The 57,671-nt window shown below is 53.4% G+C and carries 46 protein-coding genes and 2 rRNA genes (1 of these 48 running past the window's edge); 17 read left to right on the top strand and 31 right to left on the bottom strand.

Translation table 11 applies throughout. From position 1 onward, the window contains the following. From BM485_13935 to BM485_13925, 3 genes are all read right to left on the bottom strand, one after another. Positions 1-309 carry the start of a DEAD/DEAH box helicase gene (locus tag BM485_13935; GenBank protein ID OKY74359.1) on the bottom strand. 1,464 nt of this gene lie to the left of the window's left edge, so only the first 309 of its 1,773 coding nucleotides appear in the window; the start codon lies at positions 307-309; its stop codon lies off the left edge, out of view. Between the two features lie 106 nt (positions 310-415). Continuing rightward, complete coding sequence (locus tag BM485_13930) at positions 416-616, bottom strand: cold-shock protein (GenBank protein OKY74358.1); 201 nt, start codon at positions 614-616, stop codon at positions 416-418. Positions 617-868: 252 nt separating this feature from the next. Beyond that, positions 869-1,072 (bottom strand): hypothetical protein, encoded by a 204-nt coding sequence (locus tag BM485_13925; GenBank protein OKY74357.1) that lies wholly within the window; start codon positions 1,070-1,072, stop codon positions 869-871. A 57-nt stretch (positions 1,073-1,129) separates the two neighbouring features. Between BM485_13925 and BM485_13920 the strand changes: the two genes are divergently transcribed. Beyond that, positions 1,130-1,315, top strand: a complete 186-nt coding sequence (locus tag BM485_13920; GenBank protein ID OKY74356.1) for a hypothetical protein — start codon at positions 1,130-1,132, stop codon at positions 1,313-1,315. Positions 1,316-1,464: 149 nt separating this feature from the next. Here BM485_13920 and BM485_13915 read toward each other — a convergent pair whose 3' ends face one another. Both BM485_13915 and BM485_13910 read right to left on the bottom strand, forming a co-directional pair. Further along, positions 1,465-2,520 carry a 23S rRNA (adenine(2503)-C(2))-methyltransferase gene (locus BM485_13915; GenBank protein OKY74355.1) on the bottom strand — a complete coding sequence of 352 codons (1,056 nt, stop codon included), beginning with the start codon at positions 2,518-2,520 and terminating at the stop codon, positions 1,465-1,467. 3 nt (positions 2,521-2,523) lie between these two features. After that, the gene (locus BM485_13910; protein ID OKY74354.1) at positions 2,524-3,444 is read right to left on the bottom strand and encodes a hypothetical protein; all 921 of its coding nucleotides are present in this window, start codon (positions 3,442-3,444) and stop codon (positions 2,524-2,526) included. 140 nt (positions 3,445-3,584) lie between these two features. Here BM485_13910 and BM485_13905 point away from each other — a divergent pair, with 140 nt between their 5' ends. After that, on the top strand, positions 3,585-4,577 hold the full coding sequence (locus tag BM485_13905; protein OKY74353.1) for an SAM-dependent methyltransferase: 993 nt from the start codon (positions 3,585-3,587) through the stop codon (positions 4,575-4,577). Positions 4,578-4,604: 27 nt separating this feature from the next. Here BM485_13905 and BM485_13900 read toward each other — a convergent pair whose 3' ends face one another. From BM485_13900 to BM485_13875, 6 genes are all read right to left on the bottom strand, one after another. Continuing rightward, positions 4,605-5,036 carry a hypothetical protein gene (locus tag BM485_13900; protein ID OKY74352.1) on the bottom strand — a complete coding sequence of 144 codons (432 nt, stop codon included), beginning with the start codon at positions 5,034-5,036 and terminating at the stop codon, positions 4,605-4,607. A 47-nt stretch (positions 5,037-5,083) separates the two neighbouring features. Then, positions 5,084-6,277 (bottom strand): polysulfide reductase, encoded by a 1,194-nt coding sequence (locus BM485_13895; protein ID OKY74351.1) that lies wholly within the window; start codon positions 6,275-6,277, stop codon positions 5,084-5,086. Positions 6,278-6,331: 54 nt separating this feature from the next. After that, complete coding sequence (locus tag BM485_13890) at positions 6,332-6,616, bottom strand: hypothetical protein (GenBank protein OKY74350.1); 285 nt, start codon at positions 6,614-6,616, stop codon at positions 6,332-6,334. 259 nt (positions 6,617-6,875) lie between these two features. After that, positions 6,876-10,205: an acriflavin resistance protein gene (locus BM485_13885; GenBank protein OKY74349.1), complete on the bottom strand. Its 3,330-nt coding sequence runs from the start codon at positions 10,203-10,205 to the stop codon at positions 6,876-6,878. Continuing rightward, positions 10,205-11,353 (bottom strand): hypothetical protein, encoded by a 1,149-nt coding sequence (locus BM485_13880; GenBank protein OKY74348.1) that lies wholly within the window; start codon positions 11,351-11,353, stop codon positions 10,205-10,207. Before BM485_13880 ends, BM485_13885 begins: the two co-directional genes overlap by 1 nt. 4 nt (positions 11,354-11,357) lie before the next feature. Then, complete coding sequence (locus tag BM485_13875) at positions 11,358-11,981, bottom strand: hypothetical protein (GenBank protein OKY74347.1); 624 nt, start codon at positions 11,979-11,981, stop codon at positions 11,358-11,360. Between the two features lie 214 nt (positions 11,982-12,195). Here BM485_13875 and BM485_13870 point away from each other — a divergent pair, with 214 nt between their 5' ends. Continuing rightward, entirely contained in the window at positions 12,196-13,290 is a 1,095-nt protein-coding gene (locus tag BM485_13870; GenBank protein ID OKY74346.1) for a hypothetical protein, read from the top strand. A 34-nt stretch (positions 13,291-13,324) separates the two neighbouring features. Here the strand turns inward: BM485_13870 and BM485_13865 are convergent, their stop codons facing one another. The 3 genes from BM485_13865 to BM485_13855 are packed head-to-tail and all read right to left on the bottom strand — an operon-like array spanning position 13,325 to position 15,142. Next, positions 13,325-13,981 carry a hypothetical protein gene (locus tag BM485_13865; protein ID OKY74345.1) on the bottom strand — a complete coding sequence of 219 codons (657 nt, stop codon included), beginning with the start codon at positions 13,979-13,981 and terminating at the stop codon, positions 13,325-13,327. 33 nt (positions 13,982-14,014) lie between these two features. Further along, positions 14,015-14,227, bottom strand: coding sequence for a hypothetical protein (locus BM485_13860; protein ID OKY74344.1), 213 nt, complete (start codon positions 14,225-14,227; stop codon positions 14,015-14,017). A gap of 42 nt (positions 14,228-14,269) precedes the next feature. Further along, a complete protein-coding gene (locus tag BM485_13855) occupies positions 14,270-15,142 on the bottom strand; it encodes a hypothetical protein (protein OKY74343.1) in 873 nt (290 codons plus the stop codon). A gap of 66 nt (positions 15,143-15,208) precedes the next feature. Between BM485_13855 and BM485_13850 the strand changes: the two genes are divergently transcribed. Then, a complete protein-coding gene (locus BM485_13850; protein OKY74342.1) occupies positions 15,209-16,534 on the top strand; it encodes a transposase in 1,326 nt (441 codons plus the stop codon). Positions 16,535-16,758: 224 nt separating this feature from the next. Here the strand turns inward: BM485_13850 and BM485_13845 are convergent, their stop codons facing one another. After that, complete coding sequence (locus tag BM485_13845; GenBank protein ID OKY74341.1) at positions 16,759-17,658, bottom strand: hypothetical protein; 900 nt, start codon at positions 17,656-17,658, stop codon at positions 16,759-16,761. 268 nt (positions 17,659-17,926) lie between these two features. Between BM485_13845 and BM485_13840 the strand changes: the two genes are divergently transcribed. After that, positions 17,927-19,711 carry an aldehyde ferredoxin oxidoreductase gene (locus BM485_13840; GenBank protein OKY74340.1) on the top strand — a complete coding sequence of 595 codons (1,785 nt, stop codon included), beginning with the start codon at positions 17,927-17,929 and terminating at the stop codon, positions 19,709-19,711. After that, positions 19,696-20,877 carry an rRNA adenine dimethylase gene (locus BM485_13835; protein OKY74339.1) on the top strand — a complete coding sequence of 394 codons (1,182 nt, stop codon included), beginning with the start codon at positions 19,696-19,698 and terminating at the stop codon, positions 20,875-20,877. The genes BM485_13840 and BM485_13835 overlap by 16 nt, the downstream gene beginning before the upstream one ends. Before the next feature lie 21 nt (positions 20,878-20,898). Here BM485_13835 and BM485_13830 read toward each other — a convergent pair whose 3' ends face one another. The 4 genes from BM485_13830 to BM485_13815 all read right to left on the bottom strand — a co-directional run bounded on the left by BM485_13830 (position 20,899) and on the right by BM485_13815 (position 27,317). Continuing rightward, a complete protein-coding gene (locus BM485_13830; GenBank protein OKY74338.1) occupies positions 20,899-21,381 on the bottom strand; it encodes a hypothetical protein in 483 nt (160 codons plus the stop codon). Next, positions 21,382-25,179 (bottom strand): hypothetical protein, encoded by a 3,798-nt coding sequence (locus tag BM485_13825; GenBank protein ID OKY74337.1) that lies wholly within the window; start codon positions 25,177-25,179, stop codon positions 21,382-21,384. Continuing rightward, complete coding sequence (locus BM485_13820) at positions 25,098-26,318, bottom strand: IS256 family transposase (GenBank protein ID OKY74336.1); 1,221 nt, start codon at positions 26,316-26,318, stop codon at positions 25,098-25,100. The genes BM485_13825 and BM485_13820 overlap by 82 nt, the downstream gene beginning before the upstream one ends. A 321-nt stretch (positions 26,319-26,639) precedes the next feature. Then, complete coding sequence (locus BM485_13815) at positions 26,640-27,317, bottom strand: hypothetical protein (protein OKY74335.1); 678 nt, start codon at positions 27,315-27,317, stop codon at positions 26,640-26,642. Positions 27,318-27,455: 138 nt separating this feature from the next. Here BM485_13815 and BM485_13810 point away from each other — a divergent pair, with 138 nt between their 5' ends. The 4 genes from BM485_13810 to BM485_13795 all read left to right on the top strand — a co-directional run bounded on the left by BM485_13810 (position 27,456) and on the right by BM485_13795 (position 30,941). Continuing rightward, on the top strand, positions 27,456-27,695 hold the full coding sequence (locus BM485_13810) for a hypothetical protein (protein ID OKY74334.1): 240 nt from the start codon (positions 27,456-27,458) through the stop codon (positions 27,693-27,695). Positions 27,696-27,906: 211 nt separating this feature from the next. Continuing rightward, complete coding sequence (locus tag BM485_13805) at positions 27,907-28,806, top strand: hypothetical protein (GenBank protein OKY74417.1); 900 nt, start codon at positions 27,907-27,909, stop codon at positions 28,804-28,806. A gap of 13 nt (positions 28,807-28,819) precedes the next feature. Further along, a complete protein-coding gene (locus tag BM485_13800) occupies positions 28,820-29,260 on the top strand; it encodes a hypothetical protein (GenBank protein OKY74333.1) in 441 nt (146 codons plus the stop codon). Next, positions 29,184-30,941, top strand: a complete 1,758-nt coding sequence (locus BM485_13795; GenBank protein ID OKY74332.1) for a hypothetical protein — start codon at positions 29,184-29,186, stop codon at positions 30,939-30,941. The genes BM485_13800 and BM485_13795 overlap by 77 nt, the downstream gene beginning before the upstream one ends. 296 nt (positions 30,942-31,237) lie before the next feature. Here the strand turns inward: BM485_13795 and BM485_13790 are convergent, their stop codons facing one another. Both BM485_13790 and BM485_13785 read right to left on the bottom strand, forming a co-directional pair. Further along, positions 31,238-32,743, bottom strand: a complete 1,506-nt coding sequence (locus BM485_13790; protein ID OKY74331.1) for a hypothetical protein — start codon at positions 32,741-32,743, stop codon at positions 31,238-31,240. 106 nt (positions 32,744-32,849) lie between these two features. Next, on the bottom strand, positions 32,850-33,692 hold the full coding sequence (locus BM485_13785; GenBank protein ID OKY74330.1) for a hypothetical protein: 843 nt from the start codon (positions 33,690-33,692) through the stop codon (positions 32,850-32,852). Between the two features lie 710 nt (positions 33,693-34,402). Here BM485_13785 and BM485_13780 point away from each other — a divergent pair. From BM485_13780 to BM485_13750, 7 genes are all read left to right on the top strand, one after another. Continuing rightward, entirely contained in the window at positions 34,403-35,563 is a 1,161-nt protein-coding gene (locus tag BM485_13780) for a hypothetical protein (protein OKY74329.1), read from the top strand. An 18-nt stretch (positions 35,564-35,581) separates the two neighbouring features. Further along, positions 35,582-37,654 (top strand): hypothetical protein, encoded by a 2,073-nt coding sequence (locus BM485_13775; GenBank protein OKY74328.1) that lies wholly within the window; start codon positions 35,582-35,584, stop codon positions 37,652-37,654. Positions 37,655-37,738: 84 nt separating this feature from the next. Beyond that, a complete protein-coding gene (locus BM485_13770; GenBank protein OKY74327.1) occupies positions 37,739-38,809 on the top strand; it encodes a hypothetical protein in 1,071 nt (356 codons plus the stop codon). Positions 38,810-38,876: 67 nt separating this feature from the next. Further along, a complete protein-coding gene (locus BM485_13765; GenBank protein OKY74326.1) occupies positions 38,877-39,947 on the top strand; it encodes a hypothetical protein in 1,071 nt (356 codons plus the stop codon). An 11-nt stretch (positions 39,948-39,958) separates the two neighbouring features. Next, entirely contained in the window at positions 39,959-41,704 is a 1,746-nt protein-coding gene (locus BM485_13760; GenBank protein OKY74325.1) for a hypothetical protein, read from the top strand. A gap of 330 nt (positions 41,705-42,034) precedes the next feature. Continuing rightward, on the top strand, positions 42,035-44,200 hold the full coding sequence (locus BM485_13755) for a hypothetical protein (protein ID OKY74324.1): 2,166 nt from the start codon (positions 42,035-42,037) through the stop codon (positions 44,198-44,200). Positions 44,201-44,220: 20 nt separating this feature from the next. Beyond that, on the top strand, positions 44,221-46,338 hold the full coding sequence (locus BM485_13750; GenBank protein OKY74323.1) for a hypothetical protein: 2,118 nt from the start codon (positions 44,221-44,223) through the stop codon (positions 46,336-46,338). Positions 46,339-46,448: 110 nt separating this feature from the next. Here the strand turns inward: BM485_13750 and BM485_13745 are convergent, their stop codons facing one another. The 10 genes from BM485_13745 to BM485_13700 all read right to left on the bottom strand — a co-directional run. Beyond that, on the bottom strand, positions 46,449-47,189 hold the full coding sequence (locus BM485_13745) for a hypothetical protein (GenBank protein ID OKY74416.1): 741 nt from the start codon (positions 47,187-47,189) through the stop codon (positions 46,449-46,451). Positions 47,190-47,280: 91 nt separating this feature from the next. Beyond that, the gene (locus tag BM485_13740) at positions 47,281-48,711 is read right to left on the bottom strand and encodes a DNA-binding response regulator (GenBank protein ID OKY74322.1); all 1,431 of its coding nucleotides are present in this window, start codon (positions 48,709-48,711) and stop codon (positions 47,281-47,283) included. A gap of 200 nt (positions 48,712-48,911) precedes the next feature. After that, positions 48,912-50,726 (bottom strand): hypothetical protein, encoded by a 1,815-nt coding sequence (locus BM485_13735; GenBank protein ID OKY74321.1) that lies wholly within the window; start codon positions 50,724-50,726, stop codon positions 48,912-48,914. A 582-nt stretch (positions 50,727-51,308) separates the two neighbouring features. Next, positions 51,309-52,520: a tyrosine--tRNA ligase gene (locus BM485_13730; protein OKY74415.1), complete on the bottom strand. Its 1,212-nt coding sequence runs from the start codon at positions 52,518-52,520 to the stop codon at positions 51,309-51,311. Positions 52,521-52,565: 45 nt separating this feature from the next. Beyond that, a complete protein-coding gene (locus BM485_13725) occupies positions 52,566-54,125 on the bottom strand; it encodes a ribonuclease Y (protein ID OKY74320.1) in 1,560 nt (519 codons plus the stop codon). A gap of 748 nt (positions 54,126-54,873) precedes the next feature. Continuing rightward, complete coding sequence (locus BM485_13720; GenBank protein OKY74319.1) at positions 54,874-55,161, bottom strand: cell division protein ZapA; 288 nt, start codon at positions 55,159-55,161, stop codon at positions 54,874-54,876. 111 nt (positions 55,162-55,272) lie between these two features. Continuing rightward, a complete protein-coding gene (locus tag BM485_13715; protein ID OKY74318.1) occupies positions 55,273-55,590 on the bottom strand; it encodes a hypothetical protein in 318 nt (105 codons plus the stop codon). A gap of 76 nt (positions 55,591-55,666) precedes the next feature. Continuing rightward, complete coding sequence (locus BM485_13710; protein OKY74317.1) at positions 55,667-56,707, bottom strand: hypothetical protein; 1,041 nt, start codon at positions 56,705-56,707, stop codon at positions 55,667-55,669. Between the two features lie 129 nt (positions 56,708-56,836). Continuing rightward, positions 56,837-56,953 (bottom strand): 5S ribosomal RNA (gene rrf / locus BM485_13705). Between the two features lie 154 nt (positions 56,954-57,107). Further along, positions 57,108-57,671: ribosomal RNA gene (locus BM485_13700) — 23S ribosomal RNA — on the bottom strand; the annotation flags it as partial.

Here is a 57,671-nt window from a genome sequence, read left to right as displayed (position 1 = left end):
CACGCGCAACTGAGGCAGGAACTGCCCCAAGGCCGCAATATCCCTGGCCACCTGCACGCAGAGTTCGCGGGTGGGGCAAAGCACCAGCCCCTGGGTTTCGCCCAGGCGAGTATCGATCAACTGCACCAGGGGGATGCCGAAGGCCGCCGTTTTTCCCGTGCCGGTCTGGGCCAGTCCGACGAGATCACGCCGCTGCTCCAGCATGAGGGGAATGATTTTTTCCTGAACAGGGGTGGGCTGCTCAAAGCCAAGTGCCTGCAATGCCTTGAGAATACCTTCTGAAACGCCAATCTCTTTAAATGCTGTCATGTTTTATTATCTTCTTTAAAATGGAAATGCGGGCCGGAGGAACCCAGGGAGAAAAAAAAAGCCCTGCGGGATGCAGGGCGAAGTCATCAGGATTTACTGACAGGTCTTACAGCTGAACAACATCGTTTGCCGCAGGACCTTTGGGACCGTCAACGATCTCAAATGAAACCCGTGCGCCTTCATCAAGAGATTTGTAACCTTGGGACTTGATGGCGGAAAAATGAACGAAAACATCACCGCCGTTGTCCTCTGCGATAAAACCAAAACCCTTGGCCGCATTAAACCATTTTACTGTACCTTGTTTCACTTCGAGCTACTCCATTACATTCGGTTCATTGCTGAACCATTTAATAATACACCGGAGCACATTGTCCGGCCGGCAGCCTTTGCGGTCAAAAAAAAAGCCACACTTTATCCGATAAGGATTGTGCGGCTGCAATTTCTGGACTTTTTTGAACCATCTATAGGACTGCACAACAATATTGTTATTCTATAAACCCTTCATGGAACTTATGCAAGAAGTATTTCAGCGGGAATACTTTTTTGCCGCAACCTTTCCTCACAAAGAGCCGCACATCAAGGTGAAATTCTCGCATTCGTTGCGGTTGACAAAAGGACAGGCCTCCTTTTGAAACCACTGAGCCTTGGGGCACCAGTATCTGCCCTTGAAGGGTTCATTGCAGCCGTTACGCAGAAGCATTTTCCGTTGTTTGCCCCCGTATTTCACCAGATTCTCGTCAATCGTAAATCGCCAGATGGACATCTCGATTCCTCCTTCGCTATTCGGGTTTCAGGCGGGCCACACTGCTTCGGGTGGCCTTTGCCGCCGAAAATCAGACCGGATACCTACGCCGTTACAAAACGAATCCAAATGGAGAAAATTTTTTTCGTGCGCCGGGAGAAAATCTTTGACCATCCCTCTTTTTTTTACATTGCGACTCCTTTGATTTCCCCGGTAAAAAACGGGCCGGCTTGCCGTACGCCATCAGACACCGTCTGCCTCTAACACACAGCAACATCCGGACCAACCAACACCACAAATTTACTTTCTTATGAAATACCAATGAGATAGATACAATTTCACCCCACAAAGAAGGCCGATGCGGCAAATACCCCGAAAACCAATTGGGGCAAATAACCAACCGGCAGCGTCAGCTAGCCGACCAAGGAGGCCAACTGGCCGCAGGCGGCGGAGATGTCCGCTCCCCGGCTGCTTCTGACAATCGTGGTGTAACCGGCGGCGCGCAATATGCGACTGAAACGCAGAACCGTCCCATCATCGGGTCGGGCGTAGGACAGGGAATCTGACTCGTTGTAGGGAAGAAGGTTAATCCGGCAGGGGATATCATGGAGTTTTTCGGCCAGCAGCAAGGCGTCTTTTTCCCCGTCATTTATCCCCCGGATCAGGATATACTCAAAAAGAACAACCCGCTTCTTCAACAGGGACCAGGAGCGGCAGGCGGCCAGCAGTTCGTCGAGATCGTAACGCCGGTTAACCGGCATCAGCCGACTGCGCGTATAATCATCCGCGGCATGCAGGGAAACGGCAAGATTGACCCGAACATCCCGGCCGAGATCATTGATGCGGGGGGCGAGACCGCACGTGGAAACGGTGACCCGCCGCTCGCTGAAGCCAAGTCCCGCCTCATCCATCAGGATCCGTAATGTGGTGAGCAGATTGTCATAGTTTGCCAGCGGTTCCCCCATGCCCATGAAAACCAGATTGGTGACATATTCCCTGGGAGTTGCCCGTTTGATGCCGGAAGACACCATCTGCGCAATCACGGCCAGCACCTGGTTGACAATTTCAGCGGCAGAGAGATTGCGGATAAAGCCCATGCGGCCGGTGAGGCAGAAGCCGCACCCCATGGCGCAGCCGCATTGGGAGGAGATACACAGGGTATGCCGATTCCTCTCCGGGATCAGCACGCTTTCGATCACCGCCCCGTCGGCAAGCCGGAAAACAAATTTGCGCGTACCGTCCCCGGACTGCTCCAGGGCAAGGGGCACCAGGCTGCTGATCACCGATTTTTCGGCCAGGGCCGAACGGATCACTTTATTGACCATTGTCATCTGCGCAAAATCAGTCACCCCGGTTCGCTGCAGGGCGGAAAAAACCCGGCGAGCGGCCGACTCCGGAAAATCGAGCTCACCCATGAAATGGGCCAGCTGTGCCGATGTCAGATGCCGCAGGTCAACCATTTCCGTCATGAATTACGACTCCTCCATTGCGCCGCGCTGCAGAACGATGGTGGCCAGGGTAACCACCAGCACTCCGGGGAGAATCGTCAGCGGCGGCAGGCCATGGCCGAAGGCCCAGTTGAGCACGAGCACAAAGGCCGGATAAAAATAGCTGTAGGCCATGACGCGGGTGGGTCCGAGATAGATGGTGGAAATATGGGTGAGATAAAAGGTGACGATGGTGGAAAAGACGGCAAGATAAACAATGCCGGCCCACACCCGCCCTTCCACCGCCTGCCACGACACATCCGGAAGCTTGGCGGCGGAAAGAAGAAGCAGCCAGACGACGCCGGTGGCCAGCACCCAGAAGGTCATGACCACCATGGATTCCCGGCGGTGCACCCGTTTGACCAGGGGCGTATAGGCGGCCATCAGAAAGCAGCCGCCGAGGAAAATGAGATCGCCGTAATTGACGTCAAGGGCAAGGAGCCGGTGAATATCGCCGCGAAAAATCACCCACACCGCCCCGACCATGCCGAGCAGGAGAGCGACCAGGCGGGCGCGGCCCAAGCGTTCCTTCAGAAAAACAGCGCTGTAGACGCCGGAAATGCCCGGCACCAGGGTAAAAATGACGCTGGTATTCAGTGCGCTGGTGTAACGGAGCGACTCGAACATGCACCAGAAAAAACCGACGGTTGCGGCGCTGATGAGACTGTAACCGAAAATCCGCCTCCAGGACGGCCAGGCAAAACCATGCCGGACAACGAGAATCGGGGCAAAACAGAGAACAGCGGTAATATACCGCACCAGGGTGAGAACGGCGGGATCAAGCCCGCGGGTGATCGATTCCCCCACGGTAAATGAGGTGGAGACAATCACCGAGGCAAAGAGCATCAGAGTGTGCACCAGCCACAGGGGCAGGCGGCGGGATTCGCATTTTCCGTTTATTTGCATCGAAGTTTCCAGCTGTTAAGGAAAAATTCCGTAAAAAAAGGGAAGTATACCGTGAACGCACCGATTATACTAGAGTAGAGGTTGAACTGCGACCAAACAAACAACTTCCTGCGCGGAAACGAAAGGAAAGGGAGAATGCCATGGAAAAGCAATGGAATATAGGAGAACTGCTGCGAACCTCAACCGCTTACTGGCAAGCCTGCGCCCTGCAGGCCGGAGTCAGGCTGGGGATATTTACCGTAATCAACAAGGAAAGCCGCTCCCTGTCTCATATCGCCGCCGCCATTAAAGCGGATGAGCGGGGGACCGAGTATCTGCTCAACGCCCTGGCCGCCATGGGGCTTCTCAAAAAAGAAGGCGACCTTTACACAAACGGCTCCGCGGCCCGGGAGTATCTCTCCAGCCATTCCCCCGAATACATCGGCCACATCATCCAGCACCATCATCACATCCTGGACGGCTGGGCGCAACTGCATGAAGCGGTGGCAACCGGCCATCCGGTGGAAATGCGCTCCTACGGCGACGATGTCGAACGGGAAAGCTTTCTCATGGGCATGTTCAACCTGGCCATGGGGATCGCCCCCGCCCTTGTCTCCCAGGTTGATCTCCTCGGTCGGCGCAGGCTGCTTGATCTCGGCGGAGGTCCCGGAACCTACGCCATCCACTTCTGTCTTGCCAATCCGGATCTTGCCGCCGTCGTCTTCGACCGGCCGACAACAGAGCCCTTTGCCCTAAAAACAGTGAAACGCTTCGGACTTGCCGACCGTATCGCCTTTCACGGCGGCGACTTCCACCTTGACCCCATTCCGGGCCCCGCCTTTGACGCGGCCTGGCTGTCACATATTCTCCACAGCAGCGGTCCGGCCGAATGCCGGAAAATCATCAAAAAAACAGCGGCCGCCCTGGAGCCGGGCGGGCTTATCATGATCCACGAATTCATCCTTGACGACAGCAAGGACGGCCCTGAATTTCCCGCCCTGTTCTCATTAAACATGCTGGTCAATAACGAAGACGGGAGATCATACTCGGAGGAGGAAATCCGCGCCATGCTGGAAGCGGCCGGGGTCAGGAATATCGCCCGCCACCCCTTCCGGGGACCGAACGACTCCTCAATAATCTGCGGCATCGTCTGAGGGGGATTTCCCGTTCCCCCGCGCTCTTCATTTCACACAGTGAATGGAGTTGCCCACCTGCGTACTTCCCACCGCGACCCGGGGCGCCGCTGCCGGTTGCCCCTGCTGATAAAGATGCAGGGCACGGGGCGCACTCCAGTCAACCGGCGCCGTGCAGCCGCCGCAGCGACCGATCGAACAATCAGCCGCTTCCCAGCAGGGCACCAGTTGCAGCAGTTTCCCGAGGCCGCGAATACCGAATTTCTTGCCGTGTATCATCCGTCGCAGGCATCCCGTCCAGCGGAGATCGTTTTCAGAATAAAGGCTCCGACCGTCCCTGGTTTCAGGCCGGACCAGTCCGGCATGCTCATAATTTCTCAGGGTCCGCGGATGAACGCCGAGAATCCTTGCGGCAGCACCGAGGGGATAAACGGGCATATCCGGCCTGAGCGGCATTATTTTCATTTTTCGGTTTTCCATAGTTCCTCCATGATCACCGGCAAACTTCATGTCACGAATTCAGACCGTTAATGATCCTCGCTGAGATGCCCCCTGAACATCCTTTCTCCGGCAAGAAACATGAAGGAACAAAGTCCCATGCCGCCCAGGGTCACCATGACTTCATGGAGACGCGGCGCATAGAAGTGAAGCTGATCCATGCCCACAACACCCAAGCCGTGCAACTGCGGAACCACCATGCCGACCACGACCAGGTCATAGCGCATGAAGAAGATGCCGATCAGGCTGGACACGGATGCGACAAAAAGCGCGGTCAGGTTGCGGGCCCGTACCGCCATGATGACAAAAAAGGGAATAACCAGGCCGAGCATGACTTCGCCAACCCAGAAATGAATCGAATAGGGTCCGGAAAGAAGCGACTGCATGGCCTCATATTTTCCCGGAGGATGACCGCTGATGCCGGATATCATCTTCCAGGTGGCAAAAAACATGATAACCGTGATGAGCAGCGCGCCAAGCTTTGCGGTTGCCCGCAAGGCCTCTTCAAGCATCGGGCTCATCCGCCGGCCGTTTACCCGGTAGCCCAGCCAGTGAAAGAAAACCACCGCCGCACAGCCCGACATCATGGCCGAGGTAATGAAATAAATGGGCATATACGGGCCATGCCAGAACTCGCGACCGCTCAACAGTCCGAAAACAGCACCGAGATTACTGTGGGCGGCAATACCTGACACAACGCCCATCAGCCCCAGCATGCCGGCCGCCTTATGCCTCCCGATCTGGAGAAGTCCAAACTCGATCAGCATGAAGAAGAGATAGGCGCCGTAAAGGGTACCCATCCACCAGATATTGGAGGTGAGGTTGGGCGAGGTCAGATTGTAAATTGCCATGCGCCAGGGATTTTCAATCTCAAAGGCAATGACGAAAAACCCGGAGATAATGGTGGCGATGGCCATGAACACCGACCGTTTGGCAATCGGCTTGAAGGCTTCGATATTGAAGACATGGCCGATGGATGACACCAGGCACAGCCCGGTGGAGGTGACGACAAAGAAAACATAAACGGCGATCAGCAGCCCCCAGGGCACTTCCTGGGTCACACCGTAGACATGCTCATGTCCGGCGACAAACGAATGCAGCCCGAAGGCAAGACCGGCGACGGCGAGCATACCGCTCAGAACCAGTGCACCGTTATAGGGCGATGAGTGTTTGACGGCTAACCCCGCATCACCGGGAATGAAATGAGACAAAACCGAGTTCATGATATTTCCTCCTTGCAGATTTTTTTGGTGGAATACTTTTCCAGTCATATGATTTTAGAAAAAATCACTTTCCTGTTTTAAGGATTGCAGAACCGGTTTTACCTTGAGATCATAAAGTGTGTGCAGTGAAGCGCAGCCAAGCCAAAAAACGAGAAACAAGAATCCTTCCATAGTGCCCTCCTCGCAGGCGGTCAGGCAACCGCCTTCTTTTTTTTCGGATGCCGGTTGAAAATGGCGGTTTTCAACCGGCCCCCCTGAATAATTACCTTTTTTAATTTTCCCCGATTTCAACATCGCCTTTTTTCGGATTTTCAATTTCGCAAAAACATGTAAATTCAAATCTCACACTCACTACATAGCACACTCCATGCCACATTGTATCAACATGACAAACATGCAAATTCTTTTAACATTTCAACATATTAAAATAGGAAGGCCAAAAGACCCACTTGCCCGCAAAAACAAAATTGGCCAAATAACCCAATTACCAATGGGATATTTGGCCAATTCGCCAAAAATGCATATCACGGTGTCGGAAAGGAGCAAAAACGCAGGCTATCAGGCGCGACAACAATCCCCACCCGCCCGGCAGGAGGGGTCAGTCACGGTTCGGATTCTTTTCCCCGGAGAGCCGGCCGTATTGTTGCCAATAGAAACGCTTGAGACGGATCACCGCCTGCCTTCGTTTTTCCGGCAGTTGCTCCAGCAGATAGTAAAGGGTGGGCACCACCACCAGGGTGAGGAAGGTGGCCACCAGCAGGCCGAAGATGACCACCACCGCCATGGAGCGCCACCACTGGCTTGATTCACTGACCAAGGAGATGGAGAGGTCGTGGAAATCAAAGGAAACGCCGGTAACCATGGGGATCAGGCCGAGGATGGTGGTGATGGCGGTGAGCATGACCGGCCGCAGCCGGGTGGCGCCGGCGGCAACCACCGCCTCGGACAAAACCATGCCCCGCTCCCGCAGCTTGTTGGTGTAATCGAGCAGGACGATGGCGTTGTTCACCACCACGCCGGCCAGCGAAATGACGCCCACCCCGGTCATGATGATGCCGAAGGGCTGCCGGAAGAGCATCAGGCCGAGAAAGGCGCCGCCGAGAGAAAGGATCACCGAGGTCATGATGATGAAGGGCTGGCTGATGGAGTTGAACTGGCTCACCAGGATGAGAAAGATGAACAGCAGGGCCACGACAAAGGCCTTGGAGAGGAAATCCTCGGACTCCTGCTGGAACTCGAATTCGCCGGTGAACCTGGTCATGTAGCCCGGCGGCAGGGGAAGCTGTTTCAGCAGCTCCTCGGCCTGGGCCCTGGCCACCGGACCGGGCACCTTGGTTTCATCCACATTGGCCTTCACCGTCACCACCCGCTCGTTGTTAATGCGGGTGATATCGCCGATGGAGCCGCCGTATGCCACCTTGGCCATGGTGGACAGGGGCACCATGGTGCCTGCCGGGGTGGGGATCATCAGTTCGCGCAGCACGTCCACCACCCGGCGGTCGTCTTCCCGGAGCTGGACGGTGATGTCGTAGTCTTCATCCTTTTCACGGAAGGAAGAGACATCCAGGCCGTTGTAGGCGGTTTTCAAGGCAAAGCCGATCATGTCGGTGGACAGTCCGAAAAGCGCCGCCTTCTGCCGGTCCACCGTCACATGCACCGACGGGGTGCCCTCGACAAAGTCGTCGCGGATGTCCTCCACGTGCGGCACCTGGCCGACGATCTTTTTGATCTCGGCGGCAAGGCTTCCCAGCACGGCAAAATCATCGCCGGAGATTTCTATATTGATCGCCGCGCCGGTGGGCGGCCCCTCCTCGGCCGAGGCAATGGTCAGCTTGGCGCCGGGAATGTTTTTGATGCGCCTTCTGATGGTTTCCAAGGTGTCGTTGGAGGAGCTGGTGCGGTCCTTGATTTCCAGAAAACGGATGCCCACATGGTTGGGGGCATTGGGGTCAAAGGCGGTGCCGGCGCCCGCGGTGACGATCCCCTTGGTGTAGATATTCCGAATGTTAGCCTGGTCGCTCGGCCCGATAAAGGTGGAACCGTCCGCCTTTTTGTGTTCCTTCGGCAGCAGCGCCCGGCCGTATTCTTCGTCCGAAGGCTCCAGCGGCACGTCGGCTTCCGCCTGCGGGGCGGCCACCGCCAGCTCGATACGCTTGAGGATGCGGTCGATATAATCAAGGTCCGCTCCCTCCGGCACATCCAGGTTGACATACATGCCGGCCGGATCGATGTCCGGAAAAAACTCGATGGGTTTTTCCAGCCCCACGACCAGCAGCCAGCCCTGCACCATGAGCACCAGCACGGCAAAGCCGCAAAGGATGACGCTCACCGGGCGGGCAAGGGAGAAGGTGAGCAGCCGGGCGTAACTTGTCAGCCACATCCCCCGGATTTCCGCCGGTTTTTCCACGGCAACGGCCACCTCCTCCATGCTTTTCGCCGGGGCGCCGCCGTCATTGCTTTTGACCTTCATGAACAGGGAGGCAAAGGCCGGATTGATGACCAGGGCGACAAACAGGCTGGAGGTGAGGGTGATGATCAGGGTCAGCGGCAGATAGCTCATGAACTCGCCCATGATGCCGGGCCAGAAGAGCATGGGGGCAAAGGCGCCCAGGGTGGTGAGGGTGGAACCGATAACCGGATAGGCCACCTCGGAGGTGGCCCACATGGCGGCATCAAAGCGCGAGGCGCCCTGTTCCATGAAACGGTAGGTGTTTTCAATGATGACAATGGCATTGTCCACCAGCATACCGAGCGCGAGCGTCAGGCTGAAGAGCACCACCATGTTGAGGGTGATGCCGAGCAGGTAAAGGGCAGTGAAGGTGAGCAGCATGGAAAAAGGAATGGCCAGGCTCACCATCAGGGCATTGCGCAGGCCCATGGCGAAAAAGATCACCACCACCACCAGCATAAGTCCGGTGAGGATGTTGTTTTCCAGGTCCGCCACCATGAGGTCGATGTCCCGGGCCTTGTCCATGACCTTGGTGATTTCCGTGCCCTGGGGCCAGGTGGGCTGCACCCTGGCGATGTGGCGATCGATCTGTTTGCTGATGGCGATGATGTTTTCGCCGGAGCGCTTCTTGACCGCCAGGTTCACCGCCGCCCGGCCGTCCAGGCGGGAGCGGCTGGTCTCTTCCTTGAAGCCGTCCACCACCCGGGCCACATCCTTGAGATAAATCGGCTCAGCGCCATGGGTGCCGACGATCAGGCCGTAAATTTCCTCCGGAGTGGTGAACTCCCCCGGCACCCGGAGCTGGAAGCGGCCGTCGCCCATGCGGATGACGCCGCCCGAGGTGTTCTGGTTCTCGCTGACCACCACCTGCTGCAGGGCGCTGATATCCAGGCCGTAATAGGCCAGTTTTTCCGGAAAGACCTCCACCCGGATCTCCCGCTCCAGGCCGCCGGTGACATCCACCGCCAGGATGCCGGGAATGGCCTCGACGGCGTCTTCCAGATCGTCGGCGATCTCTTTCAGGCAGGGCAGGCCGCAGGTTCCGGACAGGGAAAAGACGACAATGGGCAGCTCGGAAAAGTTGACCTCAAAAACCGAAGGGTCATTCTCCAGGTCCTGGGGCAGCTCATTTTTGGCCTCGTCCACCTTGTCCTTGACGTCCTGCATGGCCTGGTCGATATCCGTGCCGGTGACGAACTCGACATTGATGGAGGAAAGACCTTCGGCGCTGATTGACTGGATCTTTTTCAGGCCGTCGAGCCCTTTCAGCTTTTTTTCGATCTCGATGGTGATGGCGGTTTCGATATCGGTGGGCGACACGCCGCGGTATTCGGTGGAGATGAAAACATTGGGAATGGAGATGTCCGGGTCGCTTTCCCTGGGCAGCACCAGGTAACAGTAGGTACCGAAGACCATGATCAGCACGGCAAGAACAACAACGGTGACGCTCTTTTTGACGGCGGTGTCGGAAACGATCATCAGCGGGGCGCTCCCAGGCCGTTCAGCAGCCTGATGACGTTGACCTGCTGGCCTGCCTCCACATCGCGCTGTCCTTCGACAATGACCCGTTCCCCGGCGGCAAGTCCGCCGGTGACCTCGGCCAGCCACTGCTCCATGATGCCCAGGGTGACCAGTCTTTTTTCGGCAACGCCGTCCTTTTCGACAAAGACATAGTGCTCATCGTTGCGGGTGAGCACGGCATAAAGGGGCACGACCAGGGCATCCTCAACCGTTTTTTTAACGATATCGGCGCGCAGGAACATGCCGGGCAGGATTTCCCCTCCGGCATTGTCCACCGCCAGCTCCAGGCGATACAAGCGGGCCTGATTTTCCGGGGATGACGACAAAAAGAATTTACGCCCCGTCACCTTCCGGTCACCCAGCGCCTGGATGGTGAACTCCACCGTATCAAGGTCGCGCACCGCCGCCACATCCGATTCCGGGATGCCGATCACCGCCTTGACCTGATCGATCTTGAGCAGCTCCGCCATGGGATCGCCGACGCTGAGCATCAATCCTTTTTTGAGGTCAAGCCGCCGGATAACCCCGGACATGGGGGCAATGACGGTGCAACGGGACAGGTTGAGGGCGGCGTCATCCATGGCGGCTTTTGCGGTGCGCAACTCGTTTTCAGCCTTGTCAAGTTCCACCACCGGGATGATATCCTGCTCAAAAAGCCGCCTGATCCTGGCGATGGTGACCCGGGCCAGATCATGGTTTGCCTCGGCCGCGTCAAGGGCGATGCGGTAGTCCGCCTCCTCGATGCGGGCCAGCGCCTCTCCTTGCTTCACCTGCCGACCTTCAATCACCAGCACCTGATCAACCGTGCCGCGGATCTTGGCCATCAATTCCAGCCTGGTCCACGGTTCGATTTCCCCGGGCAGGTTGATGCGGTCATGAATGGCGCCCGGCGCGACTTCCAGCAGCACGGCATTGACACTGGGCCGTTCCTTGGACAGGGCCGCCGCTTTTTCCGCCGTCAGTTGGGCGTTTTTCTTTTTCACCACCACGGAAAGGACGATAATCATGACGGCCAGCGTCAGCAGCAGCAGGCGGGGCAGATTGACCATGACCAGTTTGACTATCCGTCCCCGCCGGGTTTGCGGGTTTATCTCGTCGGGCTGCATAATATCACCAATGTTCGTTCGTGTCGGACGGCAGCAGGCCGTTCATGGCCTGTTGCAGAAGAAGCCGCAATGCCTCGGCCACATCGTCTTCCGTTTGCAGCCGCCCCATGTACCAGGCGGAAACGCTCATCAGGTAGAGGGCATAGAAATGGCCGCAGACAAAGAGCAGGTCCACATCCCGCCGCAGTTCGCCGCGCTCCTGCGCCTTGCGGCACATGACGGAAAGATAATCGAGATAGCGGTTATCCAGATCCTTGGACCGCTCCACCGTCAACTCCTTGGGGAAGATCATTTCCCGCAGCAGCAGACGGCCGAAATCCTTGTGACGGGTAACATAGCGGAATTCAGCCAGAAAAAGGGACGTGAGCTGCTCGATCAAGGAGGCATCGGCCCTGCTCTTTTCCGCCACCTCGGCATAAACGTGATCCAGCTCGTCCTCGCAGAAGGCCAGAAAAATCTCGCTCTTGGTCTGGAAGTAATTATAGATCGTCCCCTTGCCCACCCCGGCCGCGCGCGCCAATGCGGCGATGCTGGTGCGCTCGTAGCCCTCGTCACCGAAAAGCCGCACCGCCGCCCGCAGAATAGCCTTTCTGGTTCTGCGCTTTTTTTCTTCCCGCACACCCGCCATATCGCCTCCGGTCAAAATTCTAATCGGCGGAAAGGGCAACCGCAATCAAAAAAAATGACCGCGGTCGACTTTCCCGAAGAAACAAACCGGACCACGTCGCGGCACACTATCAGCCGCCGATTGATTTGCATGACATTTGGCCGCTGTGATACTATAAAAAAAAGGCTCGCCCTCCCCAGCGGAACAGCAAACCTCCACCTCACGAGGAACGCCCATGGCCGACCCCGCATTCATCAGCACGATTCGCCGCAACTGCAACATTTCCGATGCCAGGGACAGCGGAATTTACTCCATCTGCTCCCTCGTTCTCAAGCTGCGCAATCTTTACAAATGGGAACACGAGATTGACCCCTGGGACGAACCTGAATCCGCCGATCTCCTCGATTGGATTGAAAACAAGGAGAACCACTGGCAAAAACTCGCAACCGCGGAATATCTGCCGCTGCCCCTGAACGGAAAAGAGATTTCCCCCTGGGACACGGAGGCGGTCAACAAACTGATCCACGACAGCGGACAGGTTTACGGTGCGGGTTACGGCCGTTCGATGAAGGCTGTTTTTTTTCTGGCAGAGAAACTGCGGGAAGAAACGGTTGAGGGCTGTCCGGTGCTCATTCTCGGCCGGGAATCGGCAACCGAGCTTGCCAGCCCTTTTGCCATCCTGCAGCAGTCCGAAACCATTATTATCCGCAGGCAACCGCTGCGCAATTTTTTCTGGGACCACATTCTGGACATCCAATCGTCCCGTCGCAGACCGCTGCGGTACGCCCTTGACCGGTACGGCCTGATTCCAGACGGGCGCATGCAGCCGGAACAGATCAAAAAAAATCTCGACCGGGTCGTTGATTCGGAAATGCCCATTTTCATTCATCATGAGATAGGGGAAATGCAGCAAACAACCCTTGACGGCATCACCCTGAAAAAAATCATCAGCGCCTTTCCCCACTCCGCCATCGAATTTGTCTGCCGCTCGCTGAAAGACATCCTGGCGGACATTCATCCTCAAGGGATGATGAGTTTTATCATCAAGGAAAAAAGGGAATCATCACTCGGATTTTACGTGGGATTTCTGGACGGGATGCGCAAAGTCCTTTTCCCGCAGCTCATCCCCGCCTTTGAACGATTTCTTGAAAGCAGGGACTGGCAGCTCATTGAACAGGCCTGCGGCCATTGCCGGGCGGACATCGTCCCGCTTGCCGAAAAAACGCGCGCCATTGTCGCGAACATTGACCACATCCCCCTGGGCGAGACGGAAAAACTCCTCCACCAACAACTCCTCGACCCGCTCGGTCTCGACTCGCCTGGACAGTGACCGTGCCGCCTGTTGCCGGGCAACGGTTATGGGTTCAGCTCCGCCCCTCCAGCCCATGATAGACGTGCACCATCCAAACGGTAGCGAGAATCGGCATCAGGAGGTTGAGCAGCGGCACCAGTGTCATCACGGCAATGACAAATCCGCCGCCATACACGGCCTTTTTGTTACGCCCGGCCAATTTCCGCGCCTCGGGCTTGCCCAGATGGTAGCCTGCCGCCCCTTCAAAAAACTCGCGGCCGAGCAGATAGCTGTTGAGTGCGATGGAAACCGGAAAACCGATACCGACAAAATAAAGGGGAAGAATAAGGATGTTGAGGAAAAGGGCCCACAAGGCGAAGCCGACATCATGCTTCACATCCCCCCAGAAATGGGGTTCTCCCTGCCGCACCCTGTCGGGATAAAAGGCTGTTTCCACCTTGTGGATAATTTTTTCCTGAAATATGCCGGAAATCAGGATAACCAAGGGGGGCAGCATGAACCAGCCGGCGATGCCGGTAACGGCCCCCACCAGCCAGTTGACCAGGGTGTCAAGCCAGCTCCTTTCCAGATTGACGAGATTTGCCGTCATCCAGGAAATGGCCGTTACGGTCAAAACCACCATGATCACGGCAAGAAGCGCGCAGATGACGATGAGACCGACAAGATCCGCCTTGCGCAGGGAGGAAAAAGTCTTGGCAAAGGGAAACATCCGCGGCGCTCCTCCGATTCGGCATCACCCGAATTATTGGTTTTTTTTAAATGAAGTACGGAAAGGAAGCGGCTCTTTCGCCCCATCGAGGATTCTGCGCAGCTGCCGCAGTTCCTCCTCGGCCTCCTGCAGTTCCAGGCGCAGGGCATCCTGTTCGTTCAGCCCGGCCTGGGCCAGCGCCTTGCCGAGACGGTCCACCTTCTGCTGCGCCCGGTAAAGATCCAGGGCAATGAATCGAATCGACATACGTTACACCTCCAAACAATGCTGTCGCATAAAACACCAAACTCAGCGCCGCATCTGCTGCATCTTCTTTCTTTTTTTCTTGCAGCTGTACATGAGTTTGTCCGCTTCCCGCAAAAGCTCCTCAAAAGAGCAAGGCGCATCGGGGTCATAGGAAGTAATGCCGAAGCTCAGAGAAATTGCAAAAGGAGACGTGGAATTGCCGTTGAAAGCGGAAATATTTTCTTCCAAACGTTCAACCATTGATTTTTTCGTGCCGTTTTGCCCCTGGTCCGTTTGCAGAACGGCAAACTCATCACCACCAAGGCGGCCGATTATATCTGATGAGCGAAATGTATCCTTCAATATATTTGCCGCGGATATGATGGCCTGATCGCCTAAATCATGCCCCAAATTGTCATTTATCCATTTCAGATTGTCAAGATCGGCAAACAACAAGAACAATTTTGTTTTATTTCGCTCCGCGATTTTCATTTGCTTGCCGACAAAACCAAGAAAGCCGCGCCGGTTGAGAATTCCGGTCATTTCATCGGTTATTGACAATTTTTGCAGTTTGTTTTCCAGCTCTTTTCGCTGGGTGATATCCCGGAAAATCCCCCTTGTTGAAACGGGTTTCCCGTCCACGAACCGGCAATTAACATTGCCTTCGAGTATAATTTCTTTTTTGTTTTTGGAAAGAAAAACAGCCTCGATGTGGTTAATCGGATCACCGGACATGATGCGGGCGAATTTGTCCATGCAGTGCTGCAGGCAGTCGGGATGGAGAATGTCGACCACATTAAGATCTTTGATTTCCTCTTCACTGTAGCCTAAAATGTCACGCCAGGCACGGTTCGCATACATTATCTTGCCGTCAGGGGTAATACCTGAATCCGTGAAATTTTTGCAGTAAAAATCGTCTGTATAATCAAATAACATGTTGAAATTTAACAAAAAACATTGCAATATTCGCCTGTCTAAAAACATCACTCTGCAGGTGAAAAAATGAAACGATTTATTCTTGAACGCTCATCGGACGAATTTTATACCTCTCATTCCGGCCTGGCCCTGATCGGGCTCGGTATCAATCGCTTTACCAGCTTGAACGCCAAGCTGAAAAAGGCGATACCCGACACCAAGGACATTGCCAATACAGATGTCATTCGCAGTTATCTCGGGCTCCTCTCGCTTGGCAAAAGCGATTTCGAAGCCATTGCCGACATGAAAGACGACAGGTATTTCCAGCAATCACTTGGCATCAAAGCGGTTCCTTCGCCCGAAACCTTGCGCCAGCGCCTTGACGAAACCGCAACAGTTTTTCAGCCAATTGCTTCCTCCACCTACACGGAGTTCATCCGCAATGCCAAAGGAAAAGTAACCCCCTTGGCCATGGGTCATGTCGCCGTCGATATGGACGTCTTTTGCATGGACAACTCCGGCACCAAAAAAGAAGGTTCCAAGCATACCTATCACGGTTATGACGGCTATGCGCCAATAGCCGCCTACATGGGAGAGGAAGGCTGGTGTATTAATCTTGAGTTCCGGGAGGGCAGCCAGCACAGCCAAAACAATTTTATTCCTTTTCTGCAGGAAACCATCTCCCGTGCCAAGTCTTTAACCAAAAAGTCACTGTTATTCAGGCTTGACTCCGGACACGATGCTGTCGAGACCCGAGCAACGCTTTATGGCCACAAAAAGGTCGATTACATCCTGAAATGGAATCCCCGCAAGCAGGACCTTCCCGCCTGGCTGGCCCGTGGGCTGCAAGAAGGAGAAGTGAGCGAACCACGACGCGGCAAACGGGTTGCCGTATTCAGTTTCAACCAGCTTCAGGAGCACGAGGGCAAGGAGTTCAGTACCCGCCTGATCGTCCGCGTGATTGAACGTACCATTGACAAACGCGGCCAGTTGCTGCTGGTGCCGGATATAGAACTTGAGGGCTGGTGGACATCCCTTTACCTGCCGGAAAAAGAGATCATCAAGCTCTACCGGGACCACGGCACAAGCGAGCAGTTTCACAGCGAATTTAAAACCGACATGGATCTTGAGCGGTTGCCTTCGGGAAAATTTGCGACCAATTCCTTGATCATGTCCTTGGCCGGCTTGGCTTATAACATCTTGCGGTTTATCGGCCAGCTTGGCCTTCTCGGTGATCGCTCACCAGTGCGCCACTCGGCAAAGCGCAGGAGAATTCGTACCGTTATTCAGGAACTCATGTACCGTGCAGCCAGACTGATTGAGACCGGCAGGAAACTGAAGCTGCGGTTCAGCCGCCACTGTTGCGCATTTGACTCGTTTCAGGCCGTTTATAACCGGCTTGCCTTTGGCTAATGCAAGAACAGAAGAGAAATTTGCCGGAAAGTGGCTGAACAGCAGGCCCTGCCGGGAAAATACGCCTAAAAACAGGCAAATATAGCAATTTTTCAAAGAACAACGGGGACGATGTCCCAATTTACCAGCAATATGCTGGCAATATATAAATTTCTGGCGGTCGCGGTGTTGAAATTTTTTCGCGCCCCACAATTTTCAGGGAGAATCCGGGATACCTCACGGATTCAGGTAATACTTTGAATAATATCCGACGAGTTTTCAAAAAGGTCCCTGTATTTCCTTTCACTTTCCAGAATGGCCTGGTCCGCAAGTGCCTGCTCTGTTATATCTTTAAGTATCGCGACATACGACTTGCGCTTATCCACATCAACAGCAATCAAATCGATAACGACATATTTATTATTGATATATGTCGTTATTTTTTCGTTTAAATATTTATTATAATTACTCAATATATTTTCTTCTATTTCCTTGGGAATTGCTGAAGAAAACATGTCAATAAAACTCCCGCCCAACACTTCTTCTTCCTTAACATTAAGTATCGATAAAGCTTGTTTATTCAAATAAATAATTTTGTTATTTTTTGTAAATTCAATAATACCTTCACTCATATTATTGACCACAAAGTCTCGATGGCGCAATAAAGTCAAAAGCTCTTTTGTTACCTGCCTGCTATAGACACCATCAGTGCCGATAATTTTTTTAGGAGCGGGATCTTCATTTTTTTTATCAAAATTTTCTATAGCATGAGATATATGTTTTGATAATTCCTTGAATGGTCCTTTCGCAATAAATGCATCAGCATTGCACGCGAATAATATTTCACTTTCTTCTTCAAGAGCGGTTGCGGATAAAACAATCAAAAAAACATCATCAAATTCCGGTTTACTGCGGATAATCCGGCATATTTTACTTCCCCGAATATTCGGCATTACCAAATCGATAAAAACAATATCAGGTTTGGTTGTTTTAAGTATTTCCAGCGCATGAAGTCCGTCCAGGGCCGTTACGACCTCGTGGCCTTTTTTTTCAAGAAAATCGGACATCAGCTTCAAAAATACCGGGTTATTATCAACAACCAGTATCACTTTCTTCTTCATTTCCGCTTCTTCCAGTTTATGCATTCATTGTGAGGTGCCCGAACCCGGTTCTCATGAGGTATCGGTCCGCAACGGATAGCCTGACGGGTGATAAAAAATTTTACTCATCACTTCATACCCCGAAATTTACGTCTTTGTCCACCATTAAGGAAACGGATATCTTGAAATACCTGACAACATCACAGCGCCGATCGACCGTGAGGAAAAAAATAGCTGTGGAGATTCTCCGTTGAACAGGATAGTGTAGTGGCGGGATTTTTCACATTGACACGAATTTCGTTTTCCCCACCTCATGACCATCGACCCAAACGGCTGGACCGGAAAAATTCTGCGCATCGACCTCACCCGCCGGGCAATTGATATTGTCCGGCCGTCGGTCGAGGTATACCGGAAATTCATCGGAGGCAAGGGGTTGGCAGGCTTGTTCCTGCGGCCCCAAGTGACCCTGCCCTGGGATCATCCGGACATGCCCCTGCTGCTCTTCACCGGGCCGCTGGTGGGAACCGCCGCACCCACCTCCGGCCGCTCTACCGTCATGTCCCGTTCCCCCCTGACCGGCGCGGTGGCGGACACCTCGGTGGGCGGCCGTCTTGGTTTTGAGCTGAAGCGGGCCGGCTGGGACGGCATCATCATCACCGGCAAATCCCCTGCCCCCTGCGGCATTGAAATCGAAAACGACACGGTGCGCATCACGGATGCCACGCCCTACTGGGGAAAGGGCACGGACACAGTTTTCCGCTCATTTGCCGATGGCAAAGGCTCGGTTGCCGCCATCGGCCCGGCGGCGGAAAACGGCGTCGCCTTTTCGTCGCTCATCGTTGACCGCCACCATGCCGCCGGCCGCTGCGGCATCGGCCTCTGCCTTGCCGCCAAACAGCTCAAATATCTGACAATCCACGGCACCGGAAAAATCATGGTCCATGACCGGGAGGAGCTGCGGGCAGCCCGGGAAGAAATCCTGCGGCTCACCGCCGCCTCCCCCATTCTCATGGGCCGGCAGGGTTTTTCCTGCTTCGGCACCGGTTCGATTTACGACCTGATGGATTCCCGGCGCATGATGCCCACCGACAATTTCCGCAAGACCCATTTTGACCGGGCCGGTGAACTCAATGCCCATGCCTACAAGGAGTCCTACGATCCCGCCAAGCACGGCTGCATGGGCTGCCACATTCGCTGCAAAAAAATTGCCCGCCGGGGGGCGATGCACGGCGGTTCCATGCCGGAATTTGAAACCATGTCCCATTTTACCGCGCTCATCGGCAACACGGACATGAACCTTGTCATGCAGGCCAATCGATTATGCAATCAGTACGGCATGGACACCATTTCCGCTGCCGCCACCCTGGCCTGTTATCGGGAAATGTCGGGCATGAAGGATCTGAGCGGGGAGCTGCTTGACCTGCTGGAGCAGATCGGCAACGGCACATCGGAACTGGGCCGCGAACTGGGCCGGGGATCGGCCCGCTTCGCCGCTGCCCGCAACCAGCGGGAAAAATCAATAAGCGTCAAAGGGCTGGAACTGCCGGCCTACGATCCCAGGGGCGCCTACGGCATGTCGCTCGCCTACGCCCTGTCGACCCGGGGCGGCTGCCATCTGCGCGCCTATCCGGTCAGCCACGAAATTCTCCGCAAACCCGTTGCCACCGACCGCTTCACCTTCAGCGGCAAGGCGCGCATCATCAAAATCGCCGAGGATCAGAACGCGGTGGTGGATTCCCTCACCGCCTGCAAGTTCATCTTTTTCGCCGCGGGTCTTGAGGAATACGCCAAGGCGTACACCGCGGCCACCGGCGTGCCGACCAGCGCCCAGGAACTGCTCAAGGCGGGAGAACGCATTTATTATCACGAACGGATCATGAACAGTTTAAACGGCTTCACCGCAACGGACGACGACCTGCCCCGCCGTTTTTTCACCGAGGCCGGAACCAGCGGCAACTCTATTGCGATCAAGCCCCTTGACCGCAGTGCCTTCCTTGCGGCGCGGGCCCGCTACTACCGCATCCGGGGGCTTGACGAAAATGGGCTGCCGACAAAGGAAAAAAGCCGGGAACTGGGACTGGAATGGACGCGCTCGTAAAAAAATACGCCGCCAGGATGATCACGGCGGGTCTCGCGGAGAATCCCCTGATCTGCGGCATTGACGACGAAGTCATCTGGAACCGGGAGGACGGGGATATCGTCATCCTGCAGCAGGTGCTGGACGACATGAACATCAACTCGCTCATCTGCGCCGAACCGGCCGAGCCGTACCTGACCATCCTGAAATTTCTCACCAGCCGTCACCCGGAGTGCATCACCCCGCGAGACTGCGAGACCCGCACCTTTCTCCACGATCTGCCGGTGACGGACACATTTTCGACCGAGGTCATCCTCGCCCGGCTGCGGCAACGGAAATCGGTCATTGTTGCCGGGGGAAGCGCCCTGCGCATCGTCACCTTCGGCACCGTCAGCCCGGAACAGGCCTTCGTCACCTTCAGTTCCGTCTGCTTTGCCGCCTTTGTCCTTTTTTTTTCAAGCTGTCTGGCCGATGCCAAAACCGGTGCCGCTACACCTGAGCAGCAGGTCGCCTTCAGGCGGGCCGCTTCACTGCTTGATGAAGCACGCACCAAGGCCCCGAAACTGCTCACCGGCCCCTTTACGAAAGAGTCTGATGTCTATGCGGCAATCATCGAGGCAGGCCGCTGCACGGTGGAGTACGGGCTGGTCGACTCCTATTTCGGCAACATCTCCTATCGACTGGATGAAACGATCTACATCAGTCAGACCGGCAGCTCCCTGGACGAACTGGCCGGCTGTATCGACCCCTGCCCCCTGGACGGCTCTTCCTGCAGCGGCATCACCGCCTCCAGCGAACTGAGCGCCCACAACGAAATATTCCTGCGCACCGACAACCGGGCCATCCTGCATGGCCATCCCAGGTTTGCCGTTATTTTGTCCATGGACTGCGACCAAAAGGACTGTCCGGACCGGGAACGCTGCCACACCAAGTGCTCCCGGCAGCGGTTCATCAACGACATCCCCATTGTGCCCGGCGAGGTGGGCACCGGCCCCACCGGACTCTGCAACACCCTGCCCCCGGCCGTTATCAACCGGCGGGGCGTCATCGTCTGGGGCCACGGGCTGTTCACCGTGGCGGATGATGATTTCAACCAAGCGTTCAAACACCTGCTTGATATTGAAAACATGTGCCGCAGGGAATACTTCGCCCGCATCAGTCGGACCGGACGCCGTTCCGGCGGCTGACTCCTGAATTCCGGCTCCGGATCAGTCCCCCCGCAGAAACAGGCACATGTATTCGCGTTCCGCCGCCGCCAGTTCCGTGGTTTTTTCCCGCAGCAGCATTTCAATAAAGTCGCGATGCCGCTTGAGGTCGAGATGGGTTTTCACCCTGGCCTGGACAATGGAGAGGTTAAATGGTTTTCTGATATAATCGACCGCGCCCATCTCCAGCGCCTTTGTTTCATCCCGGTCATCGATTCTGGCGGTGAGAAATATAATGGGAATGTCCTGGATGGCGGACTGCGCCTTTGCCTTGCGGCAGACTTCGTACCCGTCCATTTCCGGCATCATGACATCAAGCAGAATCAGATCGGGCCGGGGCATATCGGCCGCCCGCTCCAGGGCATCCGGCCCGTTGGTCGCCACCACCACCTCATAATTCGCCCGCAGCGCCTGGGCCAGCATTTTGATATTAATCGGCTCGTCATCAACGATCAAAACAACCTGTTTCCGGTGCCCTGTCTTCATCTATACCCCTCGCCCTTCCCCTGGGAGTTCAATTTTTTCCTTCAGTCGAGACAGCACCTCATCCGCCCGGTTGAAATCAAACCTGTCGAGATGTCCGCCGAGATCAGCCAGCAACTCCGCTGTTGCCAAGGAAGACAACTGTCTTTTCAGGACGAGAAAACAGTCCTCGGCCTCGATATTTTTTTCCCTGATCAGCTTTGCCAGCTCGGCAAGTGTCTGCTGAACAGCCGCCCCGTCGTGAGGGGGCGAGTCATGGTTATCAGGAGGTGCATCGTTCTCCTTTGTCGCAACCAAACTGATTGCCCCTAGCACCTCGACCAGTGCCGCCTGAAAAGCGTCCAAGCCCGTGTCAACCTCCTCCAGCCGGCCTGTTTCCGCCGCCTTTTCAAGGACATGGGCTGCTTCCCGCAATCTTTCCGCCCCCAGATTGCCGGCTATGCCTTTGACGGTGTGGGCAAGCAACATCGCCTCAGCCGTTTTCCCGCCCGCAAAGAGCATTCCAAGTTTTTCCGCCGCACCGCCGTATTCCCCGGCGAGATCATCCAGCAATTCAACATACAGCCTGCTGTTGCCCGCCAGCCGACGCAATGCGACCGCAACATTCAACCCCGGCAGGGTTGCGGGCAATTGCGGCCCTGCCGGCGGTGAAGGTTTTTCGGAAAGAACGACGCGGTCTTTCCCATTCGTTCTTTCCGGCGGGGCAAGCCACTTTTTTAAGGTCAGAAACAGCTCTTTTTCCTCAACCGGCTTGGCGACAAAATCGTTCATGCCGGCCTTGATGCACTTTTCCCGGTAGCCGTCCAGGGCATGGGCGGTCATGGCAATAATGGGCAGACCATGCCGGGCGGGATCCGCCCGGATCGCCGCTGCCGCCTCAAATCCGTCCATCACCGGCATCTGCACATCCATCAGAACAGCCTCATACCGCCCTTTGCCCACCGCCTCCACCGCCTCGCGCCCATTGCCCGCCACGTCGAAACAAATGCCCGCGCCTGCAAGAATTTCACCGGCAACCTTCTGGTTGACGATATTGTCCTCAACCAGCAGAATGGCCCTGCCGCTGAAATATCCCGGTTCAATGATTTGTTCATCACTCAGCTCAGCACCGCCGAAAGCTTTCTGGTCCGACTGCTGCCCGCACAATTCCAAAATGGTCTGAAAAAGCCGGGAGCGCTTTATCGGCTTACTCAAAAAGACATCCACCGCTTCGGTTGCCGATTTCTCAAATTCCTCCTCATGGGGAAGGGATGAAATCATGATAATCGGCACATCCGCAAGTCCCGGGGTCCGGCGTATTTTTTCAGCAATGCCGATGCCGTCCATTCCTTCCATGATGAGATCGGTAATCACCAGGTCGAAACACATCGGACCGTCGGAGGAAGCACGCAGATAGCCGCCCGCCTCTTCGCCGGATGAAGCGGTGGTTACCCGGCAGCGAAACGACTCCAGCGTCTTGCGCAACATCTGCCGCACCACCATATTGTCATCAATAACCAGCACGCGCAGCCCGCCAAGACGTTCCGGCAACAGCAGTTTCTGTTCAGGCTTTTCGTGCTGCAACGGAAATTCCAAGGTAAAACCGAAGGTGCTCCCCTTGCCGGGTTTGCTGAGTACCGTGATGTCACCGCCCATCATATTGACGAGCTTTTTACTGATGGTCAGTCCCAGCCCGGTGCCGCCGTGCTTTCTGGTGGTCGAGGTATCCGCCTGGACAAACGACTCGAAGAGGGTGGCGATTTTATCCGCCTCGATGCCGATGCCGGTATCCTTGACTTCAAACTGCAAGGTCACTGTGTCCGCTGTTTTCGCCTGACAGCGGACCGAGACGATAATTTCCCCCGTATCCGTAAACTTGACGGCGTTGTTGACCAGATTGACCAGAACCTGCTTCAGGCGCAGCGGGTCGCCGATGAGACGGCAGGGGATATCGTCCTCCAGGGAGACACACATCTCAACATGCGGTTTTTCGCCGATCCTATGGCTAAACAAATCCGTCAGGCCTTCCATTTCCGCGGCCAGGGAAAAACCGGTTTCCTCAATGCGGAGCTTACCCGCCTCAATCTTTGAAAAATCAAGAATTTCATTGATAATACCCAGCAACGACTGACCTGAATCCCGGATAACATTGAGATAATTTCTGACCTTCAGCGGCATTTCCTGCTTCAAGGCAATGCCGCTCATGCCGATAATGGCATTCATCGGCGTTCGTATCTCATGGCTCATATTGGCCAAAAATTCCGACTTGGCCTTATTGGCGTTTTCCGCCTTTTCTTCCGCCAGTTTCCGTTCAAAGGCCTCCTGCTCAAGATGTCGGTTGACCAGCTTGAGATCGGACGTCCGTTCTTCGACCTGTAATTTCAACTTTTGCGCATAGGCATCCTGAATTTCCTTTTTTTCCTCCTCCATCAACCGGAAACGGTCGGTCAAGCCCATGAAGAGTATGATGACCTCCCAGGCAGACCCTATCTGCAGGCCATTGGCGGTAAAAAAATTATTGGGCAGCAGGCCGAAACTTTTCAGGGCATAGACAACGACGCCGATCAAAAAGGCAATCCAGGCAACGGAATAAAAAATGGCGGGCCGATGGCCTTTCACCGCGCAGACGATGCCGGCGAAAATCAGCACGAAAACCGACAGACAAAGGCTCGATGATGCGCGGATACTCACCGGATAACTGGCAAAAGGAGAAATGACGAGGCCGACTACCGCCAGCACGACGATCGCCAGCAAGAGCTTGTCGAGCCTGGGCACAAGCTTTGCGGTATCCAGGGCCTTGCGGGTGAACAGGGTGGCAAAGAGAAAGGAAAAGAAGATAAAAAACGGGATATTGTTGTTTGCCCACCAGATGGAATCGGGCCAGAGATATTGAAAGGCCAGGCCATTGAGGTTGAGCTGAAACAGCATGTATCCGCCGATGAAGAGGACGTAATAAAGATAGGTAATATCTTTCAGGGTCAGATAAAAAAACAGGCTGAAAAAAAGCATCGTTACCAGGATGCCGTAGTAAAGGCCCAGCAGGGACTGTTCGAAAGAGATCCTTTCCGCAAGGGCGGTGGTTGACAGGAGGGTGAGCGGGAAATTCATCGAACTGGTCGTTTCACAGCGCATGAAAAAGGTTTTCTGCTGGAACGGCTCGAGCTCAACGGGAAAAATAAAATTTCGGAACTGAATATATCTTTCCTTAAACGGCAGAAAGTCACCCGCCTGCATCACCTTATAGCCCCCGGAGATGGGGATATACAGGGCTAAGTGGTCAAGCAGGGGGTAGCCGACCTCGATGAAATGTTTCGTCGATTCCGACAGATTGCTTTTCACGGTAAATTTCAACCAGTAGGCGGAATCGGTGAAACCGAAACCGGGGGTCTGTTCATTTGACGGAATAAACCTGCCGGCCGTTGCCTCAAGGGCAACCTCGGCAATGGTCATTTCGCCGGTGGGATCCTGCAGAAAATCAAGATGCATGCCGAGGGAGACAATCTCCGTTTTTTCGGCAAGCACCACCGGAGGCGCGGCATGCAGATGAGACGGCAGCGACACGCCGCAGCAAAGCAGCACCAGGAGAAAGAACGGCATGATGCGCGGGGAAAAGCCGTCAGTCCGGCGCGATGTAATGATATTTGTCGTTTTCAGAAGATGATGCCTCGCACAACGCTTTTTTTTCCGCCACCCTGCGGGCCTGTAAAGAATTTTGTGTAAATGGTTTTCATTTTTAATTTTCAATATGCAGGCATTCTGTCGCCGAACAAGATTGAAAAGCGGTTCAAGGCAGCCTTCCAGTCTCTGATTGGCATAGTCCATTTTTTGGCGATATTGTTCAGCGCCATGTAAAGCAGTTTAAGCATCGACTCGTCATTGGGAAATGAACCCCGGTTCTTGGTAACTTTGCGCAGTGACATGTTCAACGACTCAATAGCATTGGTGGTATATATCACCTTGCGTATCTCGGGCGAATACGCAAAAAATGGGGTGATTCTTTCCCAATTTCTTCGCCAGGATTGGCCGATGGACGGATGCGTTTTGTCCCATTTTTCTTCAAAGGTCATCAGTTCCATTTCGGCCTGCTCGGCTGTTGGCGATTGGTAAATGGCCTTGAGATCCGCAGCCACCTCTTTGCGCTGTTTCCATGAGACATATTTCAGGGAATTGCGCACCATGTGGACGAGACAGAGCTGGACCTGGGTGAAGGGGAAAACCGTCTCAATGGCTTCAGGAAAACCCTTGAGGCCATCGACGCAGGCAATGAAAATATCCTGCACGCCACGGTTTCTTAGCTCAGTCACTACCTGCAACCAGAACTTGGCGCCCTCGTTTTCGGCAACCCACATTCCCAGGACATCCTTGACGCCGTCCATGGTGATGCCAATAGCCAGATAGACCGCCTTGTTCTTAACATGCCCATTGTCGCGCACCTTAACCCGGATAGCGTCCATGTAAACAATGGGATAAATGGGGTCCAACGGGCGATTTTGCCAAACTTTAACCTCGTCAGCAACGGCATCGGTGACCGTTGAAATCAGGGTGGGAGAGACATCAACTCCGTAAATGTCTTCCAAGTGCCCCTGAATCTCCCTGGTAGTCATCCCTCGGGAGTAGAGAGAGATAATCTTGTCGTCAAAGCCGGGAAAGCGGGTTTGCCCTTTGGGAATGATGACCGGATCGAAACTGCTGTCGCGGTCGCGCGGGACCTCAATCGGCATTTTACCGAAGTCGCCCTTGATGGTCTTTGCAGAGTTACCATTTCGGGCATTACCGCCTTTGGTGACGATGGTTCCATGTTTTTCGTGGCCCAGGTGGACGGTCATTTCCGCCTGTAACGCCCGCTCCAGTAAGGCCTTGGTGAGCTGCTTGAGCAGCCCGTTTTCACCGATCAGTTCTTCGGGCTTCTGGTAATTGTAGTCGGCAAGTAAACGATCCAAAATTTCTTTATCAATGGCCATATGAGCTCCTTTTTAAAGGGTAGTTTTTTGACTTACTCAGTCATAGCCATTTACACAAACTATTTTACACCCTCCACCCTGCAGGCCGCCCCCTCTTTTTCGTTTTGAGGAGTCTACCGGTAAGTACCCGGGCAAAACGGCTGCCGTGTCAATCAGCGCCCTCGAGCTTCTTCCCGTCGCCTGAATTGACTTGATATACCGGTTCTTATTCTATAAGTTGATCAAGCTCGATCGCCAGGGCGTTAAAGAGACGGAGTTGGTTTAATAGTTTATTGAACCTTATTAAACCAACTCCGTCTCTTCGCGTCCCCTCATCAGTCTTCATTCTTTTTCCGCTGCGGTAATTGCAAAATTATAAAGCCGCCAATGACAAGCCACCTTTGTAAAACCAGCTTTTCTAAGCCAAGCAAAATGGTTTGCAAGGGTCATCGGATGGTCTTTTTCCATGTGCTTGGAATACCAGAACTCAGGATCTTCTCTTTGGGATTTCATGAATTCTTTCCAATGGGCGTATTGGTCCCGAACGACCGCGTAATCTTCGTCAATGATTATGTCCCTGGCCAGAAACAGTCCACCAGGGTTCAATGCAGAGTACAAGGTCTGATAGAATTTCTCCCTTTCTTCCCAAGCGAGATGGTGCAATGTGAGGCCGGCGATAATTACATCGTACCCTTTGCCGATTGAGTCGATACGGTAGTCCCCCTGCCTTAGCTCAAATCGCCCCGCATAGTTTGACAATTTACTTTCAAACGCATCCAGCATTTTCGCTGTCAGATCGAAACCGACTACGAACGAGAGAGGAAGTTTCCGAAGTACCAACTCGGACAAAACTCCATTCCCGCAGCCCACGTCGAGAACATGATAGTCTTTATCTCCTTTTGGCAACAGATCGTAGATTATTTCATGCTGCTCAAGATATTGCGGAACGAGCTTGACCATTAACTTTTCATACTCGTCTGCCTGCTTGGCAAAGTGCTCTTCAACTTGCTCTTGCCTCATAATTTTTCCCTTCATAAGAAAGCATAATACGGGGAGTTAAAATCGAAAGCGGTGTTTGCGGGAGATTTGAAAAAATAAATGACGTATCCTGTTGGAACAGTTCGCCAAAACTTAAATTCCAACAAAAAAGAATACGTCATGAACAACAGTAAAATTTTAGAACTAAAAAAGCCAGCGGAAATATCTGCCTTATTAAACCATCCGGCGATTTCCACCCTGGGTAACTCTGTGCGGAATTCAGGGGCTATTGGCAATGCTGGGCACGGGGTGGCCCTACTGCCGGCGATGGTTATCATCAAGGGGAAACACGTTAGGCGTTTCCCTTATTTCCCAGACAAGTATCTGTCGGATCATTTTGAAAGACCATCGTTTTTGTGAACCAAAAAAAATTTGACAAAGTACCACATTGTCGCGATACAAAATTTAGAATTGTGGGCAAAAACAACATCTATACGACATTTTGCCATATATGGGAGGGCCGGCAAGACGATTTTTCTGGTGGCAGAGCGGGAGTGCAAAGGCTGCTGCATTGATCCTGTCACTGCATCGACAAGAGAGAAGGAGATGAAACATGAAAAAAAAGAAGAAGTTGCGATGGTTGCAGACCTATGCGCAAAGGGTCGCCCTGGGGCTGGGTGCGGGTTGCGCCTTGGTGATTCTGATCGGAATCACGCCGGTATTCGCCGCTGACAGCGAAACGTGTGCCGGGTGCCATGAAACCGCGGTTGCCGACTTCAACGCCTCCTTTCACGCCCGGGCCTGGCAAGGAGCCAACGGCTGCCAGGCCTGCCATGGCAATGCTGATCAGCACCTGGAAGAGTCAAGCAAGGAGGCCATCATATCCTTTGCCAAGGATGGTGGACGTTCTGCTGAAGAGCTGGCCGCCCAGTGCCTGAACTGTCACTCGTCGTCAAGTCAGTTGGCCTTTTGGGAAAACAGCATGCACAACACCGCCGGACTCTCCTGTGGCTCGTGTCACAGCGGCCACTCCAGTGAGCCCATGAACCTGAAAGTCGGGCAGACGGAACTCTGTTTTTCCTGCCATCGGGACATTCGCTCCCAGTCCAACCGCCAATCCCACCATCCCATTGTCGAGGGTAAGGTCTCATGCAGCGACTGCCATGATCCCCACGGCGGCTTCGGCAATAAGATGATCAAGGCGGACAGTGCCAACGACCTCTGCTACTCCTGCCATTCCGACAAACGCGGACCCTACATGTGGGAACATCCGCCGGTGGAGGAAAACTGCATGACCTGCCATACGGCGCACGGCAGTAACCACAACAAGCTCCTGACCCGCAAGACCCCGCATCTCTGTCAGAGCTGCCATGACTGGACCTTTCATCCCAGCACCGCTTATAACGACAGTGGCTCCTTTTCGAACGGCACACCGACTCGCCAGCTTGTCGGACGTAACTGCTTGAATTGCCACAATAACATCCACGGCAGTAACGGGGCTCCCTCACTGGGACTCCGGTACGTGCGATAGAGGAGGGATGAAGATGAGTGAACAGAGCCAAGAGAGAAAAACCATGAAAAAAATATATTTTCCGGTAGCTGTCATGCTGGGCCTGCTTGTGCCGATGGCAGCGGGCGCCGAGGAAGCACAGCTGGGTGGCGAAATTGAATTGACTCCTCAACTGGTTGATATCAACGGCAGCACGGCCAAGTTCCAGGAGTATCGCGACCGGGATGACGGCATTTACGGCAATCTCCGCCTCTGGCAGGAGTCGGAGAATTTCTTTTTCCGGCTTGATGCGGAAAATATCTCCTATGACGATCAGAGCTATCGTTTAAAAGGGGGCAGCCACGGCAAATATAAGTTTAACCTCTATCATGACGAGATTCCCCATAACATCACCTTTGATGCCCGGACCCCTCTGGCCGGGGCCGGCACGGATCGCCTGGTGTACAGCGGCGCCCCCCCCCCTGAACAATCCTGACCCTGACGACTGGAACACCTTTGACTACCAAATAAAGCGCGAGAAGCAGGGTGGCGGACTGCGTTTTGACCTGCTGAAGCCCTTTTATCTGGATGTTTCCTTTAATCATGAAAACCGGGATGGCATCAAGCCGGCCGGCACCTCCTGGAATCTGGTGCCAGGGGGTGGAACCAGAAGGGTAATGGAGATGCCGGAGCCGGTGGATTATGCCACCGACAGTCTGTCCACCGAGATTGGTTATGCCCTGGATCCCTTCTATGCGGCGTTGTCCTATCAGTACAGCACCTTCAATAACAGCAATGAATGGCTCCACTACATGCACCCCAACTCCGGGGCCATGGAGGGCTTTTCCCTGGCGCCGGACAACGATTATTACAAGTTCAACTTCAAGGGCAAGGCCAAGCTTCCCCTGCGCAGCGCCCTGAGTGTCGGGGCAGGCCGGGGTGTCACCGAGGGGGAGACGGTTCTGCGTGATCAGTATCTAAGCGACATCGGTGTCCCGGTGGCGGTCAACTACTCAGACCCTGTTTTTGACGGCAAGCTGGTGACCACCAATTATGACACGGTCCTGACCAGCCGGCCGCTGAATTTCCTCAACACCCGACTCTTCTATAAGTATTACGAGAAGGAAAACCGCTCGGACGAGATAATCATCGATAGCACCTATCACAATCATCTCTTCGGCTATGAGCAACGCTCCTATGGCGCCGAGGTCGGCTTTCACCTGCCCCAGCGCGTCACCCTGACCCCCTCTTACAAGAATGTCAAGACCGAGCGTGATCGGGGCGATCTGATCGAGACTAAGGACAAGATCTATGGGGTGAAGGCCATCTGGGCCGGCTTTGATTTTCTGACGGTCTCCGCCGGCTATGAACGGCTGGACCGGGATGCCGACTGGCAGCAGCTCACCGTGGTAACCGGCAACCAAGCCACGGCGGACGGCATTGAGCCTTTTGTCCGACGTTTTGACGCGGCGCCCCAAGACAGGGATACCTACCGGTTCACCTTGGATTTGTATCCCATGGACAATCTCAGCGTGGTGCTGGGTTATCGTTATATGGAGAGCGAATACACGGATACCATCCTGGGTCTGCGCGACGAAGAAAATACCATGTATGATATCTCGGCCGATTACATCCTGGGCCAGGTCACTCTGGCCGGTTATTTCGCCTATGATATAACCGAGGCTTACCAGTACCAGCGGCGCCTGAATGCCTTCCCTTACAATCCCGATCCCTCCCTGGGCTCCATCGCCGGCAGCTACAACTGGAGCGTCGAGGATGAGTTTGACAACTATGATTTCGGCGTCTCCGCCCAGGTTGTGGTGGTGCCCGACAAGTTACAGCTCAAGGCACAGTATGACCATGTCCGCTCAGACGGTAAGGGAGACATGACCATCTATGACGCCGCCTCAGTGCCGGCCGGCTATGATAACAACACCATTGATTTTGAAAACTGGGATGATTACAAGAAGAAGTCCCTGCAGATCAAGGCAATCTACACGGTCAACCCGAAACTCACCACCACGGTGGGTTATGCCTACGAGCGTTATCGCTATAGTGACGCCACCCTGGATGACTATGACTACCGGGTCGCCTCTGACGATTACCTGACCGGTGCCTATGCCGATTCATCCTATGAGGCCAATGTGGTCTTTGCCACCATGAAGTATTCCTTTTAGGGGAATCTTAGGGATGGTTGGTTAGCCAAAAAAAGGCGGCCGATGCAAAAAAGCATCGGCCGCCTCGCGTTTGGCTACCCCGTGGTTGGTGAATTCAAATATAGGTTGGCCAAGTCTCTTTTATTGCCCTCCTGCGAATAAACCTGCCCTGCCGGCCGTCTGCAGGTCCGGCATACCCATGCCGACGCTATCTGGGATGATCAGCCCTGATATGCCGGTGCGGGCCATCACATCAGGGAATATCAACAGGAGACAAGAGCGGCGGCGACAATCAAAGGGAGACGACAAGGCACGAATCAACCGTCGCAGGCTTGCAGGGCAACCTCAAGAAAATCGGGACGGAGATGCAGTTTATCAAGATGATATCTGCCGTTTGCGCTGAGTTCACTATTGGCCGTATGCCGGAAAACATCCAAAAAAAGAATGCCCTTTTCTTTTGTTTTCCCGGACAAATACAGATTATAATCTCGTACTGTTTCGAGATAGCTCCTTTTGTCTTCAGCGGCCAGCTTGGCGAATTTCACCTTGTCGGGCGCGGGAACTCCCGCGATAATGGGCACTATTTCTTTCTGTTGCGCCCTGGTGACGACAAAATCCAGGTAGCCGTCCGCTGTTGCCCGCATGATCTCTTGTGCGTCGGCATTTTTTCCCCGGCAATGATGAAAAATTCCTTCATCGCACCTGCAATCGATTTCCCCTATCATAAAAACAACATGGGAACCCGGGCGGAGAGCGGCAAGATTTTTTTCAAAGGCAAGTTTGAATTTATTCGGCCCGTTTTGGGCCAAATGCCATGCCTTGACCCCCATAATGAGATGCGATCTACAGAGATACCTGCGGTCATGAAATCGGACAAGTCGGTTTGCCGGAGAAAGACAGTGGCTGTCACCGACAATATGGAGAATTTCGGGATGGGGCCCCTCGGCCGGCGAGGCGATTTCCCCGGCAAAAGGTTGTAGCGCTTCCAGGAAGACATAATAGGCCTGCCTGTGTTTCATGTAATCGGCATTGGCGACAAAAATGGTTGTAAAAATTTTGTCCCGCAAGAAATGCAGCGATTGCTCATAGGCCGGGATGTCACCCGTGATCCATGCGCAAAGTGCTTTTGAAACAGTAACATCGATTCGATGTTCGTTATCGAGGGTGGTGTCGGCAAGAAGCGTGTTGAGTCGCGCCAGGTTCTTTTCAGCCCCTTCCTCGATGAACATTGCTTCGGCATAATAGATGGCTGCCTTGGGATTATTCGGTTCAACCGAGAGCGCCCGTTCATAAAAACGGATGGCTCTGTGCAGATCCCCCTGCTCAAGAAAGAGAAAGCCCTTATTCAGCAGGGCATTGAAAGAGCGCGCATCCTTGCCGAGCAGGAGATCATACAGCGCCAGGGCCTCGTCGAATTTCTTTTCCTCAACCAGCAAATTGGCCAGATTATTGAGACAAACCGAATTTTGCGGATCAGCGGCAACACTTCGCCGCAAATAGCGGATTGCCTCGGTTCTATTCCCTTCCCGTCTGCAGCACGTGCCGAGATTATAATTTGCTCCGGCATGAAACGGATTTATTTGCAGGGCTTTTTTGTAGTATTCTTTTTCCTTGTCGCAATCTCCGGCAAGTTTATGCAATACTCCCAGAAAATTACACAACTCATAATCAGCCGGATGTATCGCAAAGGCCTGTTCATAAAAATGAATGGCTTTCGTGTAATTACCCTGCCGATAACTGATATCGCCATGTTTTCTCAAGGTAACGGCAGCGCTGTCCGGTGCTGCCTTTTTCTTGTTTTTTTTCAGTTTCTTCGGGTTCATTGTCGTGCTGTCTCGCGAGGAACCTTCACGGTCCACAGCCAAGGTCGACAATAAAAAAAGGGGCCGTTTGGCCCCTTTTTTTATTGCGATACGACGGAAATGCTTCTTATTTCACATGACAGGTCAAGCAGAATTTACTTTCGCGGTCAGACTTCCAGAGGAAGGTCTCACCGGTGTTCTGGGTGTTATGCACGTCATGGCAGGTAACGCATTCCATCATCTCGCCGGCATAAAGCAGGGAGCGGATGGTGGTGCCGTTGGCGCCGATAACGGTGTCGGGATCGGCGATCTCATCGTCAACGGTTACAACGTCAAGGTAGCTGAAACCGATGGGATGATGGTTGGTCAGGTTGCCGCCGCCGCCGATCATGAACTGGTCGGCGATGGTTGCGACGCCGTGTTTCTGGGAATTAGCGCGCTGCGGATCACGGCCGTACTCGTTAACCGCCACGGAACCGTCATGGCAGGAAAGGCAAAGACGGGAAACCGATCCGGGATTGCCCAGGGTGCCGCGTCCGTTAAACAGATGGCGATCGGCAAACTGAGCGGGATCGGCATCAACACCAACTCCGGCCAGACCTGACTCGGCAGGCCCGTCACCGAAATCACTTTCATACAGATTGTAGAACTGGGTGGTGACCCCATGGTTCCACAGGGGCAGATAAGCGATACCGGCGGAATCAGCTTCCTGCATGGCATGGTGAGGTGCATGGCAGTAAATACAGATACGGTCCAGGGTATCGGTCTGACCATAGAGACCGCCGACGCCGGTGGCGGTGCTCAGGTCATGTTTTGAACCGACAATACCGGTACCGGCCGGAGCATTCATTGAACCGGTGGTTGAGTTCTGCGCCTGAACAGCACCAACCGCCACGAGACCGAATGCTGCAGCTATAAGAATACTTTTCTTCATCATCTTTTTTTCCTCCTGACTTGCGACATTTGTCATTTTTGACAGTAGTCACCTTTTTTTATTTCGTTGTCCTCGATTAGGACAACGTCCCATGAATTTCCCCAAATTCCATGAGCGCGTTACAAGTATGATCACGATATGATCATCTTCTGTCTTTCGTATGTGCACAGGCCATGCCAACAAGAGCCAAGACGTATTCTTTCAAACTTTTCCTCTTCAATTCAGCATGTTACGAAACAAAGCATCCTTTCTTCGGGATTCCATTTCTCCGCTGCCGCGACCCGATCGGGCCATATGCCCCACCCACTGCGCTTTTCCCCCCAATTGCCGGGTGGTTTGCCCTGGATTTTCCCGGGCGAAAAAAAATCTTGCCCAATTTGCCGCATATCCCGTATTACTGAGGAACCGTTACGAGATGCCTTTTGTCTTCTAAAATTATTCCGTCACCACTCCGTGTACCGCTCCAGTCGTTCGGCGGTTCATGTTTTTCATTGACGGCAGCCGCTCTTTCGGCCTCCGTGCAATAGCGGTTGACGGTTTATGGTTTCCGGTTTACGTTTTACGGAATTATTTTTGCATGAATGAGACGGAAATCCACGTACCGTCATGCTGGTAATTTCGCGATGCACGGATGACGGAAAACAACGCAAAGGCATTTCCCCTGTTGTCATTCCGGAATCAGAGGCGGGAAATTTCCGGATTTGCAGCCGTTTCTCAAATTAACTCGTAGACAAAAGGTGGTGTTGATGAACAAGGTAAAAGACTTTCTCCGCAACACGCTGCTTCTTTCCTTTCTCGGCGTCGTACTCCTGCTTGCCGGTTGCGTCACCACACCCAAACCGGCGGAACGGGAGGCCGACGTTTTTTTCCCCGACCCTCCGGCCCCTCCCCGGCTGCAATACCTCACCAGCTACACATCATCCAGCGACGTGGTATCCGAGTCGAGCGCCTTTGACACATTTCTCACCGGCGAGCAACAGCAGGGCCACCAGCTCGTCAAGCCCTACGGTGTTGCCGTCAGCAACGGCAAGATTTATGTCTGCGATTCCCAGTCCACCCTGGTTGTTTTCGACGTCAAGAACAAAAAATTCCACCAGATGGAGGGGGCAAAAGGGCTCGGCAAGGTTGTGCAGCCGCTTAATATTTCCCTGGATGAAGAGGGGAACAGATTTGTCGCCGACACGGTGCGCGGCGAGGTCTTGATGTATGACAAGAATGATTTTTTCGTGAAAAGTTTCGGCGTTCCCGGCCAATGGAAGCCGGTTGATGCCGTTCCTTACCAGGGCCTGCTGTATGTGGTTGACTCCAAGGATCGGGAAATCAAGGTCTTTGATATCAAATCAACGGAAAAGATCACCGCCTTCGGCCGGGGCAACAAGCCGGAGGAAAACCTGGGTCTTCCCACCGGCATCGCCATCGGCCCGGATGAACTGCTGTATATCAGTGACTCCGGCCGTTTTCAGATCGTGGTCTACGATCGTGACGGACACCAAAGAAGCGCCATCGGCAGACCCGGCGCCAACCTTGGTCATTTCGCCCGGCCGCGCGGGGTCGCGGTCGACCGCAAGGGCCGCGTTTTTGTCGTGGACGCAGCTTTTGAAAATGTGCAGATTTTTCGCGCGGACGGCCAGCTGCTCCTCTTCTTCGGCGGCTCCGGCACCAGACCGGGCAATCTTTTTCTGCCCGCCGATGTCTTTATCGACTATGACAACATCGACTACTTCCGCCACTATGCCGACCCGAATTTCGAAATTGAATCACTGGTGTTTGTCACCAGTCAGTTCGGTGACCGCTTGGTGAACGTTTACGCCTTCGGCAAGGAAAAAGGAAGAAACTATCCAAGCGAAGAGGAACTGGTCGAAAAGGCGGAAGAAAAGCTGAAGCTCTGGCAGCAACAAGGCAAATAAGACGACCACGCTGCGCTGATGCGACGACGAGTTTTCAAAAAACAGGGGAAAACGGGCCTGCCGTTTTTCCTTCCGGCGGTTCTTGCCGTCTGTCTGCTGCCGGACGGCCGCGCCTTGGCCGCGGCAAAACAGTTTGTGCCCAAATACGAAGAATTTCAAGCTGATTTCGGCATCCAGGGAATCTACGAGCGCGACCGGATCAGCGGGGACAACAATAGAACAAGTCAGGACTTTCTCATGCAGGAAGGGATTTCGACCAAAGGCTACGGTTATATCTACAGTCCGCTTTTCGTCAGCCTGGAGACCTCCGTCGGCCTCGGCCTGCAGCAGGAAAATATCGACAACAACGGAAAAACGGAAAGCTACTACGACGGCAATGCCACCCAGTTCAAACAACGATTCAAGATCCTGCCCGCCCACCCGTATAATCTTGAGCTTTATTTCCTGCGCGCAACCCCGATGACCGGCGGAAATGCCGGGGAAAGCGGCTCAACCGTTTTTTACGAACACGGCGCCAGGGCCCTCTATGACGAACGCCCCTGGTCGTCCGCGCTGACATACACCAACCGGGAAACGACGGCCTCATCGTCATCGGAGCATGAAAACATCCTCTACAGTCTCAGTTATTACCTCTCCGACCTGAGCGCCAACGGCACATACGGCCACACCACCAGCTCCCGTTATGACGGGCAGAGCGATACGGTCCGCGACCAGTATAACCTTGGGTTCACCAAAAACTTCGAAAAGATTCGCTTCTACAGCAACTGGACCCTGGACGAGGAGGATGAAAGCGAATCATTCATCAATGAAGCAGAAAATGAATTCGAGACACAACAGGAACAGCTCTTTTCCGAATTGCAATTCGATCTGCCGCACAATTTCGACTCGACCATCTCCTATAACAAAAGCAGCATGGAGTCGAACTTCAACCGGGATGAAAACAGGTCGGCCACTTCCACCGAATCGGACCGGTACAATTTCAGGCTCCATCACCGTCTGTTCAAAAGCCTTTCCTCCTCCCTTGCCGCCGGATACCAGACCACTGATGCCACCGGCGGCGAAATGGAGCAGGAAAATTACCGCCTTGGTTTTGATTATGCAAAAAAAATCCCCTGGGGGTCCGTTCTCGCCGGGGTGTGGAACGGGCTTGCCTACGCGGACAACCAGGGGGCGCCCACCATCCTGTTCGAGGTCCATTCCATTGATGCGGCAAAGCAATTTTTCACCATCAATTACCAACCGCAGACCATTACCCGGGACTCCATCCAGGTCTATATCATCGATCATAACGATAATAACCTGCAACTTCTTTTGAACGAAGGCATCCACTACCGCATCGAATGGATCGGCGCCTATTACAGGGTCACGATCATGCCGGAATCCCTTGATGAACTGGAAAACCCGGTGGGAAACACCTGGGATTACCAATACAGGGTGGATTACTCCTTTGTCGCGGCTGATTATGAACTGGAAAGCAAAAGCTGGGGTTCCTCCCTGCAGCTCCCCCTGTTCGGCAACCTGATCACCCCGCATTATTCCTATATCCAGAACGACCAGACGGTACTGGACGGCTATTATCCTGGCGAACCGGCCCATTCCAAAGCCCACAGTCTCGGCATCGGTTTCGAAAAATCGCCCTTCAGGGGGGATATAACCCAAAACTGGCTTCGCTCCAATGTCACCGACGAAGACCGGCTTACCACCTATGTGGGCTACAGCAGAGACATCACCACCTCGACCACGGGATTTCTTTCCCTTTCCTTTGAGGACGTCCAAACCACCCAGTTCGACGTCCTCGGTCAGGAGCCGTCAAACAGTTTTTCGGAACAGTTTTACACCGCCCAGGCCCAACTGCAGACGGTGCTGCCGGAGAAAAATCTGAATGCCTCCCTCAGCGGCAACTACACGCTCTACCAAGGGCTGGGAGAATCAACCATTCTTTCATTTTTTTCCTCCCTTGTCTGGCATGTGGGCAAGCTTGACCTGAACCTCTCCGCTTCCTATACGACGTCGGACTCGGCCATTGCCGACAGCGACACCACCCGGTCCTACACCCAGGTGCGATTTATGATTAAACGAAAACTTCTGTAAAAAAATAATGGTCAGGAGTCAGGAATCCGGAGTCAAAATAAACCTCTCGCACCAGAAAATCGATACTTCAAAAAAGGACAAATAATGAAACGCATCTTCACCAAAAAATTTCTTCTTATGACCTCCATCACGGCCGGATTGCTGCTGGCGACCCCCTCTCTCTCGCCTGCCTTCAAGGGCATGGGCGCGCCGGAGGGCGGATCGGGCATGACTTCTCCCCATGGCGGAGAGTCTGACACCCTGGACCCGGCTCTCATGGGCCACCAGGGCAACACCAACATCATTGTCGCCAATGTCAACGGCCGGGAAATCACCATGGGGGAACTGATGCAGTCCATCATGACCCTCATGACGCGGGGCGGCTACGGCGGACGGGAGATGTCCGCCGAAATGAGCCGCAAGCTCCGCTATGATGCCCTGCAGGAACTGGCCATGGAAGAACTTGCCTACCAAAAAGGCATATCCCTCGGCATCACGGCCGATCCGGCGGCAGTGCAGAAACATCTTGATGCGAAAATCAGCGCCGCCGGGGGCCGGGAATCCTTTGACAAATCGCTGGCGGAACAAAAAAAGACGATTGCTGATGTCACAAACGAAATCAGCCGCTTCCTTGTCGTCAGAGAGGCCATCAACCAGGACGTTTACCGAAAAGCAATGGTCAGCCCGGAGGAGGTGGACAAGGTCTACAATGCCAATAAGGCCCAGTTCACCGCTCCGGAACAGGTGACCATCACCGACGTCATCTTTTTTCTTGATCCCAACGACCCTGCCGCCGTCAAAAAGGTGGAAGAAACAGCAAAAAAAATTACCGAGGAACACAACAATACTCCCAGCGGGCTCGCACCCGACGGCTTTGTTGTGGAAAGCGGAGTCAGCGTTTCTCCCCAGGACAGAGCAGGGCTCTATGAAGCGGCCAGAAAAATGCAACCCGGCACCCTGTCCGGCCCCCTTGTCATTGACGGCACTCTCCATTTGATCAAACTTGACCATTACCAACCTGCCGTGGAAACCCCGGCGGATCAGGCCAAGTCGGCAATCTCCGCGCAACTGAAACGGAACAAACGCCAGGAAATGCTGACGGAATGGCGCAATAATCTGGTGAAAAGCGCGGATATCAAAATTACCCATGAACTCTTGAAGGATGAAGGGAAATGAGAAGTTGACGAATGAAGTGCCTAAAGATCAACGAAAGGCACGTCAACCGTAAACCGCAAACCATACCATGATGAAACAAAGCCCACTCTCTTTCGTATCTTTTTTTCTCTTCGCGCTCCTTATCTCCGGAATCCTGGCCGGTTGCGCCGCCGTCGAATGGCAGCCGGTCACCGTGAAAAGTGGAGATGAGATCCGCTGGCCACCGGGTGCGGACGGCAAGGTTCGCTATGTCGGAGAAATAAGGGAGTTTGAACCGACAGGCAGATCGCTGGCCACCATTCTTGTCGGGAAAAGCCCGGCTGGAAAAATACTCCGGCCCGTTGCGGTGACAATCGGACCGGACGACCGCATGGCCATCGCCGACCAGGAACGCCAGGGAGTTCACCTGTTCATTCCGGCACTGAAAGAATACAAAATGATCGTCATGGCCGGGGAACGGCAACGACTTGAGTCACCGGTGGGAGTCGCTTTTGATGATGCGGGCAATCTCTATGTCACCGACTCGCAGATCAATAAAATTGTCATTTACGACGCCAGCGGCAATCATCTCAAGTCGATTTCCGAGGCAGCCGGCAACCCACTGGGACGCCCCACCGGCATTACCTTCAACCCACTCGATAAACGCATTTACGTTTCCGACACCCTGACTCACCGGATCCTGGTTTTCAGTCGTCTGGGCGAATTCATTACCGCAGTCGGCTCGCGGGGAGAGAAAACAGGATTTCTTAATTTCCCCACCCACCTGGGTTCCGACCCGTCCGGGAACATTTACGTCAGCGACTCCATGAATTTCCGCGCCCAGATCCACAATCCCGACAACGGTACCTGGAGCGCTTTCGGTCGGCACGGCAACGGCTCGGGAGACTTCGCCAGCCCAAAGGGAATCGGCGCCGATGCCAACGGCTTTATCTATGTGGCTGAAACACTTTTCGATACTATCCAGATCTTTGACCGTCAGGGCACCTATCTGCTCGCCATCGGCTCACAGGGAAACGGCCCCGGTCAGTTCTGGATGCCTTCCGGGCTTTTCGTCGATACAGTCGCCAACCTGCTTTACGTCTGTGACACCTATAACCGGCGTATTCAAATTTTTGAACTCCTGACAGGGCCGCAAGCCCGGAAAGAGCCCAGCAAATGAGGTGCGGTGCAATGAAACAGGTCAGCCCCTTTGCCATTCTTCTTTTATACCAGCTTCTCACGGGAACCGCGAACGCGGGGATGAGCATCGTCGATTCCAAGCACAATCTGTCCGTTACCGGACCGGGAGAGATTCGCGCGCTCACCGAGGATCGCATCTGCATTTTCTGTCATACCCCCCACAACGCCGCCCCCTATACCCCGCTGTGGAACAGGAACCTGCAACCGACAAACTATACCCTTTACGAAAGCAGCACCTTAAGCGCCGCTCCCCAGCAGCCGGCGGGTCCGACCCGCCTCTGCCTCAGCTGCCACGACGGCACCATTGCCCTGGGCAATGTTCTGCAGCCGGCGGAAGGCATTCAGATGAATATGGAACTCACCGCCCGACGCAGCAATCTCGGCACCAATATCTCCAACGATCATCCCGTTTCCTTCAACTATTACGAAGCGCTTCCCAATCCGGAGCTGTCGCCGATTATCCCGCCGGGCCTGCGCACTTACGGAACCGGCAATATCCATTGCACAACCTGTCACGATCCGCACGATGACACCTTTGGCAAATTTCTTGTCATGGGTAATCAATATTCCGCCCTCTGCACCACCTGCCATACCAATATTACCGGCTGGAGCGGATCAAGCCATGCCACATCGTCGAAAACATGGATGAAAGGTGAAATGGCAATTCCCCGCACCGTCGCGGAACACGCCTGCGCAAGCTGCCATACACCCCACGGGGCCGGAGGGGCAAAGCGACTGCTGCACCAGCTTGAGGAAGAAAAAAACTGCTACCCCTGTCATGACGGAACAGTGGCGAGTCTGGACATCAAATCCCAGTTCACCAAGATGTCCCATCATCCGATTGAGGCAACCACCATCGATATCACGGGAAACGCCCATGATCCGGCGGAAGATCTGACCTTTCTGCAGGGCCATGTGGAATGCGTTGACTGCCACAATCCGCATGCCGTCAACAGCGATCAGGCCGTGGTTCCCAATGCCTCGGGTCGGTTGACCGGGGTTGCCGGCAAGGATAAAAATACGGTTGTCATCGATCCGCTGGTTTATGAATACGAGCTCTGCTTCAAATGCCATGGCGACTCCAGCAACTCCATCCCCCTTATCACCCGCTGGCTCAACGAAAACAACACCATTAATGAATTTTCTCCCTCCAACCCTTCGTATCACCCGGTTGTCGCCATCGGCCGCAACCCGGACATGCCGAGTTTGCCCAGCACCCATGAACCGGAACTGACCGCCTCCAGCATGATACGCTGCATCGACTGCCATGACGGCAATGACTCCGCCGCCATCGGCGGAAGCGGGCCACGCGGCCCCCATGGCTCAATTTACCGGCCGATTCTCCGGCAGCGCTATGACACCTTTGACGGACAGCCGGAAAGTGAAACCGCGTATGCCCTTTGTTACCGCTGTCACGACCGCACCAAACTGCTCGACGACCAGGGTTTTTACAATGCCAGCGATTACAATGCAGACGGTGAACCACGCGACGCCGGTCACAGGGGACACGTGGTTAAGCACGGGGCGCCCTGTTCCGCCTGCCATGACCCGCACGGGGTGCAAAATGACGGCAACGGCGACCATACCCATCTGATCAACTTCGATGCGGCCATTGTTTCCCCCTATGGGACGAATACAACACCGATTTTTGACGATCTCGGCACCCGTTCCGGCAGGTGCGCCCTTCTCTGTCATGGGATCAGCCATGACGGCGGCCCGACATACACCTATCCCTAAGTTTCTCATTGACGGGTGACGGTTTGCAGCAAAGGAGAGAATTTCACTTCCCGAAACTGTAAACCGTCAACCCCTTTACAACAGGGTGAAATACCCTGCTATTGGGCCATATAGCCCCATTTCTGTGCAAATCCCCCAGCAACCGCCATCTGCCCCCATTTGACTTTGTTTTTTTTATTTCATCAAATCAGCAATTTACCAAAATTACCTCCCACAACCTAACAAAACGGCACGTTTTTTGCGGCATTACATTATGACTTTTTGCCTAACAACCCGGAAGAACCAAAACTTTTTCCGGAGTCAAATCAAAATTGGGGGGGGAAGGGAAAAGTGAAGAAAAAGAAAATTGCAACAACCTGCTTATTGGCCGGCTTTGCGTTCGTGGCGACGCCTGTTGTTGCCATGGGAGCGTGCATGGACTGCCACGAAACCACCGGTTGCCGGACACCGACTAAACCGCAGGGCACCTGTGCAAGTTGCCATCTCGGCGCGGGGGATGTCAATGATTTCCAGATGAACTTCATCGCCGCAGTCATCGACACGGTCGACTGGCAGACAAACGGTCACGGCGGGACCGCCATCGGCAATGCCTGCGACTATTGCCACAAGACCGATATCCGGCACGGAGACCCGGCCAATCCTTTCAGGCTGGCCAACACCGGCACCGCGGGTGCCGACGGACAGAACAGCGTCTGCCTCGTCTGCCATGCCGGAAACGCACCCGGTTATGATCCTGATGGAAGTGAAACAAATTTCTTTGCAATCACCTCGGTGGTGAAAATCGACAAAAATCACGCGGGTGGGCGCCATAACGAGCTGAGCGACGGCGGCTCCTTCTGCTGGGACTGCCATGACCCGCATGGCGACACCAATATCGCCATGATCCACGACGCAGTGTCAAAAGAGTCAGACGGCGAGTTCGGCATTCCGGTGAGCACCGTTGCCGTTTCTTTCACCGCCAACGCCACCGGAACAGATTATGCGAGATCAACAGCCCCCTTTGATGGAGTCTGCCAGGTCTGCCACACATCCACAAACCATTACACCGCCGCATTCGGCGACGGCCATAATGCATCGTACAGTTGCGTGCTCTGCCATGAACACAAGGACGGTTTCAGGCCGAACTGCATTGCCTGCCATGGATACCCCCCTGTGGTCGATGCCCCGCAAGCGGAAGACGGACTTGTCGTGATCCCGGCATTGACCGGCTCCACAAGTGCCGGTGCCCATGGGATCCATGCCGATCCAAGCGGTTACGGTTACTCCTGTTACACCTGTCATTACGGCGGCATGCCGGACAGCCCGATCTCCGACGATTACCGTATCCAAATGGGCTTTGACGTGCGCGGCTTTTCCGGTTCAGGCTCCATCTATAACGGACAAACCCTGGCCGGCCCATACACATATCAGGGAACAAACGGAACAACCATCGCGGCCGGAACCGCTACCACCTGTGAAAACTTTTATTGCCACAGCAACGGTACCGCGGTTGCGACAAGCTTTGCCGACCCGACAACCTATCCCGGCCCCCATCAGAGCTCCCCGGCCTGGGACGGCTCAACGAACTGCTCATCCTGTCATGACTACGGCCCGGCATACCCTGCCGGATCTCCGAAGGCGAACAGACATGCCCGCCACCTCCAGTTGTTCGACAGTTCTCTCAATCTCGATGCCAACCCGTGCCATGTCTGCCATTTTACAACAACCACGGACGGATCGACGATTACCAATAAAGGAAACCATGTGAACCGGGAGTACAACGTTGTCCCGGACACCAACGTCATATACCGGCAGAACAGCGGAACCCTGATTCCGGTTAATTTCACCTACACCTTTGACCCGGCCGGCGGTACCTGCTCCAATATTACCTGCCACCGGGGCTTGATGTCGGAAACCATCTCCTGGGGTTCAAGCTCACCGATCAGCGCCAATGCCTCTTACACCGCCGGCTTGGTCTGCGGCGATATCACGCTGACCCTCACCGCCTCTTCCGGCACCGCGCCATACACCTATTTTATCGACTGGGAAAGCGACGGGATCTTTGACTATACGGGGCCGGACCGGATCCAGACCCACACCTATCTCGACACCGCAACCTCGAAAACAATCACCTCCTATGTGAGGGACGCCTCGGGCCGCAGGTCGAACAACCTGACAACAACGGTAAGTTTCACCAGCAGCCCGAATATCCTGCCGACGGTCGCGGTAACCGCTTCCGTCAACGGCTTCACGGTCACCCTGACGGATCAGTCCTATGACCCCGACTATGCGGCCTGCGGCCATTCCGGTTCGGGACAGGCGATCATCGACTGGGGTCCCGGAGGCTTTGTCACCTACCCCTTCAATCCGCCTCTTGCCGATACGCCTTCCGGCCAGCAGTTCAGTTACACCTACAGCAGCCCGGGGACCTACTATATCCGCTACGGCGTATATGACAATGTCATCACCTACCCGGAGTTCCATGCCAACATTCCCGTAACTGTTCCGCAAAACTGATCTGAAGGAGAAAACATACAATGAAAAAGATCATAATAAACAGCCTGCTGGTGTTGGGAACAGTAACGCTGCCGCAAATTGCCCATGCCAATGCCGCCCCGCACTGGCTTTCCCATGAAATCGACTGTATTGACTGCCACCAAAATCACATGGACCCCCCGACGGACTGCGGCTTTTGCCACAACAACAGCAGCGGGGGAAACTATTCGAAAACCAGCGCGCCCGCCATGCTTACCCACTCCAGCGCCGTCATGCAAAGCGAAAAATACGGAGTCTGGCAACGATCATGCGTTGACTGTCATAATCCCCATGTGTCGGACCAGTGCGCCACCCCGCTTGTCTCGGGCACATTCAGCGGCTACACCTCCGGAGGCGGCACCACCACCTTTACCATAAACAGCTTGACCGTAAACGATCCCGCCTGGCAAGATCCCGTCGCCTGGAACGCCAAAACCGGAGCGGAGCGAGGGCTGCTTTTCATGAGTGAAGGATTGACGTGGGAAAATGAACAGGGAGAATATGTTGATTTTTCTTCGGAAATCCTTGCCGCCGACGCGACGAGTATCACCGTGCAGGGAGAAATCAGTCACATCGGCACCGTGCGTGATTTCAAAATCCTTTACGGCCAGTATATCAAGCCGACAATTGGCGCGTTGCCCGTCATTTTTCCCGGGCCGTCCGGTTTCGCCCATGATGAAACGGGCACGGGAAATGATGCCAGCCCCACCGGCATCTGCCAGGTCTGCCATACCCAGACCAAATATTGGCGCAACGACGGCAGCCGGGCAAACCACTTCAACGGTGAATCCTGCGTTACCTGCCACGAGCACGAACTCGGTTTCCGTCCGAGCTGTAACGCCTGCCATGGATTTCCCCCAATTGTCGACGGTGTGCAGCAGGACGGGCTGATCTGGAATCCGGAACCCACCGGCGCAACAAGCGCCGGCGCACATGCAACCCATGCGGTGGACAACGGCATTTCCTGTGAAACCTGCCATTACGACGGAATGCCGGCAACTCCCATTGTTGATGACTACAGGCTGCAGATCGGCTTTGACATTGCCGGTCAAAATACGGCGGGCAACGCCTACGACGGCAAAACCCTGAACCCGGCATACAGCTATGAGGGCACCAACGGCACGTCGATAACAACGGGAGGTTCCATGAGTTGCGTGGTTTACTGCCACAGTGACGGCACCTCGGTGTCCACGGGAGAGCTCGCCAATCAGCCGTCTCCGTCCTGGACAACCGGCAGCACGGACTGCGCCTCCTGCCACAGTTACCCGCCGGCCTATGCCCAGGATCAACCCAAATCAAACAGTCATCAGCGCCACATCATGGCCGGATTTACCTGCAAAATCTGTCATTACGGCACCACCACCGACAACACAGCCATTGCCCCCACCGGCAATCACGGCAACGGCTGGTATGATGTCATCGGTGCTCCGACCTTTTTCGCCAACGGCCAGGATCGCCTGCTCAATCTTGTCTATGAATATGACGCCGGAGGCGGAACCTGCTCCACCAACTCCTGTCACGCCTACTATGGTTTCAACACCCCGATCCGCTGGGGTAATTTCTACCTCTACGCCTCCCCGTCCATCACCCAGGGAGATGAATCAAACGAAGTCAACTTCCAGGTGAACGTCACCGACTGCGGGACACCCCCCTGCAATCTTCCCTACACCTGCACCTTTGACTGGGGCGACGGCTCCGTCGATGAATCCGGCAACTGCGCCACCAGCCACATTTATCCGGCACCCGGCACCTATCAGGTCACCTGGAATGTCTGGGACGCCAAGAATCATTCCATGAATGAGGACAAAATAAATTCCGTAACCGCCAAGGAAATTATAGACACGGGCGAGGTGACGCTGGGAGCGACGGTCGATCAGGCAACACGAACCGCCACCGTAACGGTGCCGCCGACGACCACAACCGGAGTCCCGCTGGCCAGGGTCTATTTTTACTGGGGAGACAGGAAAACAACGATCCTCGATGCCCCGATAATCCCGACTTCTCACCAGTATGCCCGATCCGGCACCTATTACATCAAGGTCGTGGCTTACGACCAGAACTACAACAATTACACCTATACCTATCTTGAGGAACCTTCGCTCAAGGTTGTAATCCCCTGAAACAACAAGGGGGGCTTCCTTTTTTTGGAAGCCCCCCCTTGCATCAACGCATATTGACGTGTTCCGGGACGGTTGATGAAATCGTTCCAGTCCGAGTGAAAAAAAACGGATCAGGGAGAAGACACCCTGATTTCAAACATCCTGTCCCAATATTTCCCCGTGACAAAAACCCTCTCGCCCTCCGGGTCATAGGCAATGCCGTTCAGTACGCTGTCTTCCCCCGGGGGGGCGGACGAATCGACAAGCTCCGTCAGGTCAATCCAGCCGATCACCCGGCCGCTCGCCGGATGAATGCGGGCAATCTTTTTTTCCTTCCAGATGTTCGCCCATATCTCACCCTTGACATATTCCAGTTCATTGAGACGGACAATTTCCCTGCCTTGCTCAGTGACGTGAATTTTCTTTTCCAGGTCGAAGGATTCCGGATGAAGATAGGTCAGCATTGCGCTGCCGTCACTCATGATCAGGGAATGCCCGTCATGGGTGATACCCCAGCCTTCCGTTGGATAGGCAAAAGAACGTTGCAATTGCAAATTCTTCTTGTCCCAGACAAATCCCCGGCGGGATTTCCAGGTGAGCTGAATGATCCGGTCCTGAAAGACGGTGATTCCTTCCCCGAAAAAATAAGGCGGCAGCCGCCTGATTCCATTAATCTTGCCGTCAATGGAGCGGCGGCATAAGATGGATTGCCCATACCGGCCCGTTCCTTCGTAAAGCATCCCCTCGTCATAGGCAAGTCCCTGGGTAAAAAAAGACGGGTCATGGGAATAAACCGCCACCACCTGATAACGCGAAGAAGGAGCCGCGAACTTTCCATTTTTCACCGTCTGGGCAGACAAGGGAGAACACATTAAACAAAAAGCGAGGAAACCGGCAAGAAAGACGCACGTCCGGCGCAGGGAAAGGAGGGAAGCAACACGAAAAATGGCGGAAAAATACCCGTTATTCATCCCGGCCAATGGACTGAAGGCCGAATTTTTTAATACGGTAACGCAGGGTATCACGTGACATGCGCAAGCAATGAGCCGCCTTGGTTTGATTGCCGTTAAAACGGTCCAGGGCCTGCTCAATAAGCGTCTTTTCCACCTCCTCGATGGAGATGCCGCCGGGAGGAAGGGTAATATAACCATCCTCACCCACGGCCGGCGCCCCATTGACGGGAGAGGGTTTCAGCCCATCCGATTGAGCGTGGGCACATTCCCTGATCTGCTGATTAAAAAACTCGTGCGTAATAACGGTGCCCGGCTCAAGCATCATGGCGCGTTCCATGGCATTCCGCATTTCCCGTACATTACCGGGCCACTCATAACGCTGAAGACAGGCAAGGGCCTCAGGCGTAATACCGTCGACCGCCCGGCCATACTCTTCGTTTAATCTGCCGATAAAATAATTTGCCAGGGAAGGAATATCCTCTTTCCGCTCGCGCAATGGGGCAAGGGGAATATTCATCACATTAAGTCGAAAAAAAAGATCGCCGCGGAACTGGTTATCCTTTACCATGCCGGGCAGATCCTGGTTGGTTGCGGCAATGATGCGGACGTCGACATCCCTGTCCTTGGCCCCCCCGAGCCGGCGAAATTGTTTGGAATCAATGACCTTGAGAATTTTTGCCTGCATCTGCAGGGGCATATCGCCAATTTCATCGAGAAAAACCGTTCCCCCGGCAGCCGACTCGAAAATGCCCTTGTGGCTTGCCGACGCATCGGTATAGGCACCGCGTTCATGGCCGAAAAGTTCATTTTCCAGCAGATTTTCGGGAATGGCCGCGCAGTTGATTTCGATAAAGGGTGACTGGGAACGGGCACTGTGATAATGAATGGCCCGGGCCACCAGTTGCTTTCCCGTGCCCGACTCGCCAAGAATGAGAACGATCTTGGCATCGGTTTCGGCGCACACCTTGATCATCTTAAACACCTCGATCATCTTCGGTGAATTGCCGATCAGATTGTCATAATCATATTTTTTACGGATTTCCCGTCTGAAATAATCAACCTCGGTGCGCAGTTGCCGTTTCTCAAAGGCCTTCTCGACAATATGGCGGATATTGTCCACATCAAAGGGTTTGCCGATATAATCGTCCGCCCCGCGCTTTAAGGCATTGACCGCTGAATCGGCATCAGCATAGGCGGTGATCATAATAACGACAACATCTTCCTCCAGTGCCTTGAATTCACCGAGCAGATCAACGCCGTTGGCGTCGGGAAGACGAACATCCAGCAAGACCATTTCCGGAATAAAATCATGAAACTTTTTCCTGGCTTCCGCGCCGCTCATGGCGGTTTCCACGACAAAACCCGCGCCGCTCAACATCTGGCTCAACGACCAGCAGACCAACTTTTCATCATCAACCACAAGTATGCGATGTTCTATCATAATCTCACTTTTTACAAGTTGCATTCCGTCGGGCCTTTCAGGTAGATGTGCGGCAAGAGGCGCCGATTTATAGCTTCATCGGCGAATTTCAAAATCCCGAAAAAGACTTTTGTTACCTTCGAATTGGAAAACATCAACATGTGCACAACTTACCGACAGGACGAAACAGTTCTGTTCGATCGACGGAGAACGAAAGAAAATCAGATGCTTTTTTGGGCAAATTCGCCCGCCTCTCCACCCCGGGCAACCGGCAGACAAACAATAAATGTCGATCCGACCCCCGGCTCACTCTCAACAAAAATAGTCCCGCCATGCTGCTCAAGGATCCGCTGGGAAATAGACAAACCGAGTCCGGTACCGGTACTTTTTGTTGTATGGAAAGGGTTGAAAATGGATTCCATTGATGTCGGATCTATCCCCTTGCCGCTGTCCTGCACCGCAACCCGCACATGTTTGCCATTGAGGTAATGACACACCGGACTCGCACACGATTTCACCGCACCCCCGCCATCATGTCCACAACTATGAAATGTCAGGGTGCCGCCCGGCGCCATGGCATCGATGGCATTCAACACGATGTTGAGAAAAACCTGTTGCAACTGTCCCTCATCTCCCTGAGCCATGGGAAGATCAGCATCCAGGGCCCGCACCACCTTTATTTTCTTATCTTCCAACTGCGAGGCCGAAAGAAAAAGAACTTTATCAATAATCTTATCAAGCTCGACCTCGGCAAACTGGGATTGGCCCGGACGGGCGAACTGCAGAAGATTGTTGATAAAATTGTCCAGACGTTTCACCTGACTCTGCACTTCATTAAAAATGAGATGATTCGTGTCGCCTTCCTTGAAGTTACGGGCCAGGATCTGCATGGCGCCGGAGATACCGGCAAGGGGATTTTTTATCTCATGGGCAACACCCGCCGCCATTTCACCCAGAGATGCCAGTTTGTCAACCCGGGCAAGATCCTGCTCCAATACTTTTTTTGCCGTGATGTCGCGGAAAATACAACTGAGACCGGTGACCGTATCGGTGCTGTCCGCAATAACCGAGAAACAGACCTCGGCAGGAAAGATTTCACCGCTTTTCTTTTTCATCGGCACTTCGGAAAGATGTCCCATGGTGCTGTCCATTTCATCTGCGGCATCAAGGAAAAGACATTTCTTGCCATCCATGGGCGAAAGAAAATCATCAAGCTGGCGGGAGAGCATTTCCTCCTTACGATAACCGAGGATGATCTCGGCGGCCCGATTGACATCGGTAATTCTCATGAATTGATCAACCGTAATCAAGCCGCTGCGAAGATTCTGGATGATGCTTTCGTAAAAACTTTTCAGATACTCGATCTCGGCAAGCTGGCGGGCAATCTTCCGCAGCATCTCTTTTTGCTTCAATGCCCGGCCGACGGCAAGGGCCGCATGGCTGGTTATTGCGGCGGAAAGCCTGATCTCATCGTATGTGACCGGCTTCTGACTGATGACTTTATCCGCCAGAACATAACCGTAAAAATCATTATCATCGCATATGGGAAGGATAAGAAAGGAGTTCACTTCTCCCATCAGATAATGGACGGTTTTATCATGGGTGTCCAGGTTCATGACCGAAAAATGACGAAATCGCGAATACTGATTGGGATCAACATCCGGCATGGCATTATCGGGCAGACAGAGATTGACGCGTTGTCTTCTGTTGAGATGATTCCTGCCTCGGTAGTCATCGCGCAGTATGCCGCAGGCGCGGGGGGGCTGGGGGGAGTTCTCCTCCTTCAAGTCTGAAAAGCCGACGACATTCAGCGGCTCCCTGTCGGTAAAGACCCTTCGCAACAAGCCGTTCACCTGCTGGAAATCAACCTGGAAAGGGCGTCTGCCGACATCCTGGAACCCGTAAAAAACCTGGGTCTGAAGACTTTTCCCCCGATCATCAAGACGCAGAACGAGGACACGTTCCAAATCGGTGCAGCTGACAATATCTTCCACGAGATAATCCATAAGAACCATGACCTCGTCGGAACGCCCCATTCTCCTGGCACTTCGATATAGCGATCGCAGATCAGAAACGACTCTTTCCACAAGTTTCCCTCATCAATAATTGCAGACTTACCCAAAGCAAGAAAAATATCTTCTTGATACTATGAACTTACCTATTTTCCCAGATAAAGCAATTAGAGAATGAGGTTTCGCAAACAACGAGTCCCCCGCCTGACGGCGCATAATCACTTTCTCATATTGCCGAAAAAACTAAGCTGCCGACCTTTGCATGCAAACGCAAGGTGGGAAACGAAATGTATTCATTTCGTGCGTCACTATAAACTGCAAAAAACATACCTCCCAAAAAACAATCCAGCAAAACTGAAATTCTCATTCCCCCGGACGATAAAACAACTGATCCGCACGAAAACAAAAAATCAACTTCCTGTTTCTATTGAGTAATTTTATTGACTGGATTGCATTGCGTGAGGGGAAAAATAGAAAGAGAAAAAAGACTCGCCGACAACGGGAAAAGATGAAAAAAACAGCTGGGGCATATCCCCGCAAAAAAAACACACGGCGCATCCGTGACTGGGTCAAATAACCCAGTCACGGATAAAAAGGAGGGGGGTGTCAAACAAATTTTATCCGACAGAAACGACGTTTTCCGACCTTGAGAAGCACGGCAGCGGAGGACTGCACCTTGGTTTCAACATCCGTAACCTTTTCACCATCGACCGTAACCGCACCCTGGGCAATCATCCTGCGTCCTTCCCCGGTGCCGGAAACCATCCCGGCTATGGTCAGCAAACGAGGAAGCCAGATGGCAGGTTCATCGGCAGCAACTTCCAGCTCGGCAATGTCCTCGGGCAGGTCATGTTTTTTGAAAATACGCTCAAAATTCTCCTCGGCGCGCAGCGAGGATTCCGCGCCATAAAAACGGGCGGTTAGTTCACGGGCCAATTTTTTCTTTACATCCTTCGGGTGCATGGCGCCGGCATCCATGTCCGACTTCAGTGAGGCGATCTGCTCGGTTGTCAAATCGCTGAGCAGATCGTAATAACGAAACATCAGTTCATCGGAGACGGACAGAATCTTGCCGTAAATATCATCCGCCGTGTCCGTTATGCCGATATAATTGCCCAGGGACTTGCTCATCTTATTGACCCCGTCGAGGCCTTCCAGCAGGGGCATGGTAATAACCACCTGGGGCTCCTGTCCCCACGCGCGTTGCAAATCCCTGCCCATGAGAACATTGAATAGCTGATCCGTGCCGCCAAGCTCCACATCCGCCTTCATGGCCACGGAATCATACCCCTGGATCAGCGGATAAAGAAACTCATGAATGCTGATCGGCCGCTGATTTTCGAACCTTTCGCGAAAATCCTCCCGCTCGAGCATGCGGGCAACGGTGAGATGGGAGGCCAGCTTGACGAAATCATAGGACGTCATCTTCCCCAGCCATTGGCTGTTGAACATGACCGTGGTTTTTTCCGGGTCAAGAATTTTAAAAATCTGCTCTTTGTACGTTTCAGCGTTGCGCGCCACATCGTCCTGGGTGAGAGGCTTGCGGGTCTCGGATTTGCCGGTGGGATCGCCTATCATGCCGGTGAAATCACCGATGAGAAACATGACGTTGTGCCCCAGATCCTGAAAATGCTTTAATTTCTGGATCAGCACGGTATGGCCGAGATGCAGGTCCGGAGCGGTAGGATCAAATCCCGCCTTCACCCGCAGGGGAACTCCCGTTTCCTGGGATTTTTTCAGTTTCCTGACGAGATCGTCACGGGAAATGACATCAACCGCACCGCGCTCAATGAGCGCCACCTGTTCTTCTATGCTCATTTTCATGCTGACTTCCGACTCCTGAATTCTAACTTCACTCAAACATCATTTCGCATATTCAACGGATCGCATTTCCCTGATCACGGTCACCCGTATCTGGCCGGGATAGGTCAATTCCTTCTCGATTTTACGCGCGATGTCACGGCTCATCATCACCGCGTCGGGATCGGAAACATTCTCGCTGTTGACCACAATGCGAATTTCACGTCCGGCCTGTATGGCATAGGACTTTTCCACCCCCGGGAACGACTGGGCGATATTCTCCAGATCCTCCAACCGCTTGACATAGGTTTCCAGCATTTCCTTGCGCGCACCGGGCCGGGCACCGGAAAGGGCGTCCGCTGACTGAACAAGAACATCAAGAATGCTTTCAGGCGGGACATCCTCATGATGGGCCGCGATGGCATGGACAACCTCGCTGGATTCACCATATTTTTTTGCCAACTCGGCGCCGATGCTGGCATGTGATCCTTCAATTTCATGATCAACGGCTTTGCCGATATCATGCAGCAAACCGGCTCTTTTCGCCTGCTTGACGTTGATCCCAAGCTCAGAGGCCATGACGCCGCAGAGGAAAGCCACCTCCAGGGAATGCTGCAGGACATTCTGGCCATAACTGGTTCGGTATTTCAAGCGACCAAGCAGCATGATAAGCTCGAGATGAACGCCATGAGCGCCGACATCAAAGGTTGCCTGCTCGCCGGCCTCCCGCATCGTCACTTCAAGTTCCTTGCCGACCTTTTCGACGATTTCCTCAATCCTGGCCGGATGAATGCGACCATCGGTAATAAGTCTCTCCAGGGATTGGCGGGCAATCTCGCGACGAACCGGATTGAAGCCGGAAAGAATAACCGCTTCCGGCGTGTCGTCAATAATCACATCAATTCCGGTTGCTGCCTCGATGGCCCGGATATTCCTTCCCTCGCGGCCGATTATTCGCCCTTTCATTTCATCATTGGGCAAGGGCACGACTGAAACGGTTTTTTCAGCCACATACTCTCCGGCATAACGGGCAATTGCCAAGGCAAGAATGTTTTTCGCCTTTCGGTCAGCCTGTATCTTCATCTCATTTTCGATACGGACGATACCCTTGGCCGCCTCCATCCGGGCTTCACTCTCAATGCTGTCCGTCAGCAGCTTCTTCGCTTCGTCGCGGGAAATACCGGAAATTTTCTCCAACTGCGCCCGTTGTTCTTCGACGAGTGAATCAATTTCCCGACGCCGATTATTAATTTTTGCTTCCTCGGAAGCCAGTGACTTTTCCCGATTAAGAAGATCGATTTCCCTTTTATCCAGCAGATCAATTTTCCTTTCAATCTGTTCGGATTTTTGGGTCAAGCGTTTTTCTTCGGATAAAACAGCGGACTTGAGTTCTTTAATCTCCTGCTCTGCGGTCAGTTTAAGCTGATACTCTTCGTCCTTGGCATGCAGCAATGCCTCTTTTTTTATCTTTTCCGCCTCGAGCAAGGCATTTTCAATAAGTTTTTTCCCTTGTTCTTCAACATTCTGCCGTTTAACGCCAAGCAGCTTCTTGTGAAGAATGAATCCTGCGATAGTGCCGCCGGCCAAAGCCAATACAACAATGATTATTTGGGGAAGAGTCACGGAGTCAACCTCCTGATAAGTTTAAAAAAAACAAAAGCAGGATCGGTCACTCGGAAGGGGGGGAGCGCAGCAATGAAAATATCAGGAAGGAAGGAGATGTTGGATAAGAAAACATCTTATCCAACTGATGCCCTAGTCATCAGAAACAGGTAGCTGTCGGCCCCAACAGAAAGAGCTGCAGTGCAAAAGGAAAGATTTGCCTGAGACATCGTGTTGGTATCACAAATGTATATAAACCTGTCAACACAGGAGTAACGTGGCTTTTAGCGTAAGCACTATTCGTCAAAAACAAGGGGAGCATCTCCCGGTAATCGCCTGCAATCATTACTGATACCCGCCACAGAGACGAAGGAACCAGCTTGTTTATATGTTGCTTAATTATGGTTTGCATGAAAAAATCTTTTTCATGCAATCAAGGGGCGCAATCATCAAGATTGTATTCAAGTATCAGCAATTCCATGCCTGCTAATTATCCACGGAAATGTAGCTGATCCGGAAAACTTTATTAAAGGCACCCTTTATATCAACTGCCATGTGACAGATTATTCACGAAAGCCCCCCGCCATAACCGTGTGCACAGCGACATCGAACCTAACAAGTTAGGTGGGACAAGGCTCGTAATCCACGCAAGTTCTTCCACCGGAGCGGAGCATCTTTTATGGATCAGCGGAGAGTCCCTTGATGTTCGTGTTGGCTCAACTATACTGTACATCACGCGTAAGGCAGGGGAATTTTTATTTTTTTTATCTTACTTAAATTCCAGCGTATTATCAATCTTAGTTTTCATCAAGTCAGCGGTTTGACCAACCATCTGTTTATAGGTGTCAAATTCCCTCTTGAGCTTCACATATTTGCCGGCCATGTTCAAACTGGTAAGAATAGCCAGCTTATTGGCGGGCAACGTGGAAGCTGATTTTGCATACGCCTCAAGCTGGTTCTTGACAAGGTCAAGAATTTCCCTGACATCTTCTTCAGTTGCATCAGTGTGTAACGAATATTCCTGGCCGAGCACTTCAAATTTTACTAATCTTTGCAAAACGGCACCTGCAAAATAAATTCGTCAATGTCAAGGAGCAAACAGAACGCACAATTTTGTCCGTTTTCTGATTGTTACCAAAATAAAGAACGAGAGGCAACAGGTTTATAATCAGGCTTCCATGGAAAAAAGGTGCGCAATCGATTCGGACTTTGCTTTCTGGGGATTTTCAGGTGATTCTTTTTTTTCTTCGCTCACCAGACCCTTTTCCCAGTCCTGAATCGTACTGAGAATACCGGAGACCCGTTTTGAGACGTCATGCTTTTCGTTTTGCAGACGGCCGAGCTGCTCATCCAGCTCCTTGATCTGACAATCTCTATCACTGATGGTCTGGAGAAGATCGGCCTTCTCTTTTTTTAATTGATTGTAATTTGCCAACAAATCCTCAACAACCTCGGCTAAACGGATCAAATCTTCATTCTGTTCCATAGCAACTCAACCTCCTGTATACTATTAAGCATCATTTGCAATGTGTCATGAACGCGACAACAACGACAAATCTCAACTAAATAAAACAAGCCTCATCCAATTTTCCACAAATACGACTGTGCGGCGCGAGAATCGTGTTTTCTGCCACGGTGACGCCGTGGATGTAACAACCGGCACCAAGAACAACATTGTCACCGATACGACAGTCAATCAGACAACTGCCGGGGCCAATGCGGCAATTTTCTCCTATCACGGTTTCGCCCTTCACATAAACTCCCGGATCAATTACCGTATCCCTGCCGATTGTTGCTGCCGCGCCGATTGTTACAGTGGCGGGAAGAACGAGGGTGACACCTGCGGACATGAATTTCTCGTTTACTTTGTTCTGTATAAATTGATGCGCCCTGGCAAGTTCCATGCGCGAATTGACGCCTAAAGTCTCGTCGGCACACAAACAGAGGAAGCTCGTTGTATCATAACCGGCGGAATGAGCCTTGGCAACAATATCAGTGAGATAGACTTCGCCCTGCTTGTTATTGCTGCCGACTCCCTTCAACGTATGAAGGAGAAATGAAACATCAACGCAATAAATACCCGCATTAATTTTTTTAATTTTTCGCTGTTCAGGAGTTGCATCTTTCTCCTCAACGATGGCGACAACGTGTCCCTGCGCATCCTCAATAATTCTGCCGTAATGGGTAGGATCGTCGACAATGGTGGTCATAACGGACAGAACAGACCGGCGCTGGAGATGCTGATGGAGCATCCGCCGTAACGTATCAGCTCCAATCAGCGGCGTATCCCCGCACAAAATCATGACAACACCGCCGGACCGGGCGAGTTCCGCTTCAGCGGCAAGCACCGCATGACCTGTACCGAGCTGTTCCTGCTGGCGAGCAAAAATCACATTATACCCTGCGCAAGCCGCCTCAACCTGCTCGGCCTGATGACCGGTAACAACGATAATTGTACCGAAATCAAGAGAAGATACAGCATCAATCACGTGGTGAATCATGGGCCGGAAATGCACTTCATGGAGAACCTTGGCCATGGTGGACTTCATCCTGGTTCCCTTGCCGGCTGCTAGTATCAATGCACTCAAAGGCTGACTTTCCATTCGCTTTCCTGAAGAGAAATTTTAACGGCTAACAATCGATTAACCACAAAGGAAAAAATTACACAAAGGAAAATCGAAAAAAAAAGGCCCGAATGATCGGATAAGGATCATACGGGCCTAAAAGAAAGAATTCGGCAGCGACCTACTCTCCCACCAAGTCTCCCTGGCAGTACCATCGGCGCTGAGAAGCTTAACTTCCGTGTTCGAAATGGGAACGGGTGTATCCTTCTCGCAATGGCCACCGAAAAAATCAATACCTCGGCTGGTGTGTTAGCCGAGAAAAAAAGTGTTCAAACGTGTAGCGTTCAAACGTTTGATCGTTGGAACGTTTTATATATAAAAACTGTGACAATCGAACAGGTTTTTAATTATTAGTAGACACTGTGAGTCTTTAAGAAAAAATATGGTCAAGCCGCACGGCCTATTAGTATCAGTTAGCTCCATGTGTTGCCACACTTCCACACCTGACCTATCAACGTTGTGGTCTCCAACGAGCCTTCAGGTGGCTTACGCCACGGGATATCTCATCTTGAAGTGGGCTTCCCGCTTAGATGCTTTCAGCGGTTATCCCTTCCGAACATAGCTACCCAGCTATGCCGCTGGCGCGACAACTGGAACACCAGAGGTTCGTCCATTCCGGTCCTCTCGTACTAGGAACAGATCTCCTCAAATATCCTACGCCCGCAACAGATAAGGACCAAACTGTCTCACGACGTTTTAAACCCAGCTCACGTACCGCTTTAATTGGCGAACAGCCAAACCCTTGGGACCTGCTCCAGCCCCAGGATGCGATGAGCCGACATCGAGGTGCCAAACCGCGCCGTCGATGTGAACTCTTGGGCGCGATAAGCCTGTTATCCCCGGCGTACCTTTTATCCGTTGAGCGACGGCCCTTCCATACAGAAGCACCGGATCACTAAGACCTGCTTTCGCACCTGCTCGACCTGTTTGTCTTGCAGTCAAG

The organism is Desulfobulbaceae bacterium DB1, assembly GCA_001914235.1.
Classification (GTDB): Bacteria; Desulfobacterota; Desulfobulbia; order Desulfobulbales; family SURF-16; genus DB1.
Note: the sequence above shows the minus strand (reverse complement) of the source record. Positions and strands in the feature narration are given on the sequence as shown.

Coding starts and splice junctions, on each gene's coding strand:
- BM485_13925 (OKY74357.1), bottom strand. CDS start 1,072: ATGTCCATCTGGCGATTTACGATTGACGAGAATCTGGTGAAATACGGG.
- BM485_13815 (OKY74335.1), bottom strand. CDS start 27,317: ATGAGGCAAGAGCAAGTTGAAGAGCACTTTGCCAAGCAGGCAGACGAG.
- BM485_13880 (OKY74348.1), bottom strand. CDS start 11,353: ATGCAGCCCGACGAGATAAACCCGCAAACCCGGCGGGGACGGATAGTC.
- BM485_13740 (OKY74322.1), bottom strand. CDS start 48,711: ATGATAGAACATCGCATACTTGTGGTTGATGATGAAAAGTTGGTCTGC.
- BM485_13735 (OKY74321.1), bottom strand. CDS start 50,726: ATGGGGCGTTCCGACGAGGTCATGGTTCTTATGGATTATCTCGTGGAA.
- BM485_13730 (OKY74415.1), bottom strand. CDS start 52,520: ATGAGCATAGAAGAACAGGTGGCGCTCATTGAGCGCGGTGCGGTTGAT.
- BM485_13840 (OKY74340.1), top strand. CDS start 17,927: ATGACCATCGACCCAAACGGCTGGACCGGAAAAATTCTGCGCATCGAC.
- BM485_13895 (OKY74351.1), bottom strand. CDS start 6,277: ATGAACTCGGTTTTGTCTCATTTCATTCCCGGTGATGCGGGGTTAGCC.
- BM485_13845 (OKY74341.1), bottom strand. CDS start 17,658: ATGCATAAACTGGAAGAAGCGGAAATGAAGAAGAAAGTGATACTGGTT.
- BM485_13795 (OKY74332.1), top strand. CDS start 29,184: ATGCCCGGACCCCTCTGGCCGGGGCCGGCACGGATCGCCTGGTGTACA.
- BM485_13830 (OKY74338.1), bottom strand. CDS start 21,381: ATGAAGACAGGGCACCGGAAACAGGTTGTTTTGATCGTTGATGACGAG.
- BM485_13775 (OKY74328.1), top strand. CDS start 35,582: ATGCGACGACGAGTTTTCAAAAAACAGGGGAAAACGGGCCTGCCGTTT.
- BM485_13770 (OKY74327.1), top strand. CDS start 37,739: ATGAAACGCATCTTCACCAAAAAATTTCTTCTTATGACCTCCATCACG.
- BM485_13715 (OKY74318.1), bottom strand. CDS start 55,590: ATGGAACAGAATGAAGATTTGATCCGTTTAGCCGAGGTTGTTGAGGAT.
- BM485_13870 (OKY74346.1), top strand. CDS start 12,196: ATGGCCGACCCCGCATTCATCAGCACGATTCGCCGCAACTGCAACATT.
- BM485_13875 (OKY74347.1), bottom strand. CDS start 11,981: ATGGCGGGTGTGCGGGAAGAAAAAAAGCGCAGAACCAGAAAGGCTATT.
- BM485_13780 (OKY74329.1), top strand. CDS start 34,403: ATGAACAAGGTAAAAGACTTTCTCCGCAACACGCTGCTTCTTTCCTTT.
- BM485_13900 (OKY74352.1), bottom strand. CDS start 5,036: ATGGAAAACCGAAAAATGAAAATAATGCCGCTCAGGCCGGATATGCCC.
- BM485_13760 (OKY74325.1), top strand. CDS start 39,959: ATGAAACAGGTCAGCCCCTTTGCCATTCTTCTTTTATACCAGCTTCTC.
- BM485_13825 (OKY74337.1), bottom strand. CDS start 25,179: ATGGACTATGCCAATCAGAGACTGGAAGGCTGCCTTGAACCGCTTTTC.
- BM485_13905 (OKY74353.1), top strand. CDS start 3,585: ATGGAAAAGCAATGGAATATAGGAGAACTGCTGCGAACCTCAACCGCT.
- BM485_13750 (OKY74323.1), top strand. CDS start 44,221: ATGAAAAAGATCATAATAAACAGCCTGCTGGTGTTGGGAACAGTAACG.
- BM485_13785 (OKY74330.1), bottom strand. CDS start 33,692: ATGACAAATGTCGCAAGTCAGGAGGAAAAAAAGATGATGAAGAAAAGT.
- BM485_13790 (OKY74331.1), bottom strand. CDS start 32,743: ATGAACCCGAAGAAACTGAAAAAAAACAAGAAAAAGGCAGCACCGGAC.
- BM485_13855 (OKY74343.1), bottom strand. CDS start 15,142: ATGTTATTTGATTATACAGACGATTTTTACTGCAAAAATTTCACGGAT.
- BM485_13745 (OKY74416.1), bottom strand. CDS start 47,189: ATGTGTTCTCCCTTGTCTGCCCAGACGGTGAAAAATGGAAAGTTCGCG.
- BM485_13765 (OKY74326.1), top strand. CDS start 38,877: ATGATGAAACAAAGCCCACTCTCTTTCGTATCTTTTTTTCTCTTCGCG.
- BM485_13710 (OKY74317.1), bottom strand. CDS start 56,707: ATGGAAAGTCAGCCTTTGAGTGCATTGATACTAGCAGCCGGCAAGGGA.
- BM485_13885 (OKY74349.1), bottom strand. CDS start 10,205: ATGATCGTTTCCGACACCGCCGTCAAAAAGAGCGTCACCGTTGTTGTT.
- BM485_13860 (OKY74344.1), bottom strand. CDS start 14,227: ATGTCGATTCGATTCATTGCCCTGGATCTTTACCGGGCGCAGCAGAAG.
- BM485_13865 (OKY74345.1), bottom strand. CDS start 13,981: ATGTTTCCCTTTGCCAAGACTTTTTCCTCCCTGCGCAAGGCGGATCTT.
- BM485_13800 (OKY74333.1), top strand. CDS start 28,820: ATGAGTGAACAGAGCCAAGAGAGAAAAACCATGAAAAAAATATATTTT.
- BM485_13915 (OKY74355.1), bottom strand. CDS start 2,520: ATGACGGAAATGGTTGACCTGCGGCATCTGACATCGGCACAGCTGGCC.
- BM485_13850 (OKY74342.1), top strand. CDS start 15,209: ATGAAACGATTTATTCTTGAACGCTCATCGGACGAATTTTATACCTCT.
- BM485_13810 (OKY74334.1), top strand. CDS start 27,456: ATGAACAACAGTAAAATTTTAGAACTAAAAAAGCCAGCGGAAATATCT.
- BM485_13910 (OKY74354.1), bottom strand. CDS start 3,444: ATGCAAATAAACGGAAAATGCGAATCCCGCCGCCTGCCCCTGTGGCTG.
- BM485_13835 (OKY74339.1), top strand. CDS start 19,696: ATGGACGCGCTCGTAAAAAAATACGCCGCCAGGATGATCACGGCGGGT.
- BM485_13820 (OKY74336.1), bottom strand. CDS start 26,318: ATGGCCATTGATAAAGAAATTTTGGATCGTTTACTTGCCGACTACAAT.